The sequence below is a fragment of the Streptomyces sp. NPDC107471 genome (assembly GCF_055582845.1).
Map to the genome: position 1 here is coordinate 1,027,879 of NZ_JBVJPC010000001.1, position 55,901 is coordinate 1,083,779.

Consider the following 55,901-nt stretch of genomic DNA (forward strand, 5'->3'; position numbering starts at 1 on the left):
GGGTTGTCTCCCGGCGGAGACGAGTGGAGATGGCGGGAATCGAACCCGCGTCCAACGGTGCAGAACCAGGGCTTCTCCGTGTGCAGTTCGCTTCGATTTTCTCGGCCCCGGCGATCACGCGAACAAGTCGCCGACGGGCCCAGTCACTGTTTGATTTCCCATCGCACCCCGTGACCGGGTGCAATGGTTTAGTCCCCTAGATTATGCCAGGATCCGGGTCGGGAACACTCCCGGGCTGACACCCGTTAGGGCCTTCGCTCACTGCTTATTAGGCAGCGAGGGCGAAGACGCGGGAATCGCTCTTGGAATTGGCGATTATTGGTTGCGACATATGGTTTACGAGATCATTGCCGCTTCCTCGACACGCTTCCCCTGCCTCAACAGCCGCTGTCGAAACCGATCATCCCCATGTTGTGTTTTCAATGCGCCCACCGACCTCGGCCGGTGTTGACTCCATCGTACGTGACCAACGCACGCCGATGCCACCGTATTCCCGGCGGCTCGCCCTACTGCGCCCGCTGCTTCCGCTTGACCGCCGCGATGGCGCGGTCCGACTCCCGGCGGTCCTGCTTCTCGCGCAGGGTCTGCCGCTTGTCGTACTCCTTCTTGCCTCGCGCGAGGGCGATCTCGGCCTTGGCCCGGCCGTTGGTGAAGTACAGGGCGAGGGGCACGATCGTGTGACCGGTCTCCTGGGCCTTCGTCTCCAGCTTGTCGATCTCCTCGCGGTGCAGCAGCAGCTTGCGCTTGCGGCGCGCGGAGTGGTTGGTCCAGCTCCCCTGGCTGTACTCGGGGATGTGGGCGTTGTGCAGCCACGCCTCACCGCCGTCGATCTGGACGAACCCGTCGGTGAGCGAGGTCCGCCCCTGACGCAGCGACTTCACCTCGGTTCCGGTGAGCACGATCCCGGCCTCGTAGGTGTCGATGATCGCGTAGTCGTGCCGGGCCTTCTTGTTCTGGGCGACCAGCTTCCGCCTGCCCCCCTTCTCCCCGTCCCGCGCCTTGCCGCCCCCGCCGCCCTGCTTCGGCTGGGACTCCTTCGGTACGTACATTCCCTTGCTCATAGTGCTGCCCATTTTCGCACTACGAGGGGGTGCGAGGACCAGTGCTTATCGGCGGGCGGTCCGGGCGGCGCCGCTTCAGGGGCGCGGGGCTGTGTCGATGTGCGGCTCCGCCGCGTGGGCGCGCCGAGCCCCCACCGGCCCGCAGCCGACGGACGACCTCTAGTCGCCCAATCCCCCGAGCACCGTCTCGGCCTGCCGAAGAGCCCCCTCGTCGGCCTCCAGATCCGGCGTGATCCCCCGGCCGTCGACCCCTCGCCCCGACGGGGTCCGGTAGTGCCCCACGGTCAGCTCGGCCACGGCCCCGTCCGGCAGCCGGCTCGGCATCTGCACCGACCCCTTGCCGAACGTGCGGGAACCGACGACCACCGCCCGCCCCCGGTCCTGCAACGCCCCGGTGAGCAGCTCGGCCGCGCTCATCGTCCCGCCGTCGACCAGCGCGACCAGCGCCCTGCTCGTGTCCCCGCCGGGCTCGGCGTGCAGCGCCTGCTGGGTGCCGTCGACGTCGTAGGTGGCGACCAGCCCTCCGTCGAGGAAGGCGGACGCCGTGGTGACGGCCTCGGTGACCAGGCCGCCGGAGTTGCCGCGCAGGTCGAGGATGATCCCGCCGTCGGCCGGGGCGTCCCGGACCGCGTCCCGGACCTCGTCGCCGACGCCCTTGGTGAACGAGTCGATCCGGATGACGGTGACCCCGTCGGCGAGTTCGCGGACGGCGACGGAGTCGGTGGACAGCCGGGCCCGCCGGACGGTCTGCGTCCACGCGTGCGTGCCGCGCTCCAAGCCGAGCCGGACCGCCGTGCCGGCGGCCGCGTCCGTGGCGTCACCCCGCAGTAAGGAGACCACCTCGGTGACCGGATGCCCGTCCACCCGCTCCCCGTCGACGCTGCGCAGCCGGTCGCCCTCGCGGATCCCGGCGGCGGCCGCAGGCGAGTCCGAACTCACCCTGGTCACCTCGATACGGCCGTCCCGCTCGCGCCGCGCCCACAGCCCGACGCCGGTGTACCGGCCGTCGAGCGCCTCCTCGAACTCCTCGTACTCGCCCCGGGAGTAGACGGCCGCCCAGCGGTCACCACTGCGGCTGACGGCACGCTCGGCGGCCTCCACGGGGGACGCGCCCGCGGCCTCGGCCTCCTGGGCCGCCTCGGCCACGTCCTCGTGGTGACCCGCGGGGGCGGCCGAACGGGCCGTGTCCGACGCGGACTTCAGGTCGCCGCCGGCGGCCTCGGGGAAGGAGCCGGTCGCCGCGCCGGCCACCAGCACGCTCGCGAACACCAATGTCAGGGCCGCCCCGCGGCGGATGCGGCGGGGCTGACAGAACAGATCTCGGCCCGACATGCCGGTGAGTCTAGGACAACGCAAGAGGGCCGCACGGTCGGTTGACCGTACGGCCCTCTTGGCATGTGTCACACCTTCAGGTACTTGCGCAGCGCGAAGAACGCGGCCAACGCGGGCATCAGCACGCTCGCCGCGAGGATCAGCGGCAGCTTCGTCAGAACGGCGTCCCAGCCCACGAAGTTGATCAGGTTGAGCTTGGAGGCCAGGGCCATGCCGTGGTCGACGGTGAAGTAGCGGCCGACGACCAGGAAGACACAGGCGAGCCCGCCGCCGATCGCGCCGGCGACGGCGGCCTCCATGATGAACGGCGCCTGGATGTAGAAGCCGGACGCGCCCACCAGCCGCATGATCCCGGTCTCCCGCCGACGGCTGAACGCCGAGACGCGCACCGTGTTGACGATCAGCAGCAGGGCGACGATCAGCATGAGCGCCATCACACCGAGCGCGGCCCTGTTCATCAGGTTCAGCATCGTGAAGAGGTTGTCCAGGATGCCCTTCTGGTCCTGCACGGACTGCACGCCGTCACGGCCGTTGAAGGCGGTCGCGATGACCTGGTACTTCTCCGGGTCCTTCAGCTTGATCCGGTACGACTCCTGCATCTGGTCCGGGGTGAGGGACGCCGCCAGCGGGGAGTCGCCGAACTGCTCCTTGTAGTGCTTGTACGCCTCGTCCTGGGACTCGTGGATGACCGTCTCGACGACCGTCATCTTCTTCAGGTCGGAGAGGATGTCCTTCTTCTGGTCGTCGGTCACCGCGCCCTTGGCGCAGTTGGGGTCCGACTCGGCGTCGCTCTTGTTGCAGAGGAAGATCGAGACGTTGACCTTGTCGTACCAGTAGCCCTTCATGGCGCCGACCTGGTCGCTCATCAGGAGCGACCCGCCGAACAGGGCGAGCGACAGGGCGACGGAGACGATGACCGCGAACGTCATCGTCAGGTTGCGACGGAGACCGACACCGATCTCGGAGAGTACGAACTGGGCGCGCATGGCGTCTTCTTCAGGCCTTTCCGGGGACTCTTCGAACGGCGGTCAGTGCTGGTAGCCGTAGACGCCGCGTGCCTGGTCGCGGACGAGGCGGCCCTTCTCCAGCTCGATGACGCGCTTGCGCATCTGGTCCACGATGTTCTGGTCGTGCGTGGCCATGACGACGGTCGTGCCGGTCCGGTTGATCCGGTCCAGCAGCTTCATGATGCCGACCGAGGTCTGCGGGTCGAGGTTGCCGGTGGGCTCGTCCGCGATCAGCAGCTTGGGCCGGTTCACGAAGGCGCGCGCGATGGCCACGCGCTGCTGTTCACCACCGGAGAGCTCACCGGGCATGCGCTCCTCCTTGCCGCCGAGCCCGACGAGGTCGAGCACCTGCGGCACGGACTTGCGGATCTCGCCGCGGGACTTGCCGATGACCTCCTGCGCGAAGGCCACGTTCTCGGCGACCGTCTTGTTGGGCAGCAGGCGGAAGTCCTGGAACACCGTCCCGAGCTGGCGCCGCATCTGCGGCACCTTCCAGTTGGACAGGCGGGCGAGGTCCTTGCCCAGCACGTGCACCTGTCCCTGGCTGCACCGCTCCTCGCGGAGCAGCAGCCGCAGGAAGGTGGACTTCCCGGAGCCGGAGGACCCGACGAGGAACACGAACTCGCCCTTCTCCACTTCCAGGGAGACGTCCCTGAGTGCGGGGCGGGTCTGCTTGGGGTAGACCTTGGATACGTTGTCGAATCGGATCACGGATGCACCACGGTAGGCCGGGGGTAGATGAGCGTGACCATACGCGACCCGGGTGTGCGAGCGCAGGCGCCGGTTCGGGTTGCGTATTGCTTGGGCTGTTTTGTGCCCCCCTGTTGACCCCGGCTCCGGCAGCGCACAGGCAGCCCCCGGAGGAACCTGGCACAGTAGGGAGGGGAACGTTCTCCGCCCCGGAGGCGTTCTCCCTGTGGAACGTATTTCGCAAGAAGGGTGACGCGCATGACGTACGACCGCCTGGTGTGCGCAAACTGCGCGGCGCCCGTGAGCGAGGGCCGGTGCCCGGTCTGCCGTGCGAACCGTGAGCGGCTCCAGCAGGACAACCAGTTCGCGGGGCTGAACCCGATGGCCCTGATCGCCCTGCTCGCGGTGTTGATCGCGGCGGTGGCACTGTTGGCACACCAGACCGCCTAGGCGGCGGCCGAGGACATACGAAGGGCCCGGAGCGGAGACGCTCCGGGCCCTTCGTCGTACCGCACGCACACGCTAGGCGAGTGCGGTGCTACTGCTTGTCACCGTCAGGCGGCAGCGCCACCGCGGCCACCCGCCAGGCGGGGCAGCAGACGGAAGCCGACACCGCCGGCGATCATCGTGGCGGCACCGATGACCAGGAACGCGGTCTGACCGGCACCGGTCTCGGCGAGCTCCTGGCCGTTGCCCTGGGCCGACGTGTTGGACGTGGTGTCCGTGCCGGTCTCGGTGAGGGCCGAGGAGCCCTCCTCCTGGGTGGAGGTGTTGGAGCCACCGTCGGGGTTGGTGTTGCTGTTGCCGCCCCCGGCGTTGCCGTTGCCGTTGCCGTGGCCGTTCCCGTTTCCGTTGCCATTCCCGTTGCCGTTGCCGTTGCCGTTGCCGTTCCCGTTGCCCGGGTCGGTCGGCTCCTCGGTGGGCTCGGTGGGCTCCTCGGTCGGGTCCGTGGGCTCCTCGGTGACCGGCGGAGTGGTCCCCGGGTCCGTCGGCACCTCGGTGCCGGGGTCCGTGGGGAGCTCGGTGCCCGGGTCGGTCGGGATCTCAGTGCCCGGGTCGGTCGGGTCGTCGTCGCCGGTGCTCATGCTCGCGCCGATACCGTCGGCGCCCACGCCCACGTTGATCTCCAGCGCGGAAGCGGCGCCTGCGGCGGTCAGCGAGGCACCGGCTGCGATCACGGCACCGGCGGCTATGCGCGCGATCCGGATCCGCGTCTTCTTCGTCATGTGGTTGCTACCCCCAGTAGCTCATCGTCAATGAGGCGGCGCTCGGGGCCGTGATCGACGGAGGAAGGTAGCTGTGCTCAAGTCCCCCGGTTCACATGCGCCCCAGAGATACGCATGCCACGCTTCACCCTTCCGATTTTTCAAAGGATCGTCAAGGCCGTTGCGGGCGCGATGTCCTGGTAAGCGCTCTTTGCCGGGGAAAGCGGTCTGTGAGTGTGATGTAAAACCCAGACATAAAGCAAACTGCCGCCCGGTGGGCGGCAGTTGCGGACCGATGGTCAAGTCGACAAAGTTACTTCTCCTGCTGCTTGCGCCAGCGAATTCCGGCTTCCAGGAAGCCGTCGATCTCGCCGTTGAACACCGCCTCGGGGTTGCCGACCTCGAAGTCGGTGCGCAGGTCCTTCACCATCTGGTACGGGTGCAGGACGTACGAACGCATCTGGTTGCCCCAGGAGTTGCCGCCGTCGCCCTTGAGGGCGTCCATCGCGGCCTGCTCCTCCTGGCGGCGCCGCTCCAGCAGCTTGGCCTGGAGGACGTTCATCGCGCTCGCCTTGTTCTGGATCTGCGAGCGTTCGTTCTGGCAGGAGACGACGATGCCGGTGGGGAGGTGGGTCAACCGCACCGCGGAGTCGGTGGTGTTGACGCCCTGGCCGCCGGGACCGGAGGACCGGTACACGTCGACGCGCAGCTCGGACTCGTCGATCTCGATGTGGTCGGTCTGCTCGACCACGGGGAGGATCTCCACCCCCGCGAAGGAGGTCTGCCGGCGCCCCTGGTTGTCGAAGGGCGAGATGCGCACGAGCCGGTGGGTGCCCTGCTCGACGGAGAGCGTGCCGTACGCGTACGGCACCTGCACGGCGAAGGTGGTCGACTTGATGCCGGCCTCCTCGGCGTACGACGTCTCGTAGACCTCGGTCTTGTAGCCCTTCTGCTCCGCCCAGCGCAGGTACATCCGCTGCAGCTTCTCGGCGAAGTCGGCGGCGTCGACACCGCCGGCCTCGGCGCGGATGTTGACGAGCGCCTCGCGGGAGTCGTACTCGCCGGAGAGGAGGGTCCGCACCTCCATCTCGTCCAGCGCCTTCTTGACGGCGGCGAGCTCGGACTCGGCCTCGGCACGGGTGTCCGGGTCGTCCTCCTCCTCGGCCATCTCGAACAGCACCGAGAGGTCGTCGATGCGGCCGCGCAGCGCGTCCGCCTTCCTGACCTCGGCCTGGAGGTGGGACAGCTTGCTGGTGATCTTCTGCGCCTCGTCCGGGTTGTCCCACAGGGACGGCGCGGCCGCCTGCTCCTCGAGCACGGCGATGTCTGCCCTCAGCTTGTCGAGGTCCAGAACGGCCTCGATCGACTCCATGGTCGAGGAGAGGGACTTGAGCTCTTCGGATACATCGACGACTGCCACGCCCTCCAGCCTAACGGCTGTGGCAACCGACGTCGGTCGTCCCCCGGGCCGCCGCCTCCTCAGGGGGAGGCGGGCGCGGAGTTCTTCGTGTCCTGCGGTGACGCCCCCGCGTCGTCGCCCGAGGTGGCCGCCCAGATCCCGACGCCCGCCGCGGCGACCAGCACCAGCCCCGCGACGCCCACGACCAGCCTGCGCCGCCGTGTGGTGGCCCGGTGCCGCGCGGACCCGGGGCGGGGCGCCCCGGCGGGCCTGGGCACCCGGGCCGTCCCGCGCGCGCCGCCGGCCAGCTCGTCGGGGCCGGGCACCCGCATCGACGTGTGCGTGTCCCGGTTGGAGTCCGCGGGCTTCGCCCCCGGCACCAGCGGCACCGCCCCGCGCCGCGCCGGCCGCCCTGCGGGTACCGGCTCCCCCGCACCGTCCGCGGCCGTGTCCTCGGGGCCCTGCTCGTCGTCCTCCGCGTCCGGCTCGTCCACGTCGAGCGGGGGCATCCCGGCCAGCAGGGGCAGCAGCTCGCGCAGCCGTACGCCCATCTCGGAGGCGCGCAGCCGGGAGGCCGGTGCCTTGGCCAGGCACTGCACGACGAGCTGCCACAGCTCGTCGGGGATGCCCGGGAGCGGGACCACCGTCTCCGTCACATGCCGTCGCAGCACCGCGCCGGGGTGTCCGCCGCCGAACGGCGTGAAGCCGGCCAGCAGCTCGTACAGGACGGTCGCGAGGGCGTAGATGTCCACGGAGGCCCGCGGTGGCAGCCCTTCGACGATCTCCGGGGCCAGGTAGTCCGGCGTCCCGATGATCTTCGTGGCGCGGGTCCGGCGCGGCGAGTCGATGAGCTTCGCCACACCGAAGTCCGTCAGCAGGGCGGGGTGGGCGCCACCGGGGCCGAGCGGCCCCTGCATGTCCAGGAGGATGTTCTCCGGCTTCACGTCCCGGTGCACGACGCCCTTGGCGTGCGCGGCTGCCAGCCCGTCCGCGACATCCGCGACGATCGCCACGGCCGCCTCGGGGGCGAGCCGCTTCTCCCGGTCGAGCCGGGTGCGCAGATCGGTGCCCCGGACCAGGTCCATGACGAGCGCGAGGTCGTTGCCGTCGACCACGAGGTCCCGCACGGAGACCACGTGCGGGTGCTCCAGGCCGAGCAGGGCCGTGCGCTCCTGCACGAAGCGCCCGACGAGTTCCTGGTCGGACGCGAGATCCTCGCGCAGCAGCTTGACGGCGACGGGCCCCTCGGGTCCCTCGCCCAGCCACACCGTGCCGGCGCTGCCCCGCCCCAGGATCTGGTTGGCGGTGTACCGGCTGCCGATCTTCCGTGCCAAGACTGCTCCTACAGACGCGTGTTGTCGCTAAAACTACGCGCCGCAGGAGCCAACCTTCACCGCGGAGACGGAAATCACCCGCCGGGTGTCGACAAATCTCCAGACTTACTGCTGACCTGAGGAGTTTCCGCCCAGGTCGCTGATCCAGCCGCTCACGGTGTCGACGATGTCGCCGATCTGCTGCCAGTAGCTCTTGCCGGTGCCGATCCAGTCCTGGAGGGGGCTCAGCTCCCAGATCAGCCAGCTCGCCACGAACAGGATGACGAGCGTGAAGAGGCAGCCCTTGAGGCAGCCCAGACCCGGGATCTTCATCGGGTTGGCGCTGCGCTGCCGCGGCTGCCGGGGCTCGCGCGCGGGACGCTCGGGCTGCGGCGGGGGCGCGTAGCGCTGCGGTTGCTGCTGCTGCGGGGCGTACTGCTGGGGCTGCTGCTGCGGCTGACGGCCGTAGCCGCCCTGGGGCGGGCGCTGCTGGGGCCGCTGCTGCCGCTGGGGCGGCTGCTGGGGCTGCTGCTGCGGCCGGGCGACCTGCCGCTGGGGGCGGCGGCGCAGCGGGTCCTCGTTCGGGTCGAGGTACTGGACCTGCGTCTGTTCGTTGCGGTCGCGGGCCGCGCGGAGCTGGCTCTGCCAGGGGTGCGGGTCCTCGGGGCCGCCGGACTGCTGGCCCTGCTGCCCGTACTGGCCCTGGCCGGGCTGCCCGGGCGGCACCGGCGGCATGACGGCCGTCGGATCGGCCGCGCCGCGGTGCGGGAGCACGGCGGTGGGGTCGGCGGCACCGACGGGGTTCCCGGCGCCGGTGTGCGGCAGGAAGCTGGTCGCCGCGTTCGGGTCGTAACCGCCCGCGGCGCCGGCGCCGTGCGGCAGCACCTGGGTCGGGTCGGCGGCGCCGGGGGTGTCCGGCACGGCGGCCGGGTCCGGGTCGGGCAGCAGCAGCGCGCCGACGTTGTCCGCCGCGGCGATCTGCGCGGAGTTCGCGTGCACGCCGATGCCCTCGGCGACGACACGCAGCCCGCGCGCGAGGTTCTGCGCGCTGGGGCGCCGCTCGGGGTTCTTGCTCAGACAGCGCTCGATGACCGTCCACAGCGGGTCGGGGACGGTGGAGGGGCGGCGCGGCTCGGCGCTCAGGTGCTGGTGCAGGACTTCCAGGGCGGAACCGCCGGCGAACGGCGGGCGGCCGGTGACCAGTTCGTACAGCAGGATGCCGGCGCCGTAGATGTCGACGGCGGAGGTCTGCGGGCGGCCCTCGGCGGACTCGGGCGCGACGTACGCGGGCGTGCCGACGAATTCCTGGGTCCGGGTCAGGCCCGGGGAGTCCGCGAGGCGCGCGATGCCGAAGTCGGTCAGGAGGGGGTGCATCTGGCCGCCGTCCTGGCGCAGCAGAACGTTGGCGGGCTTCAGGTCGCGGTGGACCACGCCGTCGGCGTGGCTGGCGGCGAGCGCGTCGGCGATCTGCGCGGTGATCAGGGCGGCGCCGACGGGGCTGAAGGGGCCGTTCTCGCGCAGGTAGCGGTGCAGGTCGGGACCCTCGACGAGGTCCATGACCAGGGCGAGCAGATCGCCCTCGACGACCAGGTCACGCACCCGCACGATGTTCGGATGGGTCAGCCGCAACAGGACGGAGCGCTCGCGCAGGAACCGCATCACGATGTCCGGATCGCTCGCGAGCTCCTCCTTGAGGACCTTGATCGCGACGGTCTCGCCGGGCTGTCCCGGTACGGCGGCCTCGGCGCCCGCGGTCTCCCGCTGGCGGGCTCGCCACACGGTCCCCGTGGCACCGCGTCCGAGCGGCTCCTCGAGGAAGTACTTGCTGCCTACCGGCCGCACGTCATGCACTCCCTGCTGCTTGCTGTCGTTCCCGACCCACTTCCGACCCACTGTAGTGCCGCTCCTGCGGGCACCACGTGAGCGTTGCCAAGCACGTTCCGGAGAAAGACGCTCCGGGCGGGCCTCCTGGTTGCCGGACGTTGACGTGACCGATCTCAAGTGATCGCGGGCGCTGCACTGGTCAGGCACTTTTGGGGGCAGAGCTGACCAATCAAGATCACTTGCCCTCGGGCGGCGGGCGCGTTGTCAGTGTCAGGTGCGAGGATGCGTGCAGTACTGGCCGATGTGCTCGTGCGGGGGTGGGGATGTCCGCGTCCGAGCAGAAGGGACCGCTGACGGCGATGCAGATCCGGCTGACCGTCGTAGACCCGCTGGGCCCGCCCGACCGGACCCGGGGCCGCGCCGCGAGCCGCGACGTGCTGGTCACCGCTCCCGTCGGCACCGCCCTGGCCGCGGTGGCCACCGCGCTCGCCTCGGCGGTCCCCGGGGACGGGGCCCCTTCCCGCGCGGGCGAGGCCGAGCGCGGCGGCGGCCCGGTCGTGCTGTACGCCGACGGTGAGCGGCTGGACGCCCAGCGCGCCACCCTGGGCGAGCCCCCGCTGATCGACGGCGCCGTGCTGTCCCTGGGCGCTCCGGCGGCCCTCGATCCCCACCCCGAGCTCGACGACGCCCCCACCCAGCTCCACGTGGTCGCCGGCCCCGACGCCGGCGGCGTCCATCTGCTGCACGGCGGCCAGATCCACATCGGCCGCTCCGCCGACGCCGACGTCCCGCTGGACGACCCCGACGTCTCCCGCCTGCACTGCGCGGTCACGGTCGCGCCCGACGGCCGCGTCTCGGTGGCCGACCTCGACTCCACCAACGGCACGACCCTGGACGGCGCCCGCGTGGGCACCCGCCCGGTCCGGTTCCCCCCGGGGGCGCTCCTGCGGATCGGCGAGTCGGTGCTCCGGCTGTCGCCGAGCGGCGGGCGCCGGCTCGGGACGGAACCGGACGGCGAGGGCCATGTGCGGGTCACCTCCGACGAGACCGGGCCGCTGCCGGGCGACGAGCGGGGGCGCGGACGCGCGGACGCCGCCCGTACCGGCGGTTCCGGGCCCACACCGGGCGGCAGCCGGGCCCACGGAGGTTCCGCACCGGCCGGTGAGCCGGGCGGCGGCGGTCAGGGGCCGGGCGTGCCCGCAGCGCGCCGGGGCACGGAGTCCGGCACCACCGGGTACGGCGCTGCCCAGGGGCGCGGGACGGCAGGACCCCACGAGGACGACAGGGGGGCGGCCGGCTCGGTCCCCGGACAGGCCGCCTCCGGACAGGCCGCGCCCTCCCCCCGCGCGCGGGGCCGGGTGTCGGCGAGGGCCGCGTCCGCCTCGGCCGAGAGCTCGGCACGCGCGCGGGACGGCCGCGACAGCGGCGACGCCTCACCCCGCCCGCCCGCCGACGGGACCCATCACGCCTACGGCTCCGCGAGCTGGGGCGCCTCGGGCGGCCCCGAGGGCGCGGGAGCGCAGGGCCACGGCCCCGCCGAACCGCCGGTCGTCGTACCGGGCCAGGGCGGCGCGCCCCGGATCGAGCACCGGGGCGACCCCCGTACCGGACGCCCGGACCCCGGCGCCTCCGGTGGGGACACCCACGGCGGCCGGTCCGGCCTCGGCTCCTTCGAGGTGACGCGCACGACCGCCGTCCCCTCCCCTGCCCCGACCGCCCCGGACGAGCCCTCCCCGTCCCCCGCCCCCGACGCCCCGGACGCCCCCGCGACCGGCCGCCGCAAGGGCACCCCGCTGCGCGGGACCGACGTACCGCAAGGTGTGCGGCGGCGCGGTGGGCTCTCCGCGTGGGCCCGGCGGCTGGCCGGGGGACGGGGCGAGCAGGAGACGTCCGCGCAGGACGAGGCGTACGACGGGACGGCCGCGCCCGTCACCGCGGTGCCCTCGGCCGCCGCGACCCAGGTGCCCGAGGTCTGGCCGGACCCGGCCGCCCTGCTGTTGACGGCGCTGGGCCCCGGAGCGCGTCTGTGGGAGCGGGGGCCCGGGCATCCGGAGGCCCTCACCGTGCGGCTCGGCACCGCCGACCGGTCGGCCCCCGACGGCTCGGGGCTGCTGCCGGCCGTTCCGGTCACCGCGGACCTGCGCGAGGCCGGTGCGCTCGGACTAGCCGGTCCGCGCGCGCGGCTCGCCGGACTGGCCCGCGCGGTGGTGGCCCAGCTCGCCGCCCTGCACGCGCCGGAGACCCTGGAGATCGTCCTGATCAGCACGGACCGCTCCCGGCCCGCGCAGGAGCGCGTCGCCGAGTGGTCCTGGCTCGGCTGGCTCCCCCATGTCCGCCCGGGGCACGGCCAGGACTGCCGTCTCCTGCTCGCCCACGACCGCGAACAGGCCGCGGCCCGCACCGACGAACTCCTGCGGCGCCTGGACGACCACCTGACCGACACCGCGCTCGCCCCCGCCGTCCCCGCCGCCCGCTCGGCCACCCCGCAGGACCGCCCCCGCAATGCCGCCCGACGGCCCTCCTGGGCCCGGGACGACGCGGAGGACGGGCCGGGCAGCGGTTTCCCGGGCCCGTACACCGTGGTCGTCGTGGACGGCGACCCGGGCGGCGCGGGTCTGCGCAAGGCGGTGGCGCGGCTGGCGGCGGAGGGCCCCCTGGCCGGCATCCACGTCGTCTGCCTGGCCGAGACGGCCCCGGCCTCGCCCGCCTCTCCGGTGACGGACACATACGAGGCGGCGTGCGCGGCGGCCCCGACGTTCCGCGAGTGCGGGGCGGTCGGGCTGCTCAGTGGGGACGTGGCGACGGCCCTGCGGCTGATGCGGGTGGCACGGGCGGGCGTTCCCGCGGAGACCGGCGCCGACGGCACCGACAGCCACGGCACCGGCACCTCCCCGGCCGACGCCCGCCACGCCGACGCGCCCCGCACCGGTGCCCAGGCACGTCCCGGCGGCCAGGGCGCCCGTACCGACGCCGACACCCTCCACCTGACCGCGGCCCCCGTCCCGGCCCCCGTCGGCCACGGCACGGTCGCCGCCGTGGACGCGGTCTCCGCGGCCTGGGCCGAGCGCTTCGCGCGGGCGCTGGCACCGCTGCGGACGGACGGCACCACCGCCGCGGGCCACGCGCGCGTGTCCTCGCCGCTGCCCCAGTCGGCCCGCCTGCTGGACGAGTTGGGGCTGGCCCGGGCCACCCCGCCGTCGCTGATGACCCGCTGGGCGGACGCGGCCGACGACCCGGAGTCGCTCGGCGGCCGGGCGTGGGCGGTGCTGGGGGCCGGACCGCGCGGACCGGTCTGCGCGGACCTCGTGGCCGAGGGCCCGCACCTGCTGATCGAGGGCCCGGCGGGCAGCGGCCGTACGGAACTGCTGCGGGCGGTCGTCGCCTCGCTGGCCTCGGCCGAGCGCCCGGACCGCCTCAGCGTCGTCCTGATGGACGGCCGGGACAGCGTGGCCGCCGGCGGCCACGGTGAGGGTCTGCGCGTGTGCACGGACGTACCGCACGTGACCACCCACCTCACCGCCAACGACCCGGTCCTCATGCGGGAGTTCGCCCAGTCCCTGAGCGCCGAGCTGAAGCGGCGCGCGGAGCTGCTGGGCCGCTGCGACTTCGCGGAGTGGCACACCGGCCGGGAGGTCTCGGGCCGCATGGTCGCCCAGCGGTCCTCCTCCCCCCAGCGCCCGCCGTCCCCCCGGGGCACCGGCGGCGCGTCCGGCGAGCCGGCCTCCGGCGACCTCGACTCGCCGCCCAGCTCCACGATCCGCCTGCGCCCGGCGGCGGTCCGGCGGCAGACGGAGACGGCACCCCCGCTCCCCCGTCTCGTGGTGGTCGTGGACGACCTGGACGCCCTGGTCTCCCCGCCCCTCGGCTCCCCGGGCAGGCCGGCCGCCGGCTCGGTCATACGCGCGCTGGAGGCGGTCTCCCGTGAAGGTGAGCGCCTGGGCGTGCACCTGGTGGCCGCGACCGGCCCGGGCGGCCGTACGGCGGAGTGGGAAGCAGCCCGCCGGGCCACCCTGCGCGTCGCCCTGGACGCCCCGGCCACCGGCCCGGAGGAACCCGCTCCCGGCCGCGGCCGGCTGACCTGGCCCGACGGCCGGGTCACCGCCTTCCAGGCCGGCCGGGTCACCGGCCGCATCCCCCGCACCGCGACCCTGCGGCCCACGGTCGTCCCGCTGGAGTGGGAACGCATGGGTGATCCACCGGCCCGCCGCCCGGTCCGCGAACTGGGCAACGGACCAACGGATCTGGCCCTGTTGGCGAGTGCATTGGAACGAGCGGCGCGGGAAGTCGCAGCGGCAGAGGTCCCGTCCCTGCTCTAGTCACCGAGGGGCCCGGGGGCGCCGCCCCCGACCGACGCGTGCCACAACGCACCGGCACTGGTCACGACGGCATCACGATCTTCCGGTTGACAGCGGACGCCCACTTGCCGACCTCGTTCGCCCGGCGTAGACCAGATCGCACGGGACAGCCCTCGAACGTTCGACGAGGAACGAAGAACGGGGTCGTGATGCGCACCACCAGCAGCACCCAGCGGAAGCCCAGGTCAGCGAACAGGGCTGCGAAATCGGCGGCCGCCGCCCTCGCGGCGGCCCTCGCCCTGTCGCTCTCCGCATGCGGCGGAGACGACGACAAGAGCAGTGACACGGGCGCGACAGGCGGCAAGGAGACCGGCACCACGGTCACCCTTCCCAAACTGAACGGTCAGAGCCTGGAGGTCGCCGCCGTCTGGAGCGGCGCCGAACAGGCCAACTTCAAGAAGGTCCTGGCGGAGTTCGAGAAGCGCACCGGCGCCAAGGTGACCTTCGTGCCCGCCCAGGACCCGATCGTCAACTTCCTGGGCTCGAAGGTCGCGGGCGGCCAGCCGCCGGACGTCGCGATGCTTCCGCAGCCCGGCGCGATCAAGCAGGCCGTGGACAAGAAGTGGGCCAAGCCCCTCGGCGCGGAGGCCAAGGCCGAGCTCGCCAAGAACTACTCGCAGGGCTGGCAGGACATCGGCAAGGTCGGCGACACCCAGTACGGCGTCTACTACAAGGCCGCCAACAAGTCGCTGATCTGGTACAACGCCAAGGTCTTCGAGAACGCGGGCGCCACCGAGCCGAAGACCTGGGACGAGCTCCTGACGACCGCCCAGACGGTCTACGACTCCGGCGTGACCCCGTTCTCCGTGGGCGGCGCCGAGGGCTGGACCCTGACGGACTGGTTCGAGAACGTCTACCTCTCCCAGGCGGGTCCGGAGAAGTACGACCAGCTCGCCAAGCACGAGATCAAGTGGACGGACCCGTCCGTGAAGGACGCGCTGACCACGCTGGCCCAGGTGTGGGGCAAGAAGGACTATGTCGCGGGCGGTGCCAAGGGCGCGCTCCAGACGGACTTCCCGGCCTCGGTGACGCAGACCTTCACCGGCGGTGAGCAGCCCAAGGCGGCGATGGTCTACGAGGGCGACTTCGCGCAGGTCAACATCCAGACGGCGAAGGCGAAGGTCGGCACGGACGCGAAGGTGTTCCCGTTCCCGAAGGTCGGCGACACCGCCCCCGTGGTCTCCGGCGGCGACGCGGCCGTGATCCTGAAGGATTCCAAGGCGGCCCAGGCGCTGGCCACTTTCCTGGCCTCCCCGGACGCGGCGACGATCCAGGCCAAGCTGGGCGGTTACCTCTCGCCGAACAAGAGCGTGGACATCTCGTCGTACCCGAACCCGGTGCAGCAGAAGATCGCCAAGGCGCTGATCGACTCGGGCGACGACTTCCGCTTCGACATGTCCGACCAGGCCCCCCAGGCCTTCGGCGGCACCCCCGGCAAGGGTGAGTGGAAGGCGCTCCAGGACTTCCTGGCGAACCCGAAGAACATCGCGGGCACGCAGGCGAAGCTGGAGGCCGACGCGGCGGCCGCCTACGGGAACTGACGCGATGACATCCGCCACCGAGGCAGGGGTCCCTCCGACCCCTGCCTCTCCCAAGTCGCGCAAGAGCGTGACCGGCACGCGCAGGACCGTGGCAGCGCTGTTCCTGCTGCCCGCCCTCGTGCTGCTGGGCGCGCTCGTGGTCTACCCGATCGGGTACTCGATCGTCCGCAGCTTCTACGACCAGTCCGGTGACGGCTTCGCCGGCATCGACAACTACAAGGCCCTGTTCACCGACGACGGCATCCGCACGGCCCTGAAGAACAACATCATCTGGGTGGTGTTCGCGCCGACGATCGCCACCGCGCTCGGTCTGATCTTCGCGGTGCTGACCGAACGGGTGCGCTGGGGAACGGCGTTCAAGCTGGTCGTCTTCATGCCGATGGCGATCTCGATGCTGGCGGCCGGCATCATCTTCCGGCTCGTCTACGACCAGGACCCGGACAAGGGGTTCGCGAACGCGGTGTGGGTGGGCGTGCACGACACGTTCGCGCAGTCCTCGGCGTTCCCGAAGGCCCACCCGGGGCGGAACTCGCCGCTGGTGGCCCAGAGCGGCGGTTTCGTCACCAAGGCCACGGTCCACACCGGCGGCACGGTCACCCTGCCCCTGGTGGGCGTCGCCCCGGACCAGATGCCCGGGGACGCGAAGAAGGCCGTGGCGCCGCAGGCGGACCCGGGCCGGATCACCGGCACCACCTGGCAGGACTTCACCCGCGGCAAGGGCGTCGGCACCCTCGGCGGGGTCGACCCGACCGAACTCGGCTACCCCGGCATGAAGATCGAGGCGGTCAAGGACGGCAAGGTCGTCGAGACGGCGAAGGCCGGCGACGACGGCACGTTCTCCTTCTCCGAGAAGGCCGACGGAGCTCAACTCCGGCTTCCTGCCGGCAACTTCAAGGAGGCCTACAACGGCCTCGACTGGCTCGGCCCGTCGCTGGTGACGCCGTCGATCATCGGGGCGTACATCTGGATGTGGGCCGGTTTCGCGATGGTGCTGATCGCGGCCGGACTCGCGGGCATCCCCCGGGAACTCCTGGAGGCGGCCCGGGTCGACGGCGCGAGCGAGTGGCAGGTCTTCCGCAGGGTCACGGTGCCCCTGCTGGCGCCCGTCCTCGCGGTCGTCACGGTGACCCTGATGATCAACGTCCTGAAGATCTTCGACCTGGTCTTCATCATCGCCCCGGGCTCCTCGCAGGACGACGCGAACGTCCTCGCCCTGGAGCTGTACCGCAAGGGCTTCGCCGAGGACCAGCCCGGCATCGCGAGCGCCATCTCGGTGTTCCTCCTGCTGCTGGTGATCCCGGTGATGTGGTTCAACATTCGTCGGCTCAGGCGGGAGGTACGGCGATGACCACTCAGGCCGAAAGGCTCCCGGAGACGGCACCGGCCGAGGGGGCGAAGGCGAGGCAGTCGCTCGGCTCACGGCTCGTCGAGCGGGTCAGCGGCGGTCTGATCAGCGTCTTCCTCGTGGTCGTCGGCCTGTTCTGGCTGGTGCCGACGATCGGGCTGCTGATCTCCTCGCTGCGCAGCCCGGAGGACCTCACCGCGAGCGGCTGGTGGAAGGTCTTCACCAAGCCGTCCCAGCTCACCTTCGACAGCTACGACAAGCTGCTCCAGAACAGCGACATCACGCACTCCATCGTGAACACCGTGCTCATCACTGTCCCGGCGACGATCCTGGTGATCGTCATCGGCGCGCTCGCGGGGTACGCGTTCGCGTGGATGGAGTTCCCGGGCCGCGACTGGTGGTTCATGGCCGTGGTCGGGCTGCTGGTGGTGCCGGTGCAGGTGGCGCTGATCCCGATCGCCGAACTCTTCGGCAAGATCGGCCTGTTCGGCAACATCATGGGCGTGATCCTCTTCCATGTGGGCTTCGGCCTGCCGTTCGCGGTGTTCCTGCTGCGGAACTTCTTCGCGGAGATCCCCCGCGAACTCCTGGAGGCGGCACGGCTCGACGGCGCCGGTGAACTGCGCCTGTTCGTCAGGGTGGTGATGCCGCTCGGCGGGCCCGCGATCGCGAGCCTGGGCATCTTCCAGTTCCTGTGGGTGTGGAACGACATGCTGATCGCGCTGGTGTTCACGGACGCCGACAGCCAGCCGATCACGGTCGCCCTGCAGACCCAGATGCGTGCCTTCGCCGACAACGTCGACGTCCTGGCACCGGGAGCGTTCATCTCGATGGTGATCCCGCTGATCGTGTTCTTCGCGTTCCAGCGGCAGTTCGTGTCCGGCGTGATGGCGGGCGCGGTCAAGTAGCGCACGGCACCAGCGGGTTGGAGGGGCGGGCCGGCACCGGCCCGCCCCTTCGCGTTCGCCCGAATGCCGTACGGACCGTAACCCGGCGCCGCCGTGGGGCGTTCCCGGGCAGAACGCCCGCGCCGACCCTTGGATGTGCCGTGCCCAGGTTCAGTGTCATCGTCCCCGCGTACAAGGTTCAGGCGTACCTGACCGCATGCCTGGAATCGGTGCTGTCGCAGTCGTACGAGGATCTGGAGCTGATCGCCGTCGACGACCGCTCGCCGGACGCGTGCGGCGAGATCATCGACGAGTTCGCGGCCCGCGACCCCCGGGTCCGGGCGGTCCACCTGGCGCGGCACGCCGGAACCGGCCCCGCCCGCAACGCCGGGACGGCCGAGGCGACGGGCGACTACCTGCTGTTCCTGGACGGCGACGACACCCTCACCCCGCACGCGCTGCGGGCCGTCGCCGACCGGCTGAAGGAGACCGGCGAGCCGGACGTCCTGGTCCACGACCACGCGCTCGTGCACCGGTCGGGCGAGCAGGTCCGCGAGACCTCCGCGGGCCGGCTCACCGAGCGGGGCCCGGCGCCGTTCCGCCTGGAGGACCGCCCTGGGCTGCTGCGGGTGCCGCCGGTGGCCTGGAACAAGGCGTACCGCAGGGAGTTCGTCGAGCGCGGGGGCTTCGCCTTCCCGCCCGGCCGGCACGCCGACCTGCCCTGGACCTACCCGGTCCTGACGAGCGCCGAGACGATCGCCACCCTGGACCGGGTCTGCGTCCACCACCGGCGGCACCGCAGGAGCCAACTACCCGAGGTAGCCAGCCACTTCGACCTGTTCGAGCAGTACGACAGGGTCTTCGCGTACGTCGCCCAGCGCCCCGAACTCGCCCGCTGGCGGCCGGTGTTGTTCCGTCTGATGGTGGACGACCTCTGGGCGGTGTTCACCGAGCGGGGCCGGCTCCCGCGCGGCATCCGGCCCGAGTTCCTGCGGCGCGCCCGCGCCCACTACCGCGCCCACCGCACCCCGGGCCGCCCGGTCCCGGTGCGGTACAGGCCGCGCCACACCGTGATCCGCCTCGGCCTGTACCGCACCCACCGGCTCACGGAACTGGCCCGCGGTCTCGCCCGCCGGACCGCCCGCCCGGTCGGACGCCTCGCCCGGTCCCTGCACTCGGCGGCCCTGCGCCTCCACTACCGGGTCCAGCGCTGCCTCCCCCTGCGCGCGGACCGGGCCGTCTTCGCCGCGTACGGGGGCCGCGGCCACGGCTGCAACCCGGGCGCGCTGGAGGAGGCGTTCCGCACCCTCGCCCCGCACATCCGCACCGCGTGGGTCGCCCACCCCGAGCACCACCACACCGTCCCGACCGCCACCCGCAGGCTGCGCCCCGGCACGGCAGCCCACTGGACGGCACTGGCCCGCTCCAAGTACCTCGTCGACAACACCGACTTCGACCACCGCCTGGTCAAGCGCCCCGGCCAGATCCTCCTCCAGACCCAGCACGGCACCCCCCTCAAGCACATGGGCCTGGACCTCCAGGAACGCCCCGCCGCCGGGGACTTGGACTTCGAGGCGATGCTGCGCGGCGTCGACCAGTGGGACTACCTCCTGTCCCCCAACCGCCACACCACCCTGACCTGGGAGCGGGTCTACCCCGGCGGCTACACCACGCTCCCCTACGGCTCTCCCCGCAACGACGTCTTCCAGCGGGCGACTTCGGAGGACGTACGGCGGCTGCGCGAGTCCCTGGGCATCCCCGAGGGCTCGGTGGCGATCCTGTACGCGCCCACCCACCGCGACTACCGCCGCACCCAGCAGGCCACCCTCGACCTTGACCGCCTGCTGCGCCGCCTGGGCCCGCGCTTCGTCGTGCTGGCCCGCGCCCACCACCGCCACGGCGGCCCGCTCGTCTCCCCCGCGACCGGCCGGGTCGTCGACGTCACCGACCACCCGAGCGTGGAGTCCCTGTGCCTCGCCTCGGACGCCCTGGTCACCGACTACTCGTCCCTGATGTTCGACTACGCCAACCTGGACCGCCCGATCGTGATCCACGCCGACGACCGCGAGGCGTACGAGGCGGCCCGCGGCACCTACTTCGACCTGCGGTCCTTCGCCCCCGGCGCGGTCGCGCGCAGCGAGGACGAACTGATCGACATCTTCGCCACCGGCCACTGGCGCGGCTCCCGCTCCACCCAACTGCGCTCGGCGTTCCGCGAGCGCTTCTGCCCGTACGACGACGGCCGCGCCGCCGAGCGGGTCGTGCGCCATGTCGTCCTGGGCGAGACCGAGTTGCCCGCGGTGGTCCCGCTCGCGGAGCGGCACCCGGTGCCGTCGGCCGCGGCGGCGCTCGACCGGTCCCCGCTGGCGACCGTGCCCCGGCCCGCGACGGACTCGCCCGTCACCGAGACCCGCTAGGAGGGGTCGATGCCGTCCAGCGCCTCCCATCCCACACCGACCCGCCCGTCCACCTGGCGCCCGCTGGGGCGCCCGGGACGCCGGTCGCGCCGCTAGCCCCGGGCCGCCTCCGGGTGCAGCCGCACCCACCCCTCCCACGCCGACGTGATCATGTCCTGGACGTCGCGCTTGGCCCGCCAGCCGAGTTCCGTGGCCGCGAGGTCGGCGGAGGCGACGACCCGGGCCGGGTCGCCGGGGCGGCGGGGAGTGACCGTCGGGGGTCGGTCGTAGCCGGTGAGGGCGTTGATGTGGTCGATCATCTCGCGGACGGAGACGCCCTCCCCGCGGCCGATGTTGACCGTGAGGTCGCGCCCCGGGGACGACTGAAGGGCGCGGGCCGCGGCCACATGCGCCTCGGCCAGGTCGACGACGTGGATGTAGTCGCGGACGCAGGTGCCGTCGGGGGTGTCGTAGTCGTCGCCGAAGATGCGTGGGGCCGCGTCCTGCGTGAGCTTCTCGAAGACCATGGGGACGATGTTGAAGACGCCCGTGTCGGCCAGTTCGGGGCTCGCCGCGCCCGCCACGTTGAAGTAGCGCAGACAGGCGGTGGAGAGGCCGGTCGCCCGGCCCGTGGCGCGCACCAGCCACTCCCCGGCCAGCTTGGTCTCGCCGTACGGCGACATCGGCGCGCACGGGGTCCGCTCGGTCACCAGCGGGACGTCCGGCATGCCGTACACCGCCGCGGAGGACGAGAAGACGAAGGAGGGGACGCCGGCCACAGTCACCGCCTCCAGGAGGACGCGCAGGCCCTCGACGTTCTCGCGGTAGTAGTGCAGCGGCAGGTCCACCGACTCGCCGACCTGCTTCTTCGCCGCGAGGTGGACGACCCCGGTGACCTCGTGGTCCGCCAGGGTGTGCGCGACCCGCTCGGCGTCCAGCGTGGAACCCGTCACCAGCGGCACGTCGGTCGGCACGCGCTCGGCGACGCCGGTGGACAGGTCGTCGTACACGACCGCCTGCTCGCCCGCCTCGGTCAGCGCCCGCACGACGTGCGCCCCGATGTAACCGGCACCGCCGGTGATCAGCCAGGTCATCTACGGCCGTCCCCTCCTCGGTTGACCCGTGTCCGCGTATCAGTGAACCAGGGCGCACGGGACGCCACCGGGTGGGAGACGGGTGACGTTCCGTGCGGTGCCGGACGCCGCATGCCGGTCCTGTCAGTCCGCGTCGGGCAGTTCGGCGTGCACCGCCGCGTCCAGGGCCGAGGTGAGCCGGTCGAGACGGGCCCGCAGGTCGCGGATCTCGTCCACGTCGAAGCTGGTCGCCGAGACGATCCGGCGGGGCACCTCTTCCGCGCGCTCGCGCAGGGCGACGCCCTCCTCGGTGAGGCGCACCTCCACCGAGCGCTCGTCGCGGGCGCTGCGTTCGCGTCGCACGAGGCCCGCCGTCTCCAGTCGCTTGAGGAGCGGGGAGAGGGTGCCCGAGTCGAGCCGCAGGTGCTCGCCGAGCTTCTTGACGGGCAGATCGCCCTGCTCCCACAGCACCAGCAGCACCAGGTACTGCGGGTACGTGATCCCCAGGTCCTTGAGGATCACGCGGTAGAGGCCGCCGAAGGCGCGGGAGGCCGCGTTCAGGGAGAAGCAGATCTGCTGGTCCAGGCGGAGCCAGTCGGTGGCGGCCGGGGCGGCGGCAGGGCCGGCCGGGGTCGCGGTCCGGTCCGCGGTCGGGGGCGTGTCCATGAGACCAGGATAGCTCTTGCGAGCCATTTAGTTGTGCGCAATTGAATTGTGTGCTCTACTTATGGCCGTCAGGCGGCCTCGGAAGAGCCGCCGGAACGTGACTTCGAGAGGGACGGTTTTCCATGGACGCGCTCTACACCGCTGTCGCCACCGCCACCCACGGCCGCGACGGCCGCGCCTACACGAACGACGGCAAGATCGACGTCGCGCTGGCCCCGCCGGCGGAACTGGGCGGCAACGGACAGGGCACCAACCCCGAGCAGCTCTTCGCCGCCGGTTACGCCGCCTGCTTCGGCAGCGCCCTCGGCCTCGTCGGCCGCCAGGCCAAGGTCGACGTCAGCGACGCCGCCGTCACCGCCGAGGTCGGCATAGGCAAGCAGGGCGAGGGCTTCGGCCTCAAGGTCGCCCTCCGCGTCGAACTCCCCGACACCGTGGACGCCGAGACCGGCCGCAAGCTCGTCGAGCAGGCCCACCAGGTCTGCCCCTACTCCAACGCCACCCGCGGCAACATCGAGGTCGAGCTGGTCATCGAGTAGGTCTGGAGCGGTGCGGGCGGGTTCCGGGGGCCCGGGATCGGGAGTCCAGGAAACGGGGGCTAGCGATCCGGGGTCCCGGGAGGGCCCGCGGGATGCGGTTGCCCTCAGCCCCCGACGATCGGCGTCCACTCCCGGATCGCCCGCACCTCGACTCCTGGAGTGGACCGGTAGTACGGATCAGCCTCCAGCAGCTCCTCCAACTCCGCCCGCTCCACCGCGAACACCAGCATCGCCCCCCGGTCGTCCGCCCACGGCCCCGCGGCGAACAGCTTCCCCTCCGCGTGCAGACGGCCCAGCACCTCCCGGTGGGCGGGCCGGGCGGCGAGGCGTTCCGGCGCGGAGGTGAAGACGAGTTCCACGACAAGCACGAGGTCCCCTTTCCCAGGACGACAACCGACGCGCCGACGTTAGGCTCGGGCCGCCGCGCCGGTCTGTATCAGCCGATACAGCGAGGGAAGGAGTCGTCGTCGTGCCCGACCCCGACTGGCGGCGACTGCGGGACGTCCCGCTCTTCGCCGCACTCCCCGAGCCCGATCTGCGCCACCTGTGGGACACCTCGGTCCCCCGCCGATACGCCCCCGGCGAGGCCCTGCGCCACCAGGGCGCCCCCGCCGACCACCTGCTCGCCCTGCTCGACGGCACCGCCTCCGCGTCCGCCACGACCGCCGGCGGGCGCGTCATACGGTTCGGCACCTGGTCCGGGCCCTGCGCCCTCGACAAGGTCGCGCTGCTCGACGGAGCCGGCCACACGGCCACCTTCACCGCGCTCACCCCGTGTGCCGTACGGGCCGTCCCCCGCGCCGGCTTCACCACCCTGCTCGACGACTCCGCGGCCGTCCGCGCCCACGTCCTCCGGCTCCTCGCCGCCCAGGCCCGCGCCCAGCAGGAACGACTCACCGACACGGCCACCCTGCCCTGCGAGGCCCGCCTCGCGGCCTGGCTCCTGGAGGGACTGAGCCGGGACGGCGCCGACGGCCACGTCCCCCTCCCCGGCGGCCAGCGCGCGCTCGCCGACCTCCTCGGGGTCACCCGCGTCACGGTCAACCGCGCGCTGTCCCGACTCCGACGGGACGGCCTGATCGGGCCCACGGAGAACGGCGGCCACGGCACCGGCTCCGGCCGGATCCGCGTGCTCGCCCCTGAACTCCTCGCCCGGCGCGCGGCACCGGACACCGGGCCCGGCCGCTGAGGCTCAGAGCGCCTTCAGCGCCTCCGTCGTCGCCCGGGCCAGCGCCGCGAGGTACCCCTTCGGCAGCTTCGGGCTGCGGATCACCACCGAGCGCCAGTACAGGGGGCCCGAGATCAGATCGAGGGCCAACTCGTCGTTGAGGCCCGCGCGCAGCTCCCCGCGCTGCTCCGCCGCCGAGATGATCTTGCTGGCGACGCCCTCCTGGCCCTTCTGCAACGCGTTCTGCAACGCCTCGGCGATCTCGGGGTTACGAGCCGCCTCCGCCTGGAGATCCGGGATGATCTGCGAGGCCACCGGATGCCGCAGCGCCCGGGACGTCACCTCGTACAGCATCCGCAGGTCGTCCTCCAACGAGCCCGTCTCCGGCACCGGCAGACCCATCACCGCGATCTCCGACACGACGTCGAGCACCAAGTGCAGCTTGGAACGCCACCGGCGGTACACCGCGGTCTTGCCGACGCCCGCGCGACGCGCGATGCCCTCGATCGACATCCGCGCATAGCCGACGGCCGCCAGCTCCTCGAACACGGCCGCCCGAATCGCGTCGGTCACGTCCTCACGGAGTACGGCGGCTCCTGCCGGGGCACGGCGGCGCGTACGGGTCTGCGGCGCGTCGGCGTTGGTCGTCATGCGGACAGCATAGGGCGTAGCGACGAAACGGTTGCGTTCCGACGCGGCGGCGGCACGACGGCACGGTTGCGACCTCCCGCGGCGCGTCGGGACGAGCCGTTTCGTCCTGACGTGGCACGTCGGGACGAGGCCGTTTCGTCCTGACGGGGCGCGGTGCGACGAAACGGTTTCGTCCCGACGTCGTGCGTGACGACGAAACGGTTGCGTTCCGACGCTCTCTCGCCGTACGCTCGCGTTGCGACGATACGGTCCCGTCCCGACGTAAGAAAACGTGAAGAGTCACGTAAGGAAACGCCGGATGACGGGGCGCGCCGGCCGCAGATGTGCACCACCCCCCACCCCCGAGCGAAAGCAACGGATGTGAGTCAGGTCCTCGACACCCCGCCCCCGACAGCGCCCCCGGCCGACGAAGACCTCTCGGCGCTGGCCGCCCGGCACGGCCTCACGGTCAGCGGTGCCCGTCCCTCCCTGCCCGACTACGTCCGTCAGCTCTGGGCACGGCGTCACTTCATCACCGCGTTCTCGACCGCCAAGCTCACCGCGCAGTACAGCCAGGCGAAGCTCGGCCAGGTCTGGCAGGTGATGACCCCGCTGTTGAACGCGGCGGTCTACTACTTCATCTTCGGCATCCTGCTGGGCACGAAGAGGAACGTGCCGGACTACGTGCCGTTCCTGGTGACGGGCGTGTTCATCTGGACGTTCACGCAGAGCTCGATCATGGCGGGCACCCGGGCGATCTCCGGGAACCTCGGTCTCGTGCGCGCGCTGCACTTCCCGCGGGCCGCGCTGCCGATCTCGTTCGCCCTGCAGCAGTTGCAGCAACTGCTCTTCTCGATGGCCGCCCTGGTCGTGATCCTGCTCTGCTTCGGTGTCCCGATCGCCGCGTCCTGGCTGCTGGCGATCCCGACGCTGGTGCTCCAGTCCACGTTCAACGCGGGCGTCTCGATGATCGTGGCGCGGATGGGCGCCAAGACACCGGACATCGCGCAGCTCATGCCGTTCGTGCTGCGCACCTGGATGTACGTCTCCGGTGTCATGTGGAGCATCGACAAGCTGGCCAAGGGCCACCACGACTGGCCGTCCTGGCTGGTCCCGGTCCTCCAGGCCAACCCGGCCGCCGTCTACATCGACCTGATGCGCTACGCGCTGATCGACAGCTTCCACGCGAGCCAGTTGCCGCACCACGTGTGGGCGATCGCGGTGGGCTGGGCGCTGCTCGCCGGCGTCGGCGGCTTCATCTACTTCTGGAAGGCTGAGGAGACGTACGGCCGTGGCTGACATCGAGACCGACAAGATCCCCACCGTCGTCGTCGACGGCGTCGACATCGTCTACCGCGTCAACGGCACCGGCGCGGGCAAGGGTTCGGCCACCGCCGCCCTCAACCGCATGCTGCGCCGGGGGCAGGCCGAGAAGGCCGCGGGCGTACGCAGGGTGCACGCCGTCAAGAACGTGTCGTTCGTCGCCTACAAGGGCGAGGCGATCGGCCTGATCGGCACCAACGGCTCCGGCAAGTCGACGCTGCTCAAGGCGGTCGCGGGCCTGCTCCCGGTGGAGAACGGCCGTATCTTCACCGACGGCCAGCCCTCCCTGCTCGGCGTCAACGCGGCCCTGATGAACGACCTCACGGGCGAGCGCAACGTCCACCTCGGCGGCCTCGCCATGGGCATGTCCCGGGAGCAGGTCAGGGACCGCTACCAGGAGATCGTCGACTTCTCCGGCATCAACGAGAAGGGCGACTTCATCACCCTCCCGATGCGCACCTACTCCTCCGGCATGGCGGCCCGTCTGCGCTTCTCCATCGCCGCCGCCAAGGACCACGACGTCCTCCTCATCGACGAGGCCCTGGCCACCGGCGACCGCTCCTTCCAGAAGCGCTCCGAGGCACGCATCCGCGAGCTCCGCAAGCACGCGGGCACGGTGTTCCTGGTCAGCCACAGCAACAAGTCGATCCGCGACACCTGCGACCGGGTGCTGTGGCTGGAGCGCGGCGAGCTGCGCATGGACGGCCCCACCGACGAGGTCCTGGCGGCCTACGAGGACTTCACGGGCGGCCCGGACAAGGCGAAGCCCCAGCAGAAGGCCGCCGCCTGACACCACAGCCCCTGACATCACAGCCCCTGAGCCACGGCTCCGGTGGCGGAACGACGAGGGCGCCCGGGACTTCACGGTCCCGGGCGCCCTCATGGTCGTAGGCCCCGCGAAGGGGCCGTCGGCCTCAGGAGTGCTGTCGCAGCAGGGTCCTCATCGTGCGCATCGCCACCGACAGGTTGGCCAGGTCGAACGCGTCCGAGCTCTGGATCTCCTCCAGAGTGGTGCGCGCCCGGCCGAGGATCGGGGCGTTCTTCTCCTCCCATGCCTTGAAGCGCTGCTCGGGCGTGGACGTGCCGTTGCCCACCGCCAGGACGTCGGCCGTCAGCGCCGAGTGGGCGGCGTACAGGTCCTCGCGGATGGAGGCGCGGGCCATTGACTGCCAGCGGTCCGCGCGGGGCAGCTCGATGATGCGGTCCATGAGCTGGGTGATGTGGAGCCGGTCGGCGAGGTCGTAGTACACCTCGGCGACGTCCATCGGGTCCTTGCCCATGCGGTCGGCCACCGAGACGATGTCCAGCGTCGGGAAGGCCGAGGAGAACCCGGCCACCCGCGTGGCGAGTTCGTCCGGGACGCCGGAGCCGCTCAGCTCGTCGTAGATCTTCTGGTACCACTCCAGGTCGGCGCCCCGCAGCAGCTTCGGGAGCTGCGACCACACCAGTTCGACGCGGTCGCCGAAGAACTCGACGGTCTCGGCGAGCTGGATCGGCTGCGGCCGGTTGTTGAGCAGCCAGCGCGTGCCGCGCTCGACGAGGCGGCGCGAGTGCAGGCGGATACGGGTCAGTGCGGCGGCCTCGACCTTGTTGTCGAGCGCCTCGACGCCGTCCCACACCACACCGGAGCGGAAGATCGCGCGGGCCACGGTCTGCGCCCGGACGATCTCCTCCAGGGAGGCGCCGGTCTCCTCGCGCAGGCGGTGCAGATAGGTCGTACCGCCCGTGTTGACCGTGTCGTTGACCAGGACGGTCGTGGTGATCTCGCGGTGCAGCGGGTGGTTGTCGATGTGCTCGGGGAACTTCTCGCGCAGCGCGGCCGGGAAGTACGTGTGCAGCAGCCCGTGCAGGTAGGGGTCGTCGGGGAGCGAGGTGTGCAGCAGCTCCTCGGCGACCGTGATCTTCGTGTACGCCAGCAGGACGGCGGTCTCCGGGCTGGTCAGGCCCTGCGCGGTGTTCAGCCGCTCACGGATCTGGCGGTCGGTGGGCAGGAACTCCAGGGCCCGGTCGAGGTGGCCCTCGCGCACCAGGTGGCGCATGAAGCGCTGCTGGGCGTGGAGCATGTCCTTGGACTGGGCGAGCGCGTTGGCGATCGCGGTGTTCTGCGCGTAGTTGTTGCGCAGGACCAGGCGGCCGACCTCGTCGGTCATCTCGGCGAGCAGCTTGTTGCGCTGCTTGACCGTCATGTCGCCCTCGGCGACCAGGCCGTTGAGCAGGATCTTGATGTTCACCTCGTGGTCGGAGGTGTCCACGCCCGCGCTGTTGTCGATGGCGTCGGTGTTGATCTTGCCGCCGTGCAGGGCGAACTCGATCCGGCCGAGCTGGGTCAGGCCCAGGTTGCCGCCCTCGCCGACGACCCGCACGCGCAAGTCGGCGCCGTCGACGCGGATCGGGTCGTTGGCCTTGTCGCCGACGTCCGCGTGGGTCTCGGTGGACGCCTTCACGTAGGTGCCGATGCCGCCGTTCCACAGCAGGTCCACCGGCGCCTTGAGGATCGCCTTCATCAGGTCGGCCGGGGTCATCTTGGTGACCTTGTCCTCGATGCCGAGGGCCTCGCGGACGTGGGCGTTGACGGGGATGGACTTGGCGGTACGGGGGAAGACGCCGCCGCCCGCGGAGATCAACTCGGTGTTGTAGTCGGCCCAGCTCGAGCGCGGGAGCTCGAAGATGCGGCGGCGCTCGGCGTAGGAGGTGGCCGCGTCCGGCTTCGGGTCGATGAAGATGTGCCGGTGGTCGAAGGCGGCGACCAGGCGGATGTGCTCGCTGAGCAGCATGCCGTTGCCGAACACGTCACCGGACATGTCGCCGATGCCGACAACCGTGAAGTCCTCGGACTGGGTGTCGAGGTCCAGCTCGCGGAAGTGCCGCTTGACGGACTCCCAGGCGCCGCGGGCGGTGATGCCCATGCCCTTGTGGTCGTAGCCGGCGGAGCCGCCGGAGGCGAAGGCGTCGCCGAGCCAGAAGTTGTACTGCTCGGCGACCCCGTTGGCGATGTCCGAGAAGGTCGCGGTGCCCTTGTCGGCGGCGACGACCAGGTAGGTGTCGTCCTCGTCGTGCCGGACGACGTCCGCCGGGGGCACGACCTCGCCGGCCACCATGTTGTCGGTGATGTCGAGCAGCGCCGAGATGAACGTCTTGTAGCTGGCGATGCCCTCGGCCAGCCAGGCGTCCCGGTCGACGGACGGGTCAGGCAGTTGCTTGGCGACGAAGCCGCCCTTGGCGCCGACCGGCACGATGACGGTGTTCTTCACCATCTGCGCCTTGACCAGGCCGAGGATCTCGGTGCGGAAGTCCTCGCGCCGGTCGGACCAGCGCAGTCCGCCGCGCGCGACCTTGCCGAAGCGCAGGTGCACGCCCTCCACGCGCGGCGAGTAGACCCAGATCTCGAAGGCCGGCCGCGGGGCCGGGAGGTCAGGGATGGCCTGCGGGTCGAACTTCATGGAGACGTAGTCGTGCGGCTTGCCGCCCGTGGCCTCCTGGAAGAAGTTGGTGCGCAGGGTCGCCTTGATGACGGTCAGGAAGGAACGCAGGATCCTGTCCTCGTCCAGCGAGGCCACCTGGTCGAGGGCCGCGTCGAGCTCCTCCAGGAGGGCGTCCACGAGTTCGTGGCCGGCGCGCTGGCGGTCCGGTGACATCCGCGCCTCGAACAGGGAGACGAGCAGCCGGGTGGTGTGGACGTTGTTGCGGAGGGTGTCCTCCATGTAGTCCTGGCTGAACGTCGAGCCGGCCTGGCGCAGGTACTTGGCGTACGCGCGCAGCACCATCGCCTGCCGCCAGTTCAGGCCGGCGCTCAGCACCAGGGCGTTGAAGCCGTCGTTCTCCGCCTTGCCGGTCCAGGTGGCGGCGAAGGCCTCCTGGAAGCGCTCGCGGCCGTCGTCGCCGAGGTAGTCACCGGTGCCGTTCTGCGACTTGGGCATGCGCAGGCCGAAGTCGTAGATCCAGGCGATGCTGCGGTCGGAGCAGCGCAGGTCGTAGGGCCGCTCGTCCATGACCTCCACGCCGAGCCGGTTGAGGACCGGCAGGACGGCGGACAGGGAGATGGCCTCGCCCTTGCGGTAGATCTTGAAGCGGCGCTCCTCGGGGGTGGCGCCCACCGGCTCGTACAGGCTGAGCGAGAAGGCGTTCTCCTCGCCGAGCCGCTCCAGGTGGACCAGGTCGGCGACCGCGGAACGCGGGCTGTGGTCGGCCTTGTAGCCCTCGGGGAAGGCGTTGCCGTAACGGCGCAGCAGTTCGGCGGCGCGCTCCTCGCCGAGCTCGGCGTTGAGCGCCTCGGCCCAGCCGTCGGCCCAGGAGCGGGCGGCCTCGACCAGGCGGGCCTCGATGCGCTCCTTGTCGCTGTCGCTGAGCTGCGGCAGCTCGGTGCCCTGCGGGACGCGGACCACGAAGTGCAGCCGGGACAGGATCGACTCGGTGTTCCAGGCGGTGAAGTCGACGCTGATGCCGCCGAGTTCCTCCTTGAGGATGTCGATGATCCGCAGGCGGACGCCGGTGGTGTAGCGGTCGCGGGGCAGGTAGACGAGGGCCGAGTAGTAGCGGCCGTACTCGTCCTGGCGCAGGTACAGGCGCAGCCGCCGCCGCTCCTGGAGGTACAGGACGGAGGTGGCGATGGACTCCAGCTCGTCGGCCGGGGTCTGGAACAGCTCGTCGCGCGGGTAGGTCTCCAGGATCTGGAGCAGGTCGCGGCCGTCGTGGCTGTTGGGCGAGAACCCCGCCCTTTCGAGGACCTCCTCCACCTTGCGTCGAATGACCGGAACCCGGCGCACCGACTCGGTGTAGGCGGCGGAGGAGAACAGTCCGAGGAACCGGCGCTCGCCGACGACATTGCCGTCCGCGTCGAACTTCTTGACCCCGATGTAGTCGAGGTACGACGGCCGGTGGACGGTCGCGCGGCTGTTGGCCTTGGTCAGCACGAGCAGCTTGTGCTCACGTGCCTTCGCCCGCGCGTCTGCGGGCAGCCGCTCGAAGGACGGGCTGACCGGGTGGCCCTCCTCGCCGGCGTGGTGCGGGTCGGAGCGCAGGATGCCGAGGCCGGTGCCGGGCACGGCCGCGAGGGAGTCGTCCGGCCTGAGCTGGTACTCGCGGTAGCCGAGGAAGGTGAAGTGGTCGTCGGCCAGCCAGCGCAGCAGCTCGCGGGCCTCCTCGATCTCCATGTCGCGCAGATCGGTGGCGACGGGCTCGGCGGGCAGCTCCTCGGCCATCCGCAGGGCCGCGTCCCGCATCTTCTCCCAGTCCTCGACGGCCTCCCGGACGTCGGACAGGACGCGCAGCAGATCGGCGGTGATCTGCTTCAGGTCGCCGCGGTCGGTCTCACGGTCGATCTCGACGTGGATCCAGGACTCGGTGTGCGCGTCGTGCGGGAGGTCGGCGGCGGAGGGCGGGGCGGTGAGGATCTCGATCAGTTGGCCGGTGAGGTCGCGGCGGACGACGACCTGGGGGTGGATCACGACGTGGATGCCGCGTCCCTGGCGGGTCAGCTCGTTGGTGACGGAGTCGACGAGGAAGGGCATGTCGTCGGTGACGACCTCGACGACCGAGTGCGTGCAGGTCCAGCCGTTCTCCTCCACCGTGGGGGTGTGCACCCGCACGTTGGCCGTGCCCTGCGGGCGGGCCTCGCCCAGCCGGAAGTGGGAGAGAGCGGCTCCGTAGATGTCGACCGGGTCGCGGTCGGCGAGGTCTTCCGGTGCCGTGTGCAGGTAGTAGCGCTGGAGGAACGCGAGCACGGTCTCGCTGTCCGGGGTGTCCGGAGTGCGGGGGGTCTCGTCGTCCGTCGTCCCAGTCGGTAGGTGCCCCCCGGCCGGGCTGTTCTCAGCTACCCGCGCGGCCCTCTCGAGCAGCTCGGCCTTGGCTTCGTCCAGCTTGGTCTGCATTGTCCTCTGACTCCTGTCGCGCGCCGTTGCGTGACGTAGAAGGAAGTACGGTCTCTTCCCCAGCGGCTCGACGCCACGGCCCGGGGTCTCCGGTCTGCTCCGACGCTATGCCGCAAGGTGAGATGAGCGGGGGTATATCGGCCATTCTCGACACGCCCGTCAGGTGTGACGCTGCTCTCTGCCGCGCCGGTGACGAGGGTGTGCTCGGCGTCATGAGGGCCCCTACGGCCCCGTCCCGCCCGCGAGGACCAGCGGCCGCCGCCCGGCCACGGAGGTGTTCCGTGCGCACCGGGCGCGGGGCGGGGGCCACAGCGCCCCCGCGAACTATCGCGCTGATCACGCCACCAAGGCTATCGCTCCCCACAGGGGGGCCGTCATGAGCCGTATGTGTACAAAACCAGGGGTGGAACTTTGACACTCTGCACAGTGCCCACGTCGCATCCAGGCCATGACCTTCTTCCCTCCCTTTCGCCCACCCTCTTGGCAAACGCGCCCCGTCGGTGCACTTTGCCGACATGACCACAAAAATCCTCATCGTCACCGGTGACGCAGCAGAGTCACTGGAGGTCCTGTACCCCTACCAGCGTCTCCGCGAGGAGGGCTACGAGGTCCATGTCGCGGCCCCCGACCGCAAGAAGCTCCGCTTCGTCGTCCACGACTTCGAACCCGGTTTCGACACCTACACCGAGAAGCCCGGCTACACCTGGCCCGCCGACCTGGCCTTCGCCGAGGTCGACGCCGGCCAGTACGCGGCGGTCGTCATCCCCGGCGGCCGCGCCCCCGAGTACCTGCGCAACGACCCCGAGCTCCGCAAGATCCTCAAGTCCTTCTTCGACGCGGACAAGCCGGTCGCCCAGATCTGCCACGGCCCGCTGCTCACGGCGGCGGTCGACGGCCTGCGCGGTCGCCGTGTCACGGCCTATCCGGCTCTGGAGCCCGACATGCAGTCCGCGGGCGCGACCTTCCAGGACACCGAGGTCGTGGTCGACGGCACGCTGGTCTCCTCCCGTGCCTGGCCGGATCACTCGGCCTGGATGCGGGAGTTCCTGAAGGTGCTCAGGGCCAAGGCGCCGGTCACCTAGGCGGCGGGGGTTGCCGTACGCCGGTGTCGTGCACGTAGGCCGACTTGGTGCCGTACGTCGGTGTCGTGCACGCAGCCGGTGTGGTGCCGGGCGTCGCCGTGGTCGCGGAACCTGAGCGGACCGTCACGCCGCTATTCGCTCGGCCTCCGCGACCGCCTCCGCCAAGGTGTCCACCACGGGCACCCCCACGCCTTCGAGGCTGGCCCGGCTGTGCGAACCGCCGGTGTACAGCACCGCCCGCGCTCCCACCCGCATCGCGGCCACCGCGTCGTCCGCGGCGTCCCCGATCACCACGGTCCGGGCCGGCTCCACGCCCACCAGGGCGGCGAGGTGCCGCTCCATGTGCTCCGCCTTGCTCCCCCCGGACGGTCCCGTCCGCCCGTCCACCCGCAGGAAGTGCGCCTCGATCCCGAACCCGCGCACCAGCGGCACCAGCTCGTCATGGACGTACATGCTGAGGATCGACTGGCTGCGCCCGGCCGAGCGCCACCCCGTGAGCAGCTCCACCGCACCCTCGGTGAGCCCGCATCCGACCCGGTGCTCGGTGTAGTACCGGTGGAAGGTGCCGTCCATCAGCTCCCACTCGGCGTCGGTGGGCAGCCGGCCGAGCAGTCGCTCGTAGAACTTCGGCACCGGCACGCAGTACAGCGCCCGGTACTGCTCCATCGTGATCGGCGCGAGCCCCAGCTCGCCGAATGCCGCGTTCGTCGCCCCGATGATCGCGTCGTTGTCGTGGAACAGCGTGCCGTTCCAGTCCCAGACGATGTGCGCCCCTGTCAGCTTCCCCATGCCCAAAAACGTACCCGGCCCCACTGACAATCAAGAGACCGGCAGGTCAGAAACGGTGTTCAGCCGCCCAGTCCCACCAGGTTCGGGATCTCCTGCGTGGCGTACCAGAGCAGCTCGTGGTCCTCGGCCCCGTCCACGACGAACTGCGCGTCGTCGTCCCCGGCGTCGGCCGCCTCCAGCGCGTCCACGGCAGCGGTGACGTCCTCCACCGCGTCGTCGGAGTCGACGTGCACCGCGGCCGCCTTGGCCAGCTTCACCGGCCCGGCGACCCGCACCTCGCCGAGCGCCTCGGGGTCCAGCGCCCGGTCGGGATCGGCGACCGCCGCCCCGTCGGCCACGTCGACGGCCACCACGACCCGGCGCCGTACGGCCCCGGAGTCCGCGGCGAGCAGCCGCAGCGAGGCCAGCGCGGCCCGGTTCAGCGCCGCGTACTCCAGCTCCTCGATGTCGTCGGAGAGGTACCACTCGCGCAGGGCGGGCGTGACGGCGTAGGCGAGGAGCGGTCCGGCCCCCAGCTCACCCGTCTTGTACGCCTCGGCGAGACCGGAGAGGGTCAGGGGGACGTAGACGCGCATGGCTGGCCGCTTTCGTGGTCGGGGAACATCATCGGAAGGTCCGCGAAGGCCTTCAGGATACGTGCGGGCGTCCCCTTTCGAGTCCCTGCCCAGACCCCGGCGGGCGTCCACCCCGGGCCCGGAATTCACCCTCACCGCCCCCGCGTTCACGGGCTTTTTGCCCCGCCAGTCACCCTGATAGGTGAACATTCCGGCCGCCCGGCCCGGCCCCGTCGCTTCCTTGCCGCGGCGGTCCCCGGCCCCGTACAAGATCCCCAAGCAGAAGTTACTGCCCGGTACTTCCCGGGCCCGCCGAACGGGGATCCCATGAACAAGGTCATGACCAGGGCCCAGCACCACTCCGGCTCCCGCCCGCCGGCCCGCCGCGACTCCCGCCGCCCTGGCGGCACGCCGCCGCGCACCCCCGGCGGCAGCACGCCCCGCACGGCCCCGGGCGACGGCCGCCCACCGGGCTCCCCCGGCAGCGGCCCCAGCCCCCGCACGCGCCCCGCGGACAGCCGCCCGCAGAGCGGCCCCGGTCCCCTCACCGGGACGCCCACGGCAGCCCCGCGACACGGCGCGGCGAACGGCTCCACGGCGACCGAGGCACGCGGCACTGCGACCGCGGCCGGGACCACCGGCGCGACCGCCACCACCACAGCCCACGCCATCACCACCACGGCCCGCGCCACCACTACCGCAGCCCGCGCCACAGCAACCCGCCCGGACCCCACCCCCACCTCCACTCCCGCCCCCGCCGCGGCCGTGGTCCCGCCCCAGACCCCGCGGCGCCCCGTCGTCCCCCAACCCCGCCCCACCGACCTCTTCGCCGACCTCCTGCTCGCCGTCCTGAGCGGCCAGCGCCCCGTGCACTCGATGCTCCGGCACACAGCGGGCCGCGCCTACGACGAGCTGGCCTGGCTCGCCGAGCGCGGCCCGTTGCGCACGCGCGGCGCCCGCCCGGTCGTGCGGGACATCGGCTACTACGTCCCGCGCGAAGGTGCCGTGGAGGCTTTCGCCCGGATCGGCGCCGGTGACCAACTGCGGGCGATGGCCTTCCGCCTGGAACAGGGTCAGGACCTCCGCTGGCGCTGCACGGCGGTCGAACTGGGCGGCCCCCGGGCTCCCCGCCCCAACGACGACTGAGAGCCCCGTAGAGGCCCGGAGAGGCCCAGGCAGGCGCGCGGCCCGCACACGCCGAAGGGCCGGCCACCCCGAGGTGATCGGCCCTTCCCACGCCACAGCGCCTCAGGCACCGTCGCGTCGATCCGCGACGGCGCCCCTCACGCCGTAGCCACTACTTCTTGCGACGCCCCCGACCACGGGACTGCTTGCGCCGCTCCGCGCGGGTGAGGCCGTCCGCCTCGGAACGCACGGGCTCGTCGTCGTCGGCGAACTCGCCCTCGATGACACCACCCTCGCCGTCCACGGTCGGTGCGGAGAAGTGCAGGTCCCTGCGCTGCGGGGCGTCGAGGCCCTTCGCGCGGATCTCGGGACGCGCGCCGGCCTGCGCCGGGACGGAGTCCTGCTTGGCGAGGGAGGGCTTCTCGTCCTCGACCGGGACCTCCTCGACCTGCTGCTCGACCTGGACCTCCAGGTTGAACAGGTAGCCGACGGACTCCTCCTTGATGCCGTCCATCATGGCGGTGAACATGTCGAAGCCCTCGCGCTGGTACTCGACCAGCGGGTCCTTCTGGGCCATCGCGCGCAGGCCGATGCCCTCCTGGAGGTAGTCCATCTCGTAGAGGTGCTCGCGCCACTTGCGGTCCAGGACCGACAGCACGACCCGGCGCTCCAGCTCACGCATGATCTCGGAGCCGAGCTGCGCCTCGCGCTGCTCGTACTGCTCGTGGATGTCGTCCTTGATGGACTCGGAGATGTACTCGGCGGTCAGGCCCGCGCGGTCGCCGGCCGCGTCCTCCAGCTCCTCGACGGTGATCTTCACCGGGTAGAGCTGCTTGAAGGCGCCCCACAGGCGGTCGAGGTCCCAGTCCTCGGCGAAGCCCTCGGCGGTCTCCGCCGCGACGTACGCGTCGATCGTGTCGTCCATGAAGTGCACGATCTGCTCCTGGAGGTCCTCGCCCTCCAGGACACGGCGGCGCTCGCCGTAGATGACCTCGCGCTGGCGGTTGAGGACCTCGTCGTACTTCAGGACGTTCTTACGGGTCTCGAAGTTCTGCTGCTCGACCTGCGACTGGGCGGACGCGATCGCGCGCGTGACCATCTTGTTCTCGATCGGGACGTCGTCCGGGACGTTCGCCATCGACATCACGCGCTCGACCATCTGGGCCTTGAACAGGCGCATCAGGTCGTCACCCAGGGAGAGGTAGAAGCGGGACTCGCCGGGGTCGCCCTGACGGCCGGAACGACCGCGCAACTGGTTGTCGATACGACGCGACTCGTGCCGCTCGGTACCGAGGACGTAGAGCCCGCCGAGGTCCTTGACCTCCTCGAACTCCGCCTTGACGGCCCGCTCGGCCTTCTCCAGGGCGGCCGGCAGCGCCGCGGCCCACTCCTCGATGTGCTCCTCGGGGTCGAGGCCGCGCTGGCGCAGCTCCGCCTCGGCGAGGTCCTCGGGGTTGCCGCCGAGCTTGATGTCGGTACCACGGCCGGCCATGTTGGTGGCGACGGTGACGGCGCCCTTGCGGCCGGCCTGGGCGACGATGATCGCCTCCCGGTCGTGCTGCTTGGCGTTGAGCACCTCGTGCTGGACGCCGCGCTTGCTGAGCTGCTGCGAGAGGTACTCGGACTTCTCGACCGAGGTCGTGCCGACGAGGATCGGCTGGCCCTTCTCGTGCTTCTCGACGATGTCGTCGACGACCGCCTCGAACTTCGCGACCTCGGTGCGGTAGATCAGGTCCGACTGGTCCTTGCGGATCATCGGCCTGTTCGTCGGGATCGGTACCACGCCGAGCTTGTAGATCTGGTGGAACTCGGCGGCCTCGGTCATGGCCGTACCGGTCATGCCGCACAGACCGGGCTGTTCCTTGCCGTTGTGGTCGTGGCGCTTGTACAGGCGGAAGAAGTTCTGCAGGGTGATCGTGGCGAGGGTCTGGTTCTCGTCCTTGATGTCCACCCCTTCCTTCGCCTCGATCGCCTGGTGCATGCCCTCGTTGTAGCGGCGGCCGGCGAGGATACGGCCGGTGTGCTCGTCGACGATCATGACTTCGCCGTCCATGACGACGTAGTCCTTGTCCTTCTTGAAGAGCTCCTTCGCCTTGATGGCGTTGTTCAGATAGCCCACCAGAGGGGTGTTCACCGACTCATAGAGGTTGTCGATGCCCAGCCAGTCCTCGACCTTGCTGACACCGGACTCGTGGATGGCGACCGTGCGCTTCTTCTCGTCGACCTCGTAGTCGCCGGTCTCCTCGACGCCCTTGAGCGGGTTGCCGGCCTCGCCCTTCTTCAGGCGGGTGACGAGCTTGGCGAAGTCGCCGTACCACTTCGTGGCCTGGTCGGCCGGGCCGGAGATGATCAGCGGCGTACGGGCCTCGTCGACCAGGATGGAGTCGACCTCGTCGACGATGGCGAAGTTGTGGCCGCGCTGGACGAGTTCGTCCTTGGCCCACGCCATGTTGTCGCGCAGGTAGTCGAAGCCGAACTCGTTGTTCGTGCCGTAGGTGATGTCGCAGTTGTACTGCTCGCGGCGCTGGGCCGGCGTCATGTTCGCAAGGATGCAACCGACGCTCAGACCGAGGAACTTGTGGACGCGGCCCATCATCTCGGAGTCGCGCTCGGCCAGGTAGTCGTTGACCGTGATGAGGTGGACGCCCTTGCCGGACAGCGCGTTCAGGTACGCGGGCAGGGTGCCGACGAGCGTCTTGCCCTCACCGGTCTTCATCTCGGCCACATAGCCGAGGTGGAGGGCGGCGCCGCCCATGATCTGCACGTCGTAGTGGCGCTGGCCCAGCGCGCGCTTCGCGGCCTCGCGCACGGTGGCGAACGCCTCGGGCAGCAGGTCGTCCAGGCTCTCACCGTCGGCGTACCGCTGCTTGTACTCCTCGGTGAGGGCCCGCAGCTCGGCGTCGGAGAGGTCGACGAAGTCCTCTTCGATGGAGTTGACCTGGTCCGCGATGCGGTGCAGCTTGCGCAGGATCTTGCCTTCGCCTGCACGCATGATCTTCGAGAGGACGGACACGGGGGTTGGTCTCCTTGCCGGTCGGGCCTGGGACGGTCGGTTTCCATTTGACTTACTGAGCAACGGCCATCGTATGCGAGGACCCCGCCGCGTCGGGAGGCCTGCCGGGTACGCCGACTGTCAGCTCTTTCAAATCTGCTTCAAAGGGAACAACGGACGGGCAACGCCGATGGTGCCGCGCCCCGCTCACGAATTGCGCGAATTGTGATCACCCGCTCACTCACAGCGAAAACGATGGCGTTCGCACCGAACACCTGAGCAGAATCGGCCGATGGAACCCGTCACGCTGACCACGGACCGTCTCCTGCTGCGCCCGCCCACCCCGCAGGACACCCCGACCGTCCTCGCGGCCGTGCAGGACCCCGACATCCTGCGCTGGACCACCATCCCCTCGCCCTACCTGGTGGAGCACGCCCAGAGCTTCACGGAGCAGCTCGTCCCGACGGGCTGGGCGAACGACACCATGTTCACCTGGGGCCTCTTCCTCCCGGAGAAGGAGGACCTGGTGGGCATGCTGGGTCTGACCATGCGTTCGCCGGGCACGGCCGAGATCGGCTACTGGGCCGGCAAGGAACACCGCGGCAAGGGCTACGTCACCGAGGCCGTGCGCGCCGCCTCCCGCTGGGCCTTCACCGAACTCGCCGTCGACCGCGTGGAGTGGCGCGCGGAAGTCGGCAACCAGCCCTCCCGCGCGGTGGCGGAGCGCGCCGGGTTCGTCATGGAGGGCGTCCAGCGCTCCGGCATCGCCCACCAGGGGGTACGCCGCGACTGCTGGGTGGCGGCGCTGCTCCCGTCGGACCTGGGCCTGCCGTCGACCGTGCAGTACCTCCCCGCACCTCGGTAGATCCTCAGGTCACTCCGCATTGTCAGTGCCGGCCTCTATCGTTCGGAACCATGACGACTCCGCGTCCTGCCACCGACCTCTCGGCCGACGAGGCCCGCCGCATCGTGCTGCGCGCCCAGGGCTTCCTCGGCACTCCCGACCGCCGGGCCGGAGTCCGCGGCGTCCTGCGTCACCTCGGCGCGGTCCAGCTCGACACCATCTCGGTCCTCGCCCGCTCCCACGAGCTGATCCCGTACGCCCGTCTCGGCGCGGTGGGCCGCAAGAAGGTGGAGGACGCGTACTGGACGGACACGCACGCGTTCGAGTACTGGTCGCACGCGGCGTGCATCCTGCCCATCGAGGAATGGCCCCACTTCGCCTTCCGCCGCCGCGCCTACCGCAGCCGCCCGCACTGGAACCACCAGCTCCCGGACGGCACCTACGACCAGGTCGTCAAGCAGCTCCGCACGGAAGGCCCCCTCACCGCCACGGAGTTGGGCGGCGCCAAGAAGACCAGCGAGTGGTGGGACTGGTCCGGCACCAAGGTCGCCGTCGAGCGCGCCCTGATGTACGGCGAGGTGGTCTGCGTGGAGCGTCGCGGCTGGAAGCGCGTGTACGACCTCGCCGAGCGGGCCGTCCCCGCCGACCTGCTCCACGACGAGCTGGACGACGCCGAGTGCGTGCGCCGCCTGGTCCGGCTGGCCGGGCGGTCGCTGGGTGTCGGCACCCGCGCGGACATCGCCGACTACCACCGCCTCAAGGGCGAGCAGGTCGACGCCGTGATCGCCGACTCGGGCCTGGTGCCGGTCACGGTCGAGGGCTGGGGCAAGCCCGCCTGGGCCGACCCCGCGGCCCTGGAGACACCCCCGCGCGGCCGCCACCGCACCACGTTGCTGTCCCCCTTCGACTCCCTGGTCTGGGAACGCGCGCGCACGGAGCGGATCTTCGGCTTCACCCACCGCCTGGAGGCTTATGTCCCCAAGCCCAAGCGGATCCACGGCTACTTCGCGATGCCGGTGCTGGCGGGCGGCCGTCTCGTCGGCCGCGTGGACCCGGCCCGGGAGGGTGGCACGCTGGTGGCCAGGCAGGTCAGCCTGGACGGCCCGAAGGCGGTTCCGGCGGTGGCCCAGGCCCTGGTCGAGGCGGCGAGCTGGGTGGACTGCACGGACGTCCGGGTCGAGCGGGTGGACGCGCCGGAACTGCGCGAGCCGCTCACCGCGGAGGTGACCCGGGCCCTGGCGACGGTCCTGCGCTGACCGGTGCCGGGTCAGCGGATCTCGAGGATCTTCTCCCGCATCGCGTAGACCACGGCCTCCATCCTGGAGTGCAGTTGCAGCTTCTCCAGGATGTTGCGCACGTGGTTCTTCACGGTGTTCTCGGAGATGAACAACTCCTTCGCGATGTCGCGGTTGTTCATCCCGGTGGCGACGAGCTTGAGGACTTCCAGCTCCCGGTCGGTCAGCCGCGGGGCCGGCACGAGACGGCGCTCGTCCGTGCGCTGGATCATCGACTTGAACTCGGTGAGCAGTTTCGACGCCATGGAGGGGCTGATCTGCGACTGCCCGTCGGCCACGGCGCGGATGGCGGTGGCCACCTCGTCCGTCGAGATCTCCTTGAGGAGGTATCCGGTCGCGCCCGCCTTGATGGCGTCGTAGAGGTCGGCTTCCTCGTCGCTGATCGTCAGCATGATGATCTTGGCGCTGGGTGCGACCTCCTTGATGGAGGTGCAGGCCTCGATCCCGCCCCGCTTGGGCATCCGCACGTCCATCAGAACGATGTCCGGCAGCAGGTCGGCGGCCTTGTCGACGGCCTCGGCGCCGTCGCCCGCCTCCCCCACGACCTGGATGTCCTCCTCGGCCGCGAGCACGATCTCCAGTCCGCGCCGGAAGAGGGCGTGGTCGTCCACGACGAGAACCCGGATCGGCTCCTTGCGTGGAGAGCCCGTGTCCGCGCCCATGCCGACTGCGCCGTCGCCGGCGTCCGCGCCGTGCAGCGGTCCGAAGCTGTCCGCCATCGTTCCTCCCCCTGAAGGCTGTGGCTGGTCCTGTGCCATCGCCAACCCAAGGCAACGACCCACCGGTTGGGCCGGTGGGCCCATGATTTCATGCCCGGACGACAGAGAGGTGACAGAGCGGTGCGCGAAGTGGTCGCACGCGGGTGCCCCTGGGGGCGCACACGCGCTCCAGGGGCACCGGCTCACCTGTCATCCGGGAGGGTCAGCTACCCGTCGTGTCGCCGGCCGCGGGAGAGTGCGCCCGGGCGACCATCGGGTCCGTGCTCAGGTGGATGACGCCGTAGTCATAGGCGTGCCGTCGGTAGACGACACTCGGTTCCTTGGTCTCGGAGTCGACGAACAGATAGAAGTCGTGCCCGACCAGCTCCATCTCGTAGAGCGCCTGGTCGAGGGTCATCGGGGAGGCGACGTGGGTCTTCTCGCGGACGACCAGGGGGCCTTCACCCTTGATCTCCAGAGAGCCGATCTTCTTGGTGGGCACGCCGTCCGACTCTTCGTCGTGGACAGGGCGGCCGTCGCCGTTGAGGGTCGCCGCGTCCGGGACGTGGTCGGCGACCTCGGCAGCCGTGAGCCGCCGTGCGCCCCTGCGTGTGTGGCGCTTGTCGTGTTCCTTGCGCAGCCGCGCGTCCAGCTTCTCCGCCGCCAGGTCGAGTGCCGCGTACGGGTCGCTGGCTGCCGCTTCCGCCCGGATCACCGGACCGCGGGAGCGGAGCGTGATCTCCACTCGGTCACAGCGGTCGGCCTGTCGGGGGTTCGGCTCCTTGGACACCTCGACGTCGAGGCTGATCACCTTGCCATCGAGCTTCTGGATCTTCTCCAGCTTCAGCTTCTCGGCCACGTGCTTGCGGAACCGCTCGGGCACCTCGGTCTTGCGGCCCTTGACGACGATGTCCACGCAGAACTCCGTTCCCGGATCGCTCCGCCTCGATGCGGAGCATCTCCCTTTTGCACCAGGCTCCGGTGAGCCCCGGAACCTCGGACTCGGTGACGTCCACCTCCTCCCCCGCGGGCAAGATCTCCATTCCACCGTCGCGGGTGATGGTGGAAATCCCGCGGGTACGGCATTCGGATTTGCGAGGTGTGGCCTGCGCCTTTCTCTCACAACCGAACATATCTCGCCTGGACGGATGTCGTCACCCTCTACCGCGGCGTACCTCCGTTCAGGTGAATTGATCCTCTCGTAACCTGCAACGATGCAACTACGCAGTCAGTTCCGGTTTATTTCGAAGGAATCCGGCGAGGCCGCGACCACGGCCGCGCAGATGACGTCACCGACGCCATGGGCGCCCGCCGCTGTCACCAAGCAGCGCTCCCGGTCCGTGTCCTCCTCCGCCACTGCGATCATCCGTTCTCCCATGCCTTCCCGAGTTGCCGCGGTGTACACGAGGCCCGCCGGATCATCGCCACATCCGGCCACCGGTCGTCCACCGTGACGTCCCCCGCCGTCCTGCCGTCGTTCGTCCGTACCCTGCTGCTCACCTGTCTCCAACTGCCCACGACCGCCGTGCTCCTCACCTCCCCGTTGCCGTTGATCACGGCGCCCGACGGCCGTCCGTTCACCGGAGTACGCGATGCCGTACCACGCGCCCACTGCCCGGCGCTCCCGAGCCATCCCCGCACGGATCTCCTGCGCCCCCGCCTCCCGGCCTGCGCGGTTCTCCCGCGTCTTCGCCTCCCGCACCGCCCGCGCCGCCTCCGTCAGGGACGCGCCCGTCGTCATCAGGTCGTCGACCAGCACGACCAGCCCCTCGGACAGGAGCCGTCCGCCACCGGGCACCACGGTCAGCGCGCCCGCGAGATTCTCCATGCGCAGGCGGGCATTGAGCCCCGACTGGTCGGCCACGCCCCGCCGCTGCCGCAGTACGGCCACCACCTGCGCCGGCACTCCCGCCCGCCGCAGCTCACCTGCCGCCGCGAGCGCGATCCGCCGTGCCGGATCATGCCCCCGAGCCCGAACCGCCCGCCGCGCGGACGGCACGGGAACGAGCAACACCGGCACACCGGGCCCCTCACCTGCCCGACGGCCACCGCCGAAGGCACGTGACTGTGGGCCACCACCGGGGCCGACGGCCCCGGCCTCGCCGTTCCGGACGCGGCCAGAAGCCAGCGCCCCCGCTCCCGAAACGCCGCCCGCCGCCGAAGCCTCCACTCCCACCACAGCGCCGCCACCGCCACGGCTGCCGCCGTCGCCCCCCATACCCCTTCCGCTGCTGCCACTACCGCTGCCGCCCAAGGCACCTACACCCGCCCCATAACCCCCGCCCCTCCCCAGACACGCCGCACCCACACCCCTGTCCCCGCCCGAAGCCTCTCCAGAACGCCCCGCACCGCCCTCCCCCACAGCCGCCCACACACTCGCCCGCACAGCCCCCGCCAAAGCCGTCCCGAGCGGCCCCGCAAGCCCCAGCACCCCCCTCTCCTTGTGCGCCAGCAACACCGCCCGTACCGAGTCCGCATACCGAGCCGCCGCGTACACGACCGGCAGTCCGGGCGGTTCCGGCACCGGTCGCACCCGGCTCGGCGCGGCGCCGTCCAGGGCCGCACGGCACCCCGGACAGAGCACCGTGCGAGGCTTCCCGCAGCCTCCGCACTCGGCCGGCAGCACCAGATCGGTGAGGTCCTGCCACCACCCCCGCATACCCACCACTGTGCCAACGCCGAAGCCGGCCGACCACCCCTGTGGATAACCCCCTGTGGAAAACCCCGCCCACGAAACGAACAGTCGTTCCCACGACGAAAAGCCGGCCCAATACAACTAAAAGGCCGACCTAAAGCACCGCCCCGAATCCCCCACCCACGCGCCAAACAAAAGCGGCCGCTCTCACCAGAGTCCCCCTGGCAAAAGCAGCCGCTCCCAGCACACCGGCGCGGAGGCACACCCCCGGCCATCTCACCCCGGATAGACCGGTGCCGTCCCGTCCGCATCCACCTTCTGCCACTGTGCCCCCGACGGCAGCCGTACGATCCCGTCCTCCGAGTAGGCCACCAAGGGCATCTCGTCGTTCTCGGACGCCGCGATCTCCTTCACGCCCGTGAGCGCGGCCGGCGGCAGCCCCTCGGGCGTGGAGCCGTCGACCTGGACGTACCGCGTCTGCTGCACTCCGCCCTGCTCGCGTCCGACCACCACGAGCCTGCTGTCGCCGGCCCACGACATGGTCGTGACCTCTTCCAGATCGGGGGTCGTGGAGCGCAGTTCCCGCACCGAGACGCTCTGGGGGTCCCCGGTCCGGCCCTCCCGCTCGATCCGCCCGATGAACAGCGACTGCTTGCCGTCCTTCTCGACGACGAGCGCGATCCGCACCCCGTCGGCGGCCACCCGCAGGTCCTTGACGCTCCCGTCCAGGCCGGGCGTCTCGACGACCAGCGGCTCGCCCGCGCCCTCCTTGAACAGCAGCAGCCGGGGATCGGCCGGGTTCCGGTCGGCCACCCACAGGTCGCCCTCGGTGTCCCAGCTCGGCGTGGTCAGCCGGTCGGCCTCCGTCTTGCCGGTGCTGGTCAGCACCGGCTCCCCGAGCGACCCGCCCGACACCAGTGACCCGACGTACAGCGACCTGCCGTCGAGGCCGACACCGGCCGCCGTGTGCTCGTCACGCGAGACGGCCACCGACCGCAGGGCCTTGTCGCCCTCGCCCAGCGCTCCGGGCACCGGCAGCGGCTGGGCCCTCGTACCGCTCCCGTCCGCCTCGGCCGAGACCCGCACCAGCCGGTGCTCGCCGTTGACGAAGTACAGGAACTCGGGGCGCTCCACCGAGCCGCGCGTGGCGTCGCCGTTGGCGTCGCTCTCCGTGGCGGTGCACAAGTGCTTGCCGCCCGCCCGCAGTTCGACGTCGTCCACGGCCGGGGTGAGGTTCTGGAGGGTGAACAGCAGTTGGGCCGCCATCGCCTTGCACTGGTCCGTACCGACGTGCTCGGCCTTGCTGTTGAGCGGCACCGTCAGCGTGCTCCGGTCGTCGGGAGCAAGCGCGGAGACGCCGCTCCTGAGGGCCGTACCGGTGGGGAAGCTCGTCCTGACGACAGGGTCGAGCCAGCTCGTGGGCCCGCTGAGCAGGGACCGCACCAACTGCGTCATGGGGTCCACGCGCTCGCGTACGTACACGGGGTCGGCGACCGCCACGGTCTGCGGAGCCGACGCCGACCTGGTGTTCGAGGCGAAGTAGTACTTGTTGACGGACACGTAGTTGCGCTGGAAGTCCGACTTGCCCATGACGACACCCCGGGGAGGGCTGTCGATCCGCCACTGCTTGGTCTTCTTGTCGTGCACGAGGTGCACGGTCTCCCGGTACTCGCCCGAGGCAGGTGTGTATGACTGCTGGGCGTCCACCACGGCCACCTTGGTGCCGACCAGCGTGAACGACTTGTCGTCGCTCTGCTCCCGGTCCACGGGCGGCACGACGTCGGCTCCGGGCCCGTCGTCGAGCACCGTGGTGGACAGCCCCGGCTGCCACTGCTTCGCCGCGCTCGCCGTCAGGTACTTGCGGGCCGTCTCGTAGTTGGGATCGTCGCTGGTCAACGCCTCGAGGAAGCCCTGCACGATGTCCGTGGGCTCGGCGTCCTCCTGCGGCGGCATGGCGAAGACCCGCACCTGCGTGTCCTGCCGCGGCGTGGAGTCCACCCCGCGCAGGTCGCCGCTGTCCGGCATCGAGGCGCACCCCGCCAACAGTACGGCACCGCAGGCGACGTACACCGCCGCGCGCCCCGGCGTACGCCGGCCGCCCCCCTCGCGGTCAGCGTCCACGGAAGGCCTCCCCCTGCTGTTCGTACGACTCCTGCGACCCGGCGTCCGCGCGGTCGGCGGTCCTGCCGCCGGACGCGTCCGCGTCGGCCGGGGTGTCCGGCCGTCGCGCACTCGGCGCCGGGCGGGGCACCACACGCGCGCCGTTGCCGGGCAGCGCCGTCGGATCGGCCGTGGGGGTCGCCTGGCTCGTCCGCGGGGCTATCGGATCCCGGGTGGTCACCTGGTCGCCCTTGGGCTGGACCGGCACGGTGGCCGCCTTGTCGCCGCCCCCGCGCGGCAGCCCGGCGTCGTCGAGTCCGCGGTTGCGCCGCGAGTCCTTGGGCTCCAGCGGTATCGGCGAGCCCCGCAGCGGCTCGTCGGCCGTCCTGGGCAGCGTCAGCCGGAACTGCGAGCCGCCGCCCGGCTCACCCCACGCCTGGAGCCAGCCGCCGTGCAGCCGCGCGTCCTCCAGGGCGATGGACAGCCCGAGGCCCGTACCGCCGGTGGTACGCGCGCGTGCCGGGTCGGCCCGCCAGAAGCGGCTGAACACGCGCGTGGCCTCGCCCGGCTTGAGCCCGACCCCGTAGTCGCGTACGGCGATCGCGACCGCCCCGCCCGCCGAGGCCAGCTTGACCACGACGTCCTTGCCCTCGCCGTGCTCCACGGCGTTGACGACGAGGTTGCGCAGCACCCGCTCCACCCGCCGGGCGTCGGCCTCGGCGACGACGGGCTGCTGGTCGCCCACGATCCGGACGGTCGTGCCCTTGCGCTCGGCGAGCGGCTCGGCCCCGCTGACGACCCGCCGCACGACCTCCCTGAGGTCTATCGGCTCGGCCTCCAGCGCCGCCGCGCCCGCGTCGAACCGGCTGATCTCCAGCAGGTCCGCGAGCAGCGTCTCGAACCGGTCGAGCTGGTCGGCGAGCAGTTCCGCCGACCGCGCGGTCATCGGATCGAAGTCCTCACGCGCGTCATGGATGACGTCGGCCGCCATCCGTACGGTCGTCAGCGGCGTCCGCAGCTCGTGCGACACGTCCGACACGAACCGCCGCTGCATCCGCGACAGGTCCTCCAACTGCTGGATCTTGAGCTGGAGGTTCTGCGCCATCTTGTTGAAGGCCTCGCCGAGCCGCGCGATGTCGTCCTCGCCGGTGACCTTCATCCGCTCCTGGAGCCGCCCGGCGGACAGCCGCTCGGCGATCCCGGCCGCCATCCGCACCGGCGTCACGACCTGCCGCACCACGAGCCAGGCGATGGCTCCGAGCAGTACGACGACGAAGAGGCCGGCGGTCGCCAGGGTGCCCTTGACCAGGCTGAGCGACTTCTCCTCCTGGGTGAGCGGGAAGAGGTAGTAGAGCTGGTACGGGTCGCCGTTGGGGTCGTTGACCTGCTTGCCGATGACCAGGGCGGGCTGGGACTCCAGGTCGGTGTCGTAGACGATGCGGGTGTAGCTCTGCGCGGCCGCCGTGCTGTCGTCGACCTTCACGCGCAGCGCCTCGGGAACGCTGGCCGTCGGGTCGACGTCACCGGAGGCGCGCGGTCCGCGCCCGCTCCCGCTGTCGCCGCCCACGGGCAGCGTCACCACGTCGAAGGCGCCCTGACCGCCACTGGAGAGCGAGTAGACGAGGTTGCTCATCCACTCGATGACGAACTGGTCGGACTGACCGTCGGCCGGAGCCGTGTCGTCGGTCCCGGCGTCGGCCTCCTCCGCCTTCTGCCTGGCCACCGCGAACCCGCCGGTGGCCTGGCTCTGCGACGCCTTCACCTTGGCGTCGAGGAGGCCGTTGCGCACCTGCCCGATGACGACGAAGCCCAGCAGCAGGACCACGCCGAGCGACATCAGCAGGGTGGTGGCGACGACCTTGAGCTGGATGTTGCGCCGCCACAACCGCATCACCGGCAGCAGCGGCCGGCGCACCCAGCGCGTGAAGAGCCGCAGGACCGGGCTGCCCTGGACACCGCCCTGGAACAGGCCCCCCTCGAAGAACCGCCCCCAGCGGGAGCCGCTCCTCTTCCGCCCGACAGGCCGCCCCGCACTCACCCCGGCCCGCCCGGGCGACGAAGCGGCGCTGTCTCCGGACATGTCAGCTTGGCCCTGCCTTGTAACCCACACCACGGACGGTCACCACGATCTCCGGCCGCTCCGGGTCCTTCTCGACCTTGGAACGCAGCCGCTGCACATGCACATTGACGAGCCGGGTGTCGGCGGCGTGCCGGTAACCCCACACCTGCTCGAGCAGCACCTCGCGCGTGAACACCTGCCACGGCTTGCGCGCGAGCGCGACCAGCAGGTCGAACTCCAGCGGCGTCAGCGCGATCGACTGCCCGTCCCGCTTCACGGAGTGCCCGGCCACGTCGATGACCAGGTCACCGATGGCGAGCTGCTCCGGAGCCGGCTCCTCCGACCTGCGAAGCCGCGCCCGGATCCGGGCCACGAGCTCCTTCGGCTTGAACGGCTTCACGATGTAGTCGTCGGCGCCCGACTCCAGGCCCACGACGACATCCACGGTGTCGCTCTTGGCCGTCAGCATCACGATCGGCACGCCGGACTCCGCCCTGATGAGACGGCACACCTCGATGCCGTCCCGCCCGGGCAGCATCAGGTCCAGCAGCACCAGATCCGGCTTGGCCTCACGGAACGCGGCCAGCGCCTTGTCGCCGTCGGCTACGAAAGACGGCTCAAAACCTTCACCACGCAGCACAATGCCCAGCATCTCGGCAAGTGCGGTGTCGTCGTCGACGACAAGGACTCGTCCCTTCATAAACGACATCATCCCATTCTCATAACAGTGGTGAAGGCAGTGGTGAGGCAGCTCACCGACCAGTGACCTTAGTCGTACCGGACGGTCACTGTCTGCCTCGGCCTCCGCCGGGGATGCGGGACGCGATGCCGGGGACATACGTGGCCATCACATCCGCATCAGCTCATCGTCACCTCCCGGGCCCGCGCACACACCTCGGCGAGAGCCTCGGCCGTCACCGGTGACACCACGCCCTCCTCCGTGACGATCGCCGTCACCAGCTCCGGCGGCGTCACGTCGAAGGCCGGGTTGTACGCCTGCGTCCCCAGCGGCGCCACCGGGATCCCGCCGCCCGCCTCGGCCCCCGCCACCGGCACCTGGGGCGCCACGATCTCGGTGACCTCGTGCCCGGCCCGCTGCTCCACCTCGATCGACGCCCCGTCCGGGGTGTCCGGATCCACCGTGGTCACCGGCGCCACCACGATGAACGGCACGTGGTGGTACCGCGCGAGCACGGCCAGCGGATAGCTCCCCACCTTGTTCGCCACCGAGCCGTCGGCCGCGATCCGGTCGGCCCCGATCAGCACCGCGTCCACCTCCCCGGCCGCGAACAGCGAACCCGCCGCGTTGTCGGTCAGCAGGGTGTACGCCATCCCGCTGCGCGCCGCCTCGTACGCCGTCAGCCGGGCGCCCTGGAGCAGCGGACGCGTCTCGTCCACCCACAGCCGCCGCAGCCGCCCCGCGCGGTGAGCCGCGAGCGCCACCGCGAACGCCGTCCCCTCACCGCCCGACACCAGCGAACCGGTGTTGCAGTGCGTCAGGATCCGGTGCCCGCCGCCCGGCAGCAGCTCGTCCAGCAGCGCCAGCCCGCGCTCGGCCATCGCCGCACTGGCCGCCGCGTCCTCCTGGTGCAGTTGGCGCGCCGCGGCCAGCGCCGCCCCGGCCGCCCGTGACTGGTCACCGCTCCTGCCGAGCTCGGCCCGGTGGGCGGCCTCGGCTCTGCGCACCCCGACGGCGAGGTTCACCGCGGTCGGACGGGCACCCGCCAGCGCACTCGCCGCCTCCTCCACGTCGAACCCGCGCACGGCGGCGAGCGCGACCCCGTACGCCCCCGCGATACCGAGCAGCGGCGCCCCGCGCACGGCGAGCGAACGGATCGCCTCCACCAGCGCCGACGCGTCCGTACAGACCAGTTCGACCTCCTCGGCCGGCAGCCTCGTCTGGTCCAGAAGCACCAGCACGGGGCCTTCGGGTGGCTCCTCCCAGCGGATCGCCGGGATGTCGGTGGGCTTGCTGTCCTCGCCGGATTGCACGTACTGATCAGCCATGCGGTCAGTGTGCCCCTTGTCCGCCGGAGTATTGAAGGTGTGCAGCCCATACCGCGGCTGGTCCGCCGCCGACCACCCCATGGCACGATGGCTGCCAACCTGCCGCCGCGACCCGCGGACGGGCACCGTGAAGGAGCGACGATGAACGACACTCCGGGCTGGGCCTCGCCCGGATCCGCCCCGTCCGACGGGCACGAGCCCGGCACGTCCGGTCCCGCCGAGCCCGCCGCCCGGCCCGACACTGCGAAGCCCGCGCAGCAGCCGGAGGACAACCCGCAGGACGCCGGCTCGCAGTGGTCCAAGGAGCAGCCGCCGGCCGGCCAGTGGTCCGCCCCCACCGGCCCCGAAGCTCCCGGCCAGACCCCTCCGCCCCCACCGCCCGGCCCGGGCTGGGGAACCCAGCCCCCCGCAGGCCCGCCCGGCGGCTACAGCCCTCCCCCGGGCTGGGGCGGCGGCTACGGCGGCTGGGGCGGCCCCCCGCCCGCGGCCAAGCCCGGCGTGATCCCGCTGCGTCCGCTCGGCGTGGGCGAGATCCTCGACGGCGCGGTCTCCACCATGCGCACCTACTGGCGCACGGTCCTCGGCATCTCCCTCACCGTCGCCGTCGTCACCGAGGTCTTCGTCATCCTGCTCCAGGGCTTCGTGCTGAACGACAGCGCGGGAACCGAGGCGCTCAACGACCCCAGCGCCAGCGCCGACGAGCTGACCCGCGCCCTGGGCGAGACCATGCTCGGCTCCACCGTCGTCTACCTCATCTCCCTGATCGGCACGATCGCCGCGACCGCGATGCTGACGGCCGTCACCAGCCGGGCCGTGCTCGGCAGGCCGGTCACCACCGGTGAGGCCTGGCGCGACGCCCGCCCGCAGGTGCCCAGGCTGTTCGGCCTGATCTTCCTGCTGATCCTCATCGCCTTCGGCGTGCTCGCCGTCGGGGCGCTGCCCGGCATCCTCGTGGCCGCCGCTGGCTCCGACGGCGGCGGCATCGCCCTCGTGGTCCTGGGCGTCATCGGCGCCGGCGTCGTCGCACTGTGGCTGATGATCCGCTTCTCCCTGGCGTCGCCCGCGCTGATGCTGGAGAAGCAGAGCATCGTGAAGTCGATGAGCCGCTCCACGAAGCTGGTCCGCGGTTCCTGGTGGCGGGTCCTCGGCATCCAACTGCTGGCCGCGATCATCGCGAACATCGTCGCGGCGATCGTCGTCATCCCCTTCACGTTCCTCGCCGCGGCGCTCAGCGGCGAAGGCGTCGGCGGCTTCGTCAACGGCACCGGTGACCTCGGCTGGACGTTCCTGATCATCAGCGGCATCGGCTCGGTGATCGGCTCCATGATCACCTTCCCGATCTCGGCGGGCGTCACCGTGCTCCTCTACATCGACCAGCGCATCCGCCGCGAGGCCCTCGACCTCGAACTGGCCCGCGCGGCCGGCGTCCAGGGCTACGGCACCGGCCCCACTCCCGGGAGCTGATGCGGTGAACCTGCCGGGGGGAGTGCTCACCATGCTGCGCGGCGTCGACACCTCCGTGCTGTCACCGGTACGGTCCGCCGACGAACCGCCGCTGACGATCCCGCGCGACCCCGCGCGGGAGGCGGCCCGCCGCGAACTGTCCAAGCGCATGTACCACGAGAACGACCCCAGTTGGTTCCAGCGCGCCCTCAACGCGTTCTGGGACTGGGTCGACAAGCTGTTCAACGCCGCCTCGTCGGCCACCCCCGGCGGAACACTCGGCCTGGTCGTCGTCATCGCCGCGATCGTCCTGGTCATCGGCGCACTGTGGTGGCGCCTGGGCACCCCGAACCGCGGGCCCGCCTCCTCCGCCGCCCTGTTCGACGACCGTCCCCGCAGCGCCGCCGACCACCGCGCGGCCGCCGAGGCCCACGCCGCCCAGGGCCACTGGAACCAGGCCGTGCAGGAGCGCATGCGCGCGATCGTCCGCTCCCTGGAGGAACGCGCCCTCCTCGACGTCCGTCCCGGCCGCACCGCGGACGAGGCCGCCGCGGAGGCGGGCCGCGCCCTGCCCTCCCACACCGACCGGCTGCGCTCCGCCGCCCGCGACTTCGACGACGTCACGTACGGCGGCAGGGCCGCGACCGAGCAGTCGTACCACCGCATCGCCGAACTCGACCGCGACCTGGACCGCACCAAGCCGGTCCTCGCGACAGCGAACAGCACGAGCAGCAGGAGCAGCGCGGGCAACACAGGCAGCACGGGCAGCAGCCACGGCGCGGACCACAACACCCGCCCGGGAGCCGCCGAATGACCACCGAGGCCACGCTCCCGCCCACCTCGGCCTCGCCCACCGCCCGCCAGGTGTGGACCCGCGCGCGAGGCGTCGTACTCGCCCTCGTGCTGCTCCTCGTCGCGGCCGTGGTGATCGCGGCGATCCGCTCCACCGAACGCCACGGCAGCCTCGACCCGCGCTCCGCGGACCCCTTCGGCAGCCGCGCCGCCGCCGAACTCCTCGCCGACCGGGGCGTCGACACCCGCGTGGTCACCACCCTGGACGAGGCGAGCGCCGCGACCGGCCCCGACACCACGCTCCTGGTCGCCGTACCCGACCTCCTGACGCACGGCCAGCAAAGCCGGCTGCGCTCCGCGACCGCCGACTCCGACGGCCGCACCGTCCTCGTCGCCCCCGGGAGCTGGTCCGTCGAACGACTGGCGCCCGGTGTCGTCGCGGACCCCGCCACCAGCCTCGACTCGACGCTCTCCCCCGACTGCGCCCTGCCGGCCGCCCGGCGCGCGGGCTCCGCCGACACCGGCGGCATCCGCTACACCGTCACCCACCCCGGCAACGACGAGTGCTACCCCAGCGACCGCCTGCCCACCCTGGTGCGCGTCCCGGCGGCCTCCGGGGACGGCGACACCGTCGTACTCGGCGCGCCCGACATCCTCTACAACGACACCCTCGACGAGCAGGGCAACGCCTCGCTCGCCCTCCAACTCCTCGGCTCCCGCCCCCATCTGGTCTGGTACCTCCCCTCGCTCTCCGACTCCTCCGCCGCCGGCCCGGACGACGAGAAGAGCTTCTTCGACCTGCTCCCCTCGGGCTGGCTCTGGGGCACGCTCCAGCTCTTCATCGCGGCAGCCCTCGCCGCCCTGTGGCGGGCACGCCGACTGGGCCCCCTGGTGCCCGAGAAACTCCCCGTCGCGATCCGCGCCTCCGAGACCGTCGAAGGCCGCGCCCGCCTCTACCGCAAAGCCAACGCCCGCGACCGCGCGGCCACCGCTCTTCGCTCCACCACCCGCACCCGCCTCGCCCCCCTCGTAGGCGTCCCCGTCGTCCAGGCGCACGCGCCCGAAGCCCTGCTCCCCGCCCTGTCCGCCCATCTCCACAGCGACGGCGCCGGACAGTCCCTGCATGCCCTGCTCTTCGGCCCGCCGCCCGGCGACGACGCAGCCCTCATCTCCCTAGCCGACCAACTCGACGCCCTCGAAAGAGAGGTACGCCGTCCATGATGGACCCGACCACTGACAACGCCGGGACCACCGGGGACCCGGACACCGCCCGGGCCTCCCTGGAAGCCCTGCGCGCCGAGATCGCCAAAGCCGTGGTCGGCCAGGACCCCGCCGTGACCGGCCTCGTCGTCGCCCTCCTGTGCCGCGGACACGTACTCCTGGAAGGAGTCCCCGGCGTCGCCAAGACGCTGCTCGTCCGCGCCCTCGCGGCCGCCCTCGAACTCGACACCAAGCGCGTCCAGTTCACCCCCGACCTCATGCCGAGCGACGTGACCGGCTCCCTCGTCTACGACACCCGCAGCGCCGAGTTCTCCTTCCAGCCCGGCCCGGTCTTCACCAACCTCCTCCTCGCGGACGAGATCAACCGCACCCCGCCCAAGACCCAGTCGTCCCTCCTGGAGGCCATGGAGGAACGCCAGGTCACGGTCGACGGCACCCCCCGCCTCCTCCCCGACCCGTTCCTGGTCGCCGCGACCCAGAACCCGGTGGAGTACGAGGGCACCTACCCCCTGCCCGAAGCCCAGTTGGACCGCTTCCTCCTCAAGCTGACGATCCCGCTCCCCTCCCGCCAGGACGAGATCGACGTCCTCACCCGCCACGCCGAGGGCTTCAACCCCCGCGACCTCAAGGCCGCCGGCGTACGCCCCGTGGCAGGCCCCGCCGACCTCGAAGCCGCCCGCGCGGCGGTCGCCAAGACCTCGATCTCCCCCGAGATCACCGCGTACGTCGTCGACATCTGCCGCGCCACCCGCGAGTCCCCGTCCCTCACCCTGGGCGTCTCCCCGCGCGGCGCCACGGCCCTCCTGGCCACCTCGCGCGCGTGGGCATGGCTCACCGGCCGCGACTACGTCATCCCCGACGACGTGAAGGCCCTGGCCCTCCCCACCCTCCGCCACCGCGTACAACTGCGCCCCGAGGCCGAGATGGAGGGCGTGACGGCCGACTCCGTCATCAACGCGATCCTCGCCCACGTCCCGGTCCCCCGCTGATGGCCCTCACCGGACGCGCCGCACTCCTCGCGGCCCTGGGGTCCCTCCCCGTCGGCATCTGGGAACCGAGCTGGACGGGCATCCTCGCGGTCAACGCCCCCCTCGCGGTGGCCTGCGCCTGCGACTTCGCCCTGGCCGCACCCGTACGACGGCTCGGCCTGACCCGGTCCGGCGACACCTCCGCCCGCCTGGGCGAGACGGCCGACGTCACCCTCACGGTCACCAACCCGTCCGGCCGCCCGCTCCGCGCCCAGGTCCGCGACGCCTGGCCCCCCAGCAGTTGGCAGCCCGGCACAGAGGTGGAGGCCTCCCGCCACACGCTGACGGTCCCGCCAGGCGAACGCCGCCGCCTCACCACCCGCCTGCGCCCCACCCGCCGCGGCGACCGACAGGCGGACCGAGTGACGATCCGCTCCTACGGCCCCCTCCGACTCTTCACCCGTCAGGGCACCCACAAGGTCCCCTGGACGGTCCGCGTCCTGCCCCCGTTCACCAGCCGCAAGCACCTCCCCTCGAAGCTCGCCCGCCTCCGCGAACTCGACGGCCGCACCAGCGTCCTCACCCGAGGCGAAGGCACCGAGTTCGACAGCCTCCGCGAATACGTCCCCGGCGACGACACCCGTTCCATCGACTGGCGCGCCACGGCCCGCCAGACCTCCGTCGCCGTACGCACCTGGCGCCCCGAACGTGACCGCCACATCCTCGTCGTCCTCGACACCGGCCGCACCTCAGCAGGCCGCGTCGGCGACGCCCCCCGCCTCGACGCCTCCATGGACGCCGCCCTGCTCCTCGCGGCCCTCGCCTCCCGCGCCGGCGACCGCGTGGACCTCCTCGCATACGACCGCGGGGTCCGCGCCCTGGTCCAGGGCCGCACAGCCAACGACCTGCTGCCCTCACTGGTCAGCGCCATGGCCACCCTCGAACCCGAGCTCGTCGAGACGAACGCCCGCGGCCTCACCGCCACAGCCCTGCGTACGGCCCCTCGCCGCTCCCTGATCGTGCTGCTCACCAGTCTCGACGCAGCGCCCATCGAGGAGGGCCTGCTGCCTGTACTCCCGCAACTCACCCAGCGGCACACGGTCCTTCTGGCCTCAGTGGCGGATCCCCATGTCGCGAACATGGCCACATCCCGCGGCAACGTGGACGCGATCTACGAAGCCGCGGCCGCCGCCCAGGCCCAGACGGAACGCCATCGCACGGCGGAACAACTCCGCCGTCACGGAGTCACAGTCGTCGACGCGACTCCGGACGACCTGGCTCCAGCACTGGCCGACGCCTATCTGGCCCTGAAAGCAGCCGGCCGCCTGTAAACGAAGAAGGGGGCGCAAAGCGCCCCCTCGACAAATGAACCACACCCGCAACGCGAAAAGGCCCACACCATAAGGTGTGGGCCTTTTCATCAAAAGGAGTTCGGCGGTGTCCTACTCTCCCACAGGGTCCCCCCTGCAGTACCATCGGCGCTGTAAGGCTTAGCTTCCGGGTTCGGAATGTAACCGGGCGTTTCCCTCACGCTATGACCACCGAAACACTATGAAACTAGACCGGAAAACACACAGTCGTTGCCTCAGAACTAACACAGTGGACGCGAGCAAATATGGACAAGCCCTCGGCCTATTAGTACCGGTCACCTCCAGCGGTTACCCGCCTTCCAGATCCGG

At 71.4% G+C, this 55,901-nt stretch carries 42 protein-coding genes, 1 rRNA gene, 1 other RNA gene and 1 pseudogene; 19 read left to right on the forward strand and 26 right to left on the reverse strand.

Going from position 1 to position 55,901, the window contains the following annotated elements:
• Positions 1–21: 21 nt before the first annotated feature.
• From ssrA to ftsE, 5 genes are all read right to left on the reverse strand, one after another.
• Positions 22–408, reverse strand: a transfer-messenger RNA (tmRNA) gene (gene ssrA / locus ACZ66S_RS04610).
• 98 nt (positions 409–506) lie between these two features.
• Entirely contained in the window at positions 507–1,049 is a 543-nt protein-coding gene (gene smpB, locus ACZ66S_RS04615; RefSeq protein ID WP_469899685.1) for an SsrA-binding protein SmpB, read from the reverse strand.
• A gap of 171 nt (positions 1,050–1,220) precedes the next feature.
• On the reverse strand, positions 1,221–2,393 hold the full coding sequence (locus ACZ66S_RS04620; protein WP_469899590.1) for a S41 family peptidase: 1,173 nt from the start codon (positions 2,391–2,393) through the stop codon (positions 1,221–1,223).
• A 68-nt stretch (positions 2,394–2,461) separates the two neighbouring features.
• Positions 2,462–3,379, reverse strand: coding sequence for a permease-like cell division protein FtsX (ftsX, locus tag ACZ66S_RS04625; RefSeq protein WP_469899591.1), 918 nt, complete (start codon positions 3,377–3,379; stop codon positions 2,462–2,464).
• Between the two features lie 42 nt (positions 3,380–3,421).
• A complete protein-coding gene (ftsE, locus tag ACZ66S_RS04630; RefSeq protein ID WP_053851795.1) occupies positions 3,422–4,111 on the reverse strand; it encodes a cell division ATP-binding protein FtsE in 690 nt (229 codons plus the stop codon).
• Positions 4,112–4,348: 237 nt separating this feature from the next.
• On the opposite strand from ftsE, the gene ACZ66S_RS04635 reads away from it, so the two are divergent.
• A complete protein-coding gene (locus ACZ66S_RS04635; RefSeq protein ID WP_469899593.1) occupies positions 4,349–4,540 on the forward strand; it encodes a hypothetical protein in 192 nt (63 codons plus the stop codon).
• A gap of 104 nt (positions 4,541–4,644) precedes the next feature.
• Here the strand turns inward: ACZ66S_RS04635 and ACZ66S_RS04640 are convergent, their stop codons facing one another.
• The 4 genes from ACZ66S_RS04640 to ACZ66S_RS04655 form a co-directional block, all read right to left on the reverse strand.
• Complete coding sequence (locus tag ACZ66S_RS04640) at positions 4,645–5,316, reverse strand: hypothetical protein (RefSeq protein ID WP_469899595.1); 672 nt, start codon at positions 5,314–5,316, stop codon at positions 4,645–4,647.
• A 292-nt stretch (positions 5,317–5,608) separates the two neighbouring features.
• Positions 5,609–6,715 (reverse strand): peptide chain release factor 2, encoded by a 1,107-nt coding sequence (gene prfB / locus ACZ66S_RS04645; RefSeq protein WP_469899596.1) that lies wholly within the window; start codon positions 6,713–6,715, stop codon positions 5,609–5,611.
• Positions 6,716–6,774: 59 nt separating this feature from the next.
• Positions 6,775–8,028: a serine/threonine-protein kinase gene (locus tag ACZ66S_RS04650; protein ID WP_469899597.1), complete on the reverse strand. Its 1,254-nt coding sequence runs from the start codon at positions 8,026–8,028 to the stop codon at positions 6,775–6,777.
• Between the two features lie 105 nt (positions 8,029–8,133).
• Complete coding sequence (locus ACZ66S_RS04655; protein WP_469899598.1) at positions 8,134–9,849, reverse strand: serine/threonine-protein kinase; 1,716 nt, start codon at positions 9,847–9,849, stop codon at positions 8,134–8,136.
• A gap of 341 nt (positions 9,850–10,190) precedes the next feature.
• Here ACZ66S_RS04655 and ACZ66S_RS04660 point away from each other — a divergent pair, with 341 nt between their 5' ends.
• From ACZ66S_RS04660 to ACZ66S_RS04680, 5 genes are all read left to right on the forward strand, one after another.
• Positions 10,191–14,147 (forward strand): FHA domain-containing protein, encoded by a 3,957-nt coding sequence (locus ACZ66S_RS04660; RefSeq protein ID WP_469899686.1) that lies wholly within the window; start codon positions 10,191–10,193, stop codon positions 14,145–14,147.
• Positions 14,148–14,335: 188 nt separating this feature from the next.
• Entirely contained in the window at positions 14,336–15,727 is a 1,392-nt protein-coding gene (locus ACZ66S_RS04665; protein WP_469899599.1) for an ABC transporter substrate-binding protein, read from the forward strand.
• Positions 15,728–15,731: 4 nt separating this feature from the next.
• Positions 15,732–17,075, forward strand: coding sequence for a carbohydrate ABC transporter permease (locus tag ACZ66S_RS04670; RefSeq protein ID WP_469899601.1), 1,344 nt, complete (start codon positions 15,732–15,734; stop codon positions 17,073–17,075).
• Entirely contained in the window at positions 17,072–17,980 is a 909-nt protein-coding gene (locus tag ACZ66S_RS04675) for a carbohydrate ABC transporter permease (protein WP_469899602.1), read from the forward strand. Before ACZ66S_RS04670 ends, ACZ66S_RS04675 begins: the two co-directional genes overlap by 4 nt.
• Before the next feature lie 140 nt (positions 17,981–18,120).
• Positions 18,121–20,376, forward strand: a complete 2,256-nt coding sequence (locus ACZ66S_RS04680) for a bifunctional glycosyltransferase/CDP-glycerol:glycerophosphate glycerophosphotransferase (RefSeq protein WP_469899603.1) — start codon at positions 18,121–18,123, stop codon at positions 20,374–20,376.
• Positions 20,377–20,468: 92 nt separating this feature from the next.
• Here ACZ66S_RS04680 and galE read toward each other — a convergent pair whose 3' ends face one another.
• Both galE and ACZ66S_RS04690 read right to left on the reverse strand, forming a co-directional pair.
• Positions 20,469–21,449: a UDP-glucose 4-epimerase GalE gene (galE, locus tag ACZ66S_RS04685; RefSeq protein WP_469899604.1), complete on the reverse strand. Its 981-nt coding sequence runs from the start codon at positions 21,447–21,449 to the stop codon at positions 20,469–20,471.
• Positions 21,450–21,572: 123 nt separating this feature from the next.
• Positions 21,573–22,094 (reverse strand): MarR family winged helix-turn-helix transcriptional regulator, encoded by a 522-nt coding sequence (locus ACZ66S_RS04690; protein WP_469899606.1) that lies wholly within the window; start codon positions 22,092–22,094, stop codon positions 21,573–21,575.
• 122 nt (positions 22,095–22,216) lie between these two features.
• On the opposite strand from ACZ66S_RS04690, the gene ACZ66S_RS04695 reads away from it, so the two are divergent.
• A complete protein-coding gene (locus tag ACZ66S_RS04695) occupies positions 22,217–22,630 on the forward strand; it encodes an organic hydroperoxide resistance protein (protein WP_469899607.1) in 414 nt (137 codons plus the stop codon).
• Between the two features lie 104 nt (positions 22,631–22,734).
• Here ACZ66S_RS04695 and ACZ66S_RS04700 read toward each other — a convergent pair whose 3' ends face one another.
• The gene (locus ACZ66S_RS04700) at positions 22,735–22,998 is read right to left on the reverse strand and encodes a YciI family protein (protein WP_469899608.1); all 264 of its coding nucleotides are present in this window, start codon (positions 22,996–22,998) and stop codon (positions 22,735–22,737) included.
• Between the two features lie 101 nt (positions 22,999–23,099).
• On the opposite strand from ACZ66S_RS04700, the gene ACZ66S_RS04705 reads away from it, so the two are divergent.
• Entirely contained in the window at positions 23,100–23,819 is a 720-nt protein-coding gene (locus ACZ66S_RS04705; protein ID WP_469899610.1) for a Crp/Fnr family transcriptional regulator, read from the forward strand.
• A 3-nt stretch (positions 23,820–23,822) separates the two neighbouring features.
• Here ACZ66S_RS04705 and ACZ66S_RS04710 read toward each other — a convergent pair whose 3' ends face one another.
• Entirely contained in the window at positions 23,823–24,449 is a 627-nt protein-coding gene (locus ACZ66S_RS04710; RefSeq protein WP_053850341.1) for a TetR/AcrR family transcriptional regulator, read from the reverse strand.
• A gap of 360 nt (positions 24,450–24,809) precedes the next feature.
• Between ACZ66S_RS04710 and ACZ66S_RS04715 the strand changes: the two genes are divergently transcribed.
• Positions 24,810–25,727: an ABC transporter permease gene (locus ACZ66S_RS04715; RefSeq protein WP_469899612.1), complete on the forward strand. Its 918-nt coding sequence runs from the start codon at positions 24,810–24,812 to the stop codon at positions 25,725–25,727.
• On the forward strand, positions 25,720–26,541 hold the full coding sequence (locus tag ACZ66S_RS04720; protein ID WP_469899614.1) for an ABC transporter ATP-binding protein: 822 nt from the start codon (positions 25,720–25,722) through the stop codon (positions 26,539–26,541). Before ACZ66S_RS04715 ends, ACZ66S_RS04720 begins: the two co-directional genes overlap by 8 nt.
• A gap of 124 nt (positions 26,542–26,665) precedes the next feature.
• Here the strand turns inward: ACZ66S_RS04720 and ACZ66S_RS04725 are convergent, their stop codons facing one another.
• Entirely contained in the window at positions 26,666–31,618 is a 4,953-nt protein-coding gene (locus ACZ66S_RS04725; protein ID WP_469899615.1) for an NAD-glutamate dehydrogenase, read from the reverse strand.
• A gap of 515 nt (positions 31,619–32,133) precedes the next feature.
• On the opposite strand from ACZ66S_RS04725, the gene ACZ66S_RS04730 reads away from it, so the two are divergent.
• The gene (locus ACZ66S_RS04730) at positions 32,134–32,700 is read left to right on the forward strand and encodes a DJ-1/PfpI family protein (RefSeq protein ID WP_469899617.1); all 567 of its coding nucleotides are present in this window, start codon (positions 32,134–32,136) and stop codon (positions 32,698–32,700) included.
• 123 nt (positions 32,701–32,823) lie between these two features.
• Here ACZ66S_RS04730 and ACZ66S_RS04735 read toward each other — a convergent pair whose 3' ends face one another.
• Both ACZ66S_RS04735 and ACZ66S_RS04740 read right to left on the reverse strand, forming a co-directional pair.
• Positions 32,824–33,489: an HAD family hydrolase gene (locus ACZ66S_RS04735; RefSeq protein ID WP_469899619.1), complete on the reverse strand. Its 666-nt coding sequence runs from the start codon at positions 33,487–33,489 to the stop codon at positions 32,824–32,826.
• A 59-nt stretch (positions 33,490–33,548) separates the two neighbouring features.
• A complete protein-coding gene (locus tag ACZ66S_RS04740) occupies positions 33,549–34,064 on the reverse strand; it encodes a DUF6912 family protein (protein ID WP_469899620.1) in 516 nt (171 codons plus the stop codon).
• A 306-nt stretch (positions 34,065–34,370) separates the two neighbouring features.
• Between ACZ66S_RS04740 and ACZ66S_RS04745 the strand changes: the two genes are divergently transcribed.
• A complete protein-coding gene (locus tag ACZ66S_RS04745) occupies positions 34,371–35,189 on the forward strand; it encodes an Rv3235 family protein (RefSeq protein WP_469899622.1) in 819 nt (272 codons plus the stop codon).
• A 151-nt stretch (positions 35,190–35,340) separates the two neighbouring features.
• On the opposite strand, the gene secA is transcribed toward ACZ66S_RS04745, so the two are convergent.
• The gene (gene secA, locus ACZ66S_RS04750; protein WP_469899623.1) at positions 35,341–38,181 is read right to left on the reverse strand and encodes a preprotein translocase subunit SecA; all 2,841 of its coding nucleotides are present in this window, start codon (positions 38,179–38,181) and stop codon (positions 35,341–35,343) included.
• 271 nt (positions 38,182–38,452) lie between these two features.
• Here secA and ACZ66S_RS04755 point away from each other — a divergent pair, with 271 nt between their 5' ends.
• Together ACZ66S_RS04755 and ACZ66S_RS04760 are read left to right on the forward strand one after the other, a co-directional pair.
• Positions 38,453–39,025 (forward strand): GNAT family N-acetyltransferase, encoded by a 573-nt coding sequence (locus ACZ66S_RS04755; protein WP_469899625.1) that lies wholly within the window; start codon positions 38,453–38,455, stop codon positions 39,023–39,025.
• 50 nt (positions 39,026–39,075) lie between these two features.
• A complete protein-coding gene (locus tag ACZ66S_RS04760; protein ID WP_469899627.1) occupies positions 39,076–40,260 on the forward strand; it encodes a winged helix-turn-helix domain-containing protein in 1,185 nt (394 codons plus the stop codon).
• Positions 40,261–40,271: 11 nt separating this feature from the next.
• Here ACZ66S_RS04760 and ACZ66S_RS04765 read toward each other — a convergent pair whose 3' ends face one another.
• From ACZ66S_RS04765 to mtnA, 8 genes and pseudogenes are all read right to left on the reverse strand, one after another.
• Complete coding sequence (locus ACZ66S_RS04765; RefSeq protein WP_053846265.1) at positions 40,272–41,018, reverse strand: response regulator; 747 nt, start codon at positions 41,016–41,018, stop codon at positions 40,272–40,274.
• 202 nt (positions 41,019–41,220) lie between these two features.
• A complete protein-coding gene (gene hpf / locus ACZ66S_RS04770) occupies positions 41,221–41,913 on the reverse strand; it encodes a ribosome hibernation-promoting factor, HPF/YfiA family (RefSeq protein WP_469899628.1) in 693 nt (230 codons plus the stop codon).
• Positions 41,914–42,225: 312 nt separating this feature from the next.
• Entirely contained in the window at positions 42,226–43,215 is a 990-nt protein-coding gene (locus tag ACZ66S_RS04775) for a ComF family protein (protein WP_469899688.1), read from the reverse strand.
• 159 nt (positions 43,216–43,374) lie between these two features.
• Positions 43,375–43,656, reverse strand: a pseudogene (locus ACZ66S_RS04780) (ComF family protein); the annotation flags it as partial.
• A 252-nt stretch (positions 43,657–43,908) separates the two neighbouring features.
• Positions 43,909–45,753 (reverse strand): LpqB family beta-propeller domain-containing protein, encoded by a 1,845-nt coding sequence (locus ACZ66S_RS04785; RefSeq protein ID WP_469899629.1) that lies wholly within the window; start codon positions 45,751–45,753, stop codon positions 43,909–43,911.
• Positions 45,743–47,812, reverse strand: coding sequence for an MtrAB system histidine kinase MtrB (gene mtrB, locus ACZ66S_RS04790; RefSeq protein WP_469899630.1), 2,070 nt, complete (start codon positions 47,810–47,812; stop codon positions 45,743–45,745). The genes ACZ66S_RS04785 and mtrB overlap by 11 nt, the downstream gene beginning before the upstream one ends.
• Position 47,813: 1 nt before the next feature.
• On the reverse strand, positions 47,814–48,503 hold the full coding sequence (mtrA, locus tag ACZ66S_RS04795) for a two-component system response regulator MtrA (RefSeq protein WP_187283109.1): 690 nt from the start codon (positions 48,501–48,503) through the stop codon (positions 47,814–47,816).
• Between the two features lie 146 nt (positions 48,504–48,649).
• Entirely contained in the window at positions 48,650–49,798 is a 1,149-nt protein-coding gene (gene mtnA / locus ACZ66S_RS04800; RefSeq protein WP_469899632.1) for an S-methyl-5-thioribose-1-phosphate isomerase, read from the reverse strand.
• 141 nt (positions 49,799–49,939) lie between these two features.
• Between mtnA and ACZ66S_RS04805 the strand changes: the two genes are divergently transcribed.
• The 5 genes from ACZ66S_RS04805 to ACZ66S_RS04825 are packed head-to-tail and all read left to right on the forward strand — an operon-like array spanning position 49,940 to position 55,553.
• A complete protein-coding gene (locus ACZ66S_RS04805; protein ID WP_469899633.1) occupies positions 49,940–51,262 on the forward strand; it encodes a DUF7847 domain-containing protein in 1,323 nt (440 codons plus the stop codon).
• A gap of 31 nt (positions 51,263–51,293) precedes the next feature.
• The gene (locus ACZ66S_RS04810) at positions 51,294–52,055 is read left to right on the forward strand and encodes a DUF4129 domain-containing protein (protein ID WP_469899690.1); all 762 of its coding nucleotides are present in this window, start codon (positions 51,294–51,296) and stop codon (positions 52,053–52,055) included.
• A complete protein-coding gene (locus ACZ66S_RS04815; protein WP_469899635.1) occupies positions 52,052–53,254 on the forward strand; it encodes a DUF4350 domain-containing protein in 1,203 nt (400 codons plus the stop codon). The genes ACZ66S_RS04810 and ACZ66S_RS04815 overlap by 4 nt, the downstream gene beginning before the upstream one ends.
• Positions 53,254–54,243, forward strand: a complete 990-nt coding sequence (locus ACZ66S_RS04820; RefSeq protein WP_469899636.1) for an AAA family ATPase — start codon at positions 53,254–53,256, stop codon at positions 54,241–54,243. Before ACZ66S_RS04815 ends, ACZ66S_RS04820 begins: the two co-directional genes overlap by 1 nt.
• Entirely contained in the window at positions 54,243–55,553 is a 1,311-nt protein-coding gene (locus ACZ66S_RS04825) for a DUF58 domain-containing protein (RefSeq protein WP_469899638.1), read from the forward strand. Before ACZ66S_RS04820 ends, ACZ66S_RS04825 begins: the two co-directional genes overlap by 1 nt.
• A 98-nt stretch (positions 55,554–55,651) precedes the next feature.
• Here the strand turns inward: ACZ66S_RS04825 and rrf are convergent.
• Positions 55,652–55,768 (reverse strand): 5S ribosomal RNA (gene rrf, locus ACZ66S_RS04830).
• Positions 55,769–55,901 lie beyond the last annotated feature (133 nt).

Excerpts from the sequence above, each read along its gene's own strand:
- ACZ66S_RS04760 (WP_469899627.1), top strand. The coding sequence starts at position 39,076 with ATGACGACTCCGCGTCCTGCCACCGACCTCTCGGCCGACGAGGCCCGC.
- ACZ66S_RS04635 (WP_469899593.1), top strand. The coding sequence starts at position 4,349 with ATGACGTACGACCGCCTGGTGTGCGCAAACTGCGCGGCGCCCGTGAGC.
- mtnA (WP_469899632.1), bottom strand. The coding sequence starts at position 49,798 with ATGGCTGATCAGTACGTGCAATCCGGCGAGGACAGCAAGCCCACCGAC.
- ftsX (WP_469899591.1), bottom strand. The coding sequence starts at position 3,379 with ATGCGCGCCCAGTTCGTACTCTCCGAGATCGGTGTCGGTCTCCGTCGC.
- ACZ66S_RS04695 (WP_469899607.1), top strand. The coding sequence starts at position 22,217 with ATGGACGCGCTCTACACCGCTGTCGCCACCGCCACCCACGGCCGCGAC.
- ACZ66S_RS04690 (WP_469899606.1), bottom strand. The coding sequence starts at position 22,094 with ATGGACACGCCCCCGACCGCGGACCGGACCGCGACCCCGGCCGGCCCT.
- mtrB (WP_469899630.1), bottom strand. The coding sequence starts at position 47,812 with ATGTCCGGAGACAGCGCCGCTTCGTCGCCCGGGCGGGCCGGGGTGAGT.
- ACZ66S_RS04825 (WP_469899638.1), top strand. The coding sequence starts at position 54,243 with ATGGCCCTCACCGGACGCGCCGCACTCCTCGCGGCCCTGGGGTCCCTC.
- ACZ66S_RS04805 (WP_469899633.1), top strand. The coding sequence starts at position 49,940 with ATGAACGACACTCCGGGCTGGGCCTCGCCCGGATCCGCCCCGTCCGAC.
- ACZ66S_RS04670 (WP_469899601.1), top strand. The coding sequence starts at position 15,732 with ATGACATCCGCCACCGAGGCAGGGGTCCCTCCGACCCCTGCCTCTCCC.
- ACZ66S_RS04675 (WP_469899602.1), top strand. The coding sequence starts at position 17,072 with ATGACCACTCAGGCCGAAAGGCTCCCGGAGACGGCACCGGCCGAGGGG.
- galE (WP_469899604.1), bottom strand. The coding sequence starts at position 21,449 with ATGACCTGGCTGATCACCGGCGGTGCCGGTTACATCGGGGCGCACGTC.
- ACZ66S_RS04620 (WP_469899590.1), bottom strand. The coding sequence starts at position 2,393 with ATGTCGGGCCGAGATCTGTTCTGTCAGCCCCGCCGCATCCGCCGCGGG.
- ACZ66S_RS04735 (WP_469899619.1), bottom strand. The coding sequence starts at position 33,489 with ATGGGGAAGCTGACAGGGGCGCACATCGTCTGGGACTGGAACGGCACG.
- ACZ66S_RS04810 (WP_469899690.1), top strand. The coding sequence starts at position 51,294 with ATGCTGCGCGGCGTCGACACCTCCGTGCTGTCACCGGTACGGTCCGCC.
- ACZ66S_RS04710 (WP_053850341.1), bottom strand. The coding sequence starts at position 24,449 with ATGACGACCAACGCCGACGCGCCGCAGACCCGTACGCGCCGCCGTGCC.
- ACZ66S_RS04815 (WP_469899635.1), top strand. The coding sequence starts at position 52,052 with ATGACCACCGAGGCCACGCTCCCGCCCACCTCGGCCTCGCCCACCGCC.
- ACZ66S_RS04740 (WP_469899620.1), bottom strand. The coding sequence starts at position 34,064 with ATGCGCGTCTACGTCCCCCTGACCCTCTCCGGTCTCGCCGAGGCGTAC.
- ACZ66S_RS04640 (WP_469899595.1), bottom strand. The coding sequence starts at position 5,316 with ATGACGAAGAAGACGCGGATCCGGATCGCGCGCATAGCCGCCGGTGCC.
- ACZ66S_RS04745 (WP_469899622.1), top strand. The coding sequence starts at position 34,371 with ATGAACAAGGTCATGACCAGGGCCCAGCACCACTCCGGCTCCCGCCCG.
- ACZ66S_RS04665 (WP_469899599.1), top strand. The coding sequence starts at position 14,336 with ATGCGCACCACCAGCAGCACCCAGCGGAAGCCCAGGTCAGCGAACAGG.
- mtrA (WP_187283109.1), bottom strand. The coding sequence starts at position 48,503 with ATGATGTCGTTTATGAAGGGACGAGTCCTTGTCGTCGACGACGACACC.
- ACZ66S_RS04730 (WP_469899617.1), top strand. The coding sequence starts at position 32,134 with ATGACCACAAAAATCCTCATCGTCACCGGTGACGCAGCAGAGTCACTG.
- ACZ66S_RS04775 (WP_469899688.1), bottom strand. The coding sequence starts at position 43,215 with ATGGGGGGCGACGGCGGCAGCCGTGGCGGTGGCGGCGCTGTGGTGGGA.
- ACZ66S_RS04820 (WP_469899636.1), top strand. The coding sequence starts at position 53,254 with ATGGACCCGACCACTGACAACGCCGGGACCACCGGGGACCCGGACACC.
- ACZ66S_RS04755 (WP_469899625.1), top strand. The coding sequence starts at position 38,453 with ATGGAACCCGTCACGCTGACCACGGACCGTCTCCTGCTGCGCCCGCCC.
- ACZ66S_RS04765 (WP_053846265.1), bottom strand. The coding sequence starts at position 41,018 with ATGGCGGACAGCTTCGGACCGCTGCACGGCGCGGACGCCGGCGACGGC.
- ACZ66S_RS04660 (WP_469899686.1), top strand. The coding sequence starts at position 10,191 with ATGCAGATCCGGCTGACCGTCGTAGACCCGCTGGGCCCGCCCGACCGG.
- ACZ66S_RS04725 (WP_469899615.1), bottom strand. The coding sequence starts at position 31,618 with ATGCAGACCAAGCTGGACGAAGCCAAGGCCGAGCTGCTCGAGAGGGCC.
- smpB (WP_469899685.1), bottom strand. The coding sequence starts at position 1,049 with ATGTACGTACCGAAGGAGTCCCAGCCGAAGCAGGGCGGCGGGGGCGGC.